This is a genomic window from Tsuneonella flava (assembly GCF_002870965.1).
Lineage (GTDB): Bacteria > Pseudomonadota > Alphaproteobacteria > Sphingomonadales > Sphingomonadaceae > Tsuneonella > Tsuneonella flava.
In genome coordinates this window covers 57,672-113,036 of record NZ_PHSO01000007.1, presented here as the reverse complement: position 1 = coordinate 113,036, position 55,365 = coordinate 57,672, and the positions used below count along the sequence as shown (strand labels likewise).

The window sequence follows — 55,365 nt, the reverse complement described above, 5'->3', positions numbered from 1 at the left end:
CGCAATCAGGCCGACAGCCTTGTCCATGCAACTGAAAAGCAGATCGAAGAACACGGCGACAAGATCGACGCCGATCTGAAGGGTCAGGTCGAAGCGGCGATTGCCGAAGTGAAGACCGCTCTGGAAGGCGACGATGCCGATGCGATCAATGCAAAGGCGCAGGCGCTGACCGAAGTTGCGATGAAGATGGGTCAGGAAATCTACAGCAAGGAACAGGCCGCCGGTGCCGATGCCTCTGCTGCGGACGCCAAGACTGACGAGAACAAGGATGACGATGTCGTCGATGCCGAGTTCTCCGAAGTCGACGAAGACGGCAAGAACTGATCGCTATAATGGATAACCTCGCCGCCGCCGGTGCACTCCGCATCGGTGGCGGCTAGGGATTTGCCTCATGTCAGCAACTGAAATCGATTTTTACGAACTGCTCGAAGTCAGCCGCGATGCGGATGATCGGACGATCAAATCCGCCTATCGCAAGATGGCGATGAAGTATCACCCCGATCGTAATCCGGGCGATGCTGAGGCAGAGGCGCAGTTCAAGGCGTGTTCGGCTGCCTACGAAGTGCTGAAAGACCCGCAGAAACGTGCCGCCTACGATCGTTATGGCCACGCTGCGTTCCAGCAGGGCGGCATGGGCGGCGGGCCTGGCGGTTTCGGTCAGGGCGATTTTGGCGACATCGGGGATATTTTCGAAACGATCTTCGGTTCGGCTTTCGGTGGTGGTGCTGCACGACAGCAACCGCGCCGTGGGGCCGATCTGCGCTATGACATGGAAATCACGCTGGAAGAGGCGTTTCATGGCAAGACCAGCCAGATAGAGATCGAAGTCAGCCAGACTTGCGATACCTGCAACGGGTCGGGGGCAACCCCCGGCACCGGCACACGCGGCTGCAATTTGTGCGGCGGGATCGGCAAAGTCCGGGCAAAGCAGGGCTTCTTCGTAGTCGAACGTCCATGCCCCAATTGTCACGGGCGCGGCGAAGTGATCGAAGACCCATGCAAGGCCTGTCGCGGCGAAGGCCGGGTCGATATGCCGCAGACCATCGATGTGGAAATTCCGCCGGGTGTCGATACCGGCACCCGCATCCGCCTGTCTGGCAAGGGTGAGGCGGGGCCGCGCGGGGCACCTCCCGGCGACCTGTATATCTTCGTCCATGTGCGTCAGCATTCGGTGTACAGCCGCGATGGCACGACATTGCTAACGCGCATTCCGATCAGCTTCACGACTGCGGCATTGGGCGATACGCTTGAAATTCCCGACCTTGGCGGGGAAAGCCATTCGGTCAAGATTCCGGCGGGCATCCAGTCGGGCAAGCAGTTGCGCGTGCGCGGAGGCGGTATGCCTGTGCTGCAAGGGCGCGGTCGCGGCGATCTGGTGGTCGAAATCGCGGTCGAGACTCCGACCAGATTGAGCAAGGAGCAGAAAGAGCTGCTCGAACAATTCCGCGCGACTGAAACCGGGGACGAATGCCCCGAAAGCCGTGGTTTCTTCGACCGATTGAAAGAAGCGTTCGGCGGATAGATCGCGGACGGCGGCGCAGATTGCGGCGGTTTGTGCCGGATGGCTGTTTTATCGTCGGTCTTCTCCAGTTGGGTGGCTGAACCGGTGGTCTGCCTTTCTGGCCTATCTATCCACCCGTCATTAAGGACGCAGTGAAGCAATCCACGGCGGGAGGGCGATGCTCCTTGTGCCGTTTGGAATGGTGGCGAGGTGCGGTCCATGAATTGCCGCGTCGCCTTCGGCTCCTCGCAATGACGAGGGGCGAGGATCGGGTGGCAAAAACATATGCTTGCCCATGCCGCACAGGCGCTCCCTTGCCCCACCGTCACCCCGGCCTTCGAGCCGGGGTCCAGCTTCTTCGGGCACTGCGCTGGCAGAACAGCGGGGGCCCCGGATCATGTCCGGGGCGACGTTGGGGGGGAATGTGGTGTGTGTGTGTGTCGGCTTGTCGAACCGCTGCATCTGATCTGCTCTTGTGTGTGCAAGTCCTTCGAAGTCGCCGCTTGCTTCGCTCACCCCTCGTCATTGCGAACGCAGTGAAGCAATCCACTGCGAGAGGGCGTTGCTCCGTGTGCCGTTTGCGATGGTGGCGAGGTGCGGTCCATGAATTGCCGCGTCGCCTTCGGCTCCTCGCAATGACGAGGGGCGATGATCGGGTGGCAGAAGCGTGCTCCTGCCAATGCCGCACAGGCGCTCCCTTGCCCCACCGTCACCCCGGCCTTCGAGCCGGGGTCCAGCTTCTTCGGGCACTGCGCTGGCAGAACAGCGGGGGCCCCGGATCATGTCCGGGGCGACGTTGGGGGGGAATGTGGTGTGTGTGTGTGTCGGCTTGTCGAACCGCTGCATCTGATCTGCTCTTGTGTGTGCAAGTCCTTCGAAGTCGCCGCTTGCTTCGCTCACCCCTCGTCATTGCGAACGCAGTGAAGCAATCCACTGCGAGAGGGCGTTGCTCCGTGTGCCGTTTGCGATGGTGGCGAGGTGCGGTCCATGAATTGCCGCGTCGCCTTCGGCTCCTCGCAATGACGAGGGGCGATGATCGGGTGGCAGAAGCGTGCTCCTGCCAATGCCGCACAGGCGCTCCCTTGCCCCACCGTCACCCCGGCCTTCGAGCCGGGGGCCAGCTTGTTCGGGCACTGCGCTGGCAGAACAGCGGGGCCCCGGATCAGGTCCGGGGCGACGTTGGGGGGAAATGTGGTGTGTGTGTGTGTGTCGGCTTGTCGAACCGCTATTTCGCGGCGCGTTCCAGTACTTCTTCTCTGATCCGCTGCACCAATCCGCGATTGGCTTTCAGGCGACCTTCTTCCTCGTCGAGAATGGCGAGAAAGGCGCGGGTTTTGAATGTGGCGCAGTCGCCATCGGCAAACCCGTCCACTGTCGAACAGACCAGATCGATCATCCGTTCGGCCCCATGCAGTCGCCCCCACAGGTAATCGTTTTCGCGATAGGCGCGGGAGAAAAACGCGCCGAAGTTATAGAACTCGGTCCCTCGCAATGTCGCGCGGGTGCCGCCCGTGCGGATCGAGCGGGCATCGTCAGGGCTGATCCGATCTACCTTTACCGCGTCGAATTCTGTCAGCCCTTCGTTGCGGAGCAGTTGCAGCGTGGCCACGTCGTAAAACGGGAAGCCAAGATACGTGAGCAGGATGCGCCGCCGCAATTCCTTGGGCATTGCGTTGAGCGCTGCACAGAGCATTTCCTCCGCCTTCACGTCTGTATCCGGTAGCAGGCGCCGCGTTTCCAGGGCATCGATCACGGCACCCGGTTCCTGCATCACATTGGCAGCGAGCGCCCGGAAATTGCCGCCCAGCGGGGCCATGTCTTCACGTTCGAAATAGAGCGAAAGGATTTCGTAGATCGCTTCCCGCGCAGTTTCGAGCGCATCGTCCGGCATGTCGGGGTCGGCCTCCCACTCACGCGATAGCCGCCGCGCGAGCAGGCGCAGGCGGCGAACGCGAAAGGCGAGATCGTGCGCGCGGAAGAACGCGATTGCTTCGGGCGTGGCCCCTCCGGCGGGATACGACAGCGTATCCAGACCACGGGCAACGAATTCATCGCGCAGCCGGGCAATCACCGGTTCCGGCCCCGGCAGCTTCAGCGATGGAGCGGCATCGTACACCAAGTGCCCCAGCGTCTCGATAATCCCGGCCCGCTTCGCCTGAGCATACGAACTGAAGGCATAACCCGCCTGTTCGGCAGCGGCCTGCTGCGCCTTGGCCCGCCATGCGGCGAGGCGTTTGGGGGTCGGGCGGCTGAAGAACAGAGTTTTGCCGAACAGTTTTTCGACGGCGGCCTCTACCTCAGGGCGCAGGCCGGTGATGATCCGACGGATACGCAACGCTTCGCGCGATTGTTCTTCGATGGCTTCCAGATTGTCGCGGATCGGCTGTTCGCGCGGGATAGTGGACAGCGAACCGAAAATCGCTCCGAAGAACCCCACCGGGCGGTCGATCCGCTCTTCCAGCGATCCAAATCGGTCGGGCCGGGGATCGACATAGACGAAGCGGCGGTCCACTTCGCGCTGCGCCGGGCGAGCGGGCAGCGCGTCTATTGCCCCCTTGAACGGTGCGTTGACCAGCACCGATCCATCGATCAGCGAGACATGCTCGCTATTCCCCTGCCGCACGTGGATCGGCATGATCCGCTCCAGAAACGCATCGCGCCCGTGCCAGATCTGCTCTGTACGCTGGGCCAGTTCGTCGATCTCCTCGATCCGCAGTGGAGGGAACGCGCCGGGAAAACTCGCGGTCGCCCGTGCGGCCAGCGTCAGTTCGAGCGGATCGGCCAGCGAATGTCCGGCATTGCCCGGTGTCTTGGCGCGAAAGGTGATCGGCATACGGTGCTCGCTCTCTTCCGCCACCGGCGGGCTGTGCAGGCGCAGCAGCGAGAGGTAGCCGCGAAAATCGGTCGCCGTCACCATCAGATCGATAGGATGTCCCTGAGGCAACAGAGGTTCTTCCGCCGGGGCAGACTCCATTGCGGAGAGCGCATCGCGCAGCAGTTGAGAAAAACCGATGCCGGAAAACGGCGGTTCGAACCAGCGCCCGCGGATCAGGCGCGAGACTTTGCGACGCACTTCGGTGCGGGTCTCGGGCGCGACGCTTTCCGAAACGGCATTGCCGGGACGGCTGAGCACCCAGCGAACGAACGGTTGCGCCCAGAATTTGGCGAACCGCCAGCCCGGCAGCGCCTCTGGCGCGACGAGTTTATCGACGTCCGCCGTCTCCAGCCACAGCTCTGTCAGCGGTTCGAGGCTTTGCCCCGAATGGATTGCCTGCGCCAGAAAAATCGCGTTGATCCCACCGGCGCTTGCGCCCGTAAGAATATCGGGCAGCACCCGCAGGCGCTGGCCGTGCTGTTGCTCGATAGCGGATAGAAGATCGCGATAGACCGCCTGAACCCCGTCGGTATCCTTGCGCCCAAGGAAGGCGCGGCTTGCGCGGGCAAGATGCCAGATCTCTTTTGTGACACCGTGCATATAGACTGCCAGGCTCACCCCGCCATAACAGACCAATGCGATCCTGAGTTCCTTCTGGTACATGGTTGGCGACTGTGGCGGGCAAATGCGACCAAGGCAATTGCGTTCCACAAATGTTCTGTTTATGCGCGCGATATGGCGAAAGTGAAAAAGCGCTACGTGTGTCAGGCCTGCGGCTCTGTCAGTCATCGCTGGCAGGGGCAGTGCCCCGATTGCGCCGAATGGAACACCTTGGTGGAAGATGCCCCCGCCACCGTGTTTTCGCAGAAGCACGATTTGTCGAGCGGCGGTCGGGCCGTGATGTTCGAATCGCTCGATGCGCCGTCGAAGCCGCTGGTGCGCCGCCCGACCGGGCTGGCCGAATTCGACCGCGCGCTGGGCGGCGGGCTGGTGCCGGGATCGGCGGTGCTGATGGGCGGCGATCCGGGGATCGGCAAGTCCACGCTGCTGCTGCAGTCCGCCGCCACTGTCGCGCGCAGTGGGGCACAGGCGGTCTATGTCAGCGGGGAAGAGGCGGCAGGGCAAGTGCGAATGCGCGCCGCGCGGCTCGGCCTCTCGGATACGCCGATCCGGCTGGCGGCGGCGACTTCGGTGCGCGATATCCTCACAACGCTGGGGCAGGGTGAACCGCCGGCGCTGCTGGTGATCGATTCGATCCAGACCATGCATTCCGACACGATCGAAGGCGCGCCGGGCACAGTCAGCCAGGTGCGCGGCTGTGCGTTCGAACTGATCCGTTATGCCAAGGAAAACGGCGTCGCGCTGGTGCTGGTCGGCCATGTGACCAAGGATGGCACGATTGCCGGGCCGCGCGTGCTGGAACACATGGTCGATGTCGTGATGAGTTTCGAAGGCGAGCGCAGCCATCAGTATCGTATCCTGCGCGCGCTCAAAAACCGCTTTGGCGCGGTGGACGAAATCGGCGTGTTCGCAATGGCGGGCGACGGGCTGGAAGAAGTCGCCAACCCGTCGATGCTGTTCCTGTCTGGGCGGGAAGAGCCGCTGGCTGGCAGCGCGGTGTTCCCCGCGCTGGAAGGGACGCGGCCCGTGCTGGTGGAAATTCAGGCGCTGATCGTGCGATTGCAATCGGGGGCGACTCCGCGCCGTGCGGTGGTGGGATGGGATAACGGCAGGCTGGCGATGTTGTTGGCTGTGCTCGAATCGCGCTGCGGGCTGAACTTCAGCTCGGCGGAAGTCTATCTGAACGTAGCGGGCGGCTATCGCCTTTCCGACCCGGCGGCAGATCTCGCGGTTGCCGCCGCGCTGGTATCGGCGCTGGCCGATAAGCCATTGGCACGGCAGGCAGTATGGTTTGGCGAAGTGTCGCTGGCGGGCGAAGTGCGCCCGGTGGCCCATGCCGGGCTGCGACTGCGCGAATCTGCCAAGCTGGGATTTTCGCTGGGCTGTGGGCCGGGTGAAGTGGAACCCGATTCAGCCGCGCTTAAGTATCGGGGGATAAAGCAGTTATCAAACCTCGTTGACCGGGTTATGGAATAAGCATTACCAGCATTTCGATCGCATGACCGGTTTTGATATCATTGTCCTCATCGTCGTCGGCGTGGCGGCTGTCGGAGGTTTCCTGCGCGGTTTCGTGCAGGAAGTGCTATCGCTGGCATCGTGGGGGCTGGCGATTGTGGCGATTAACACGCTGCACACCCCGGTGTACGAATTCCTCCTCCCTTATGTGAAAACAACGACTGGCGCGGCCACGCTCGCTTTCGCGCTGCTCCTGCTGATCCCCTATGCTGCAATGAAGCTGATCGCCGGCCGGATCGGTGAATCGAGCCGTTCGTCGTTCCTCGGCCCGATCGACCGCGTACTCGGATTTGGTTTCGGCGCGATCAAGGGCGGGATCGTAGTGACATGCGCCTTTGCCTTGCTGGTGCTGGGTTATGATACCGTGTGGGGTGTCGCGGGCAGGCCCGACTGGATTACGCAGGCGCGCACATATCCACTGGTGAATTCCAGTGCAGATGCGCTGGTGAAACTGATTTCGGAACGGCGCGAAGCGCTCGCCACCGCCGATGGCGATCTGCAAACCGATGCTGGCGAGCAGTGACCGCGCGCGGCGGTGGGGCGCTCTATACCCCTGATCTGCTGGCGTTGGCGGTGTCGCTGGCGGAATATCCGCTGTGCGACGATTTGCCGCTGACCGGCGAGGCGCGTTCACGCACTTGCGGCAGCACGCTGGCCGTTGGGCTGGCTTGCGATCCGGTGGGGCGGATCGAGCGGCTGGGCCTGCGTGTGGCCGCGTGTGCGGTGGGGCAGGCAGCGGCGGCGCTGTTCGCGCAGTCGGCAGTTGGCAGCGATGCGTCGCATATCGCCGCGACACTGAGCGAGTTCGAACGCTGGCTTTCGGGCGAAGGGCCACTGCCCGACTGGCCCGATCTGGCCATTCTGGAACCGGCCCGTGCCTATCCGGGGCGGCATGGCGCGATGCTGTTACCGTGGATCGCCGCGCAGGACGCGCTTTCCAAGCTTCCAGCGCGCAGCTAAACCGCCCCTCTGCTTCAAAGGGGGAGCCACAACGGAAATGAGCGACAGCGCAACAGCGACCGTTCACGATCACGAACCGAGCGCCAAAGAAATCCGGCTGGTCATCGCCGCATCGTCGGCCGGTACAGTGTTCGAATGGTATGATTTCTTCATCTACGGAACACTGGCCGCACTGATCGGCAAGGCGTTTTTCCCTGCGGGGAACGAAACGCTGCAATTGTTGCTGGTGTGGGCCGGGTTCGCAGTCGGCTTCGGCTTTCGCCCGTTGGGGGCGATCCTGTTCGGTTTTCTGGGTGACAGGCTGGGGCGCAAATATACCTTTCTGGTGACTGTTACTCTGATGGGGATCGCCACGGCAGGGGTCGGGCTGGTGCCCAATGCGGAAACGATCGGGCTGGTCGCTCCGGCAATCGTAATCCTGTTCCGTATCCTGCAAGGGCTGGCGCTGGGCGGCGAATATGGCGGTGCGGCTATCTATGTGGCCGAGCACGCCCCGCCGGAAAAGCGCGGGTATTACACCAGCTTTATTCAATCGAGCGTAGTTGGCGGGTTCGTGTTGTCGATCATTGTTGTGATCGTGTGCCGCTGGGCGATTCCACCCGAAGAATTCGAAGCGTGGGGCTGGCGTGTGCCCTTCCTGCTGTCGCTGATCCTGCTGGCCATATCGCTGTGGATGCGCCTGAAACTGAGCGAAAGCCCGGTGTTTCGCGCGATGAAGGAAGCAGGCGAAACCGCAGGCAATCCCTTTGTCGAAAGCTTCACCTATCCCGGTAACAAGAAACGGATTTTCGTTGCGCTGTTCGGCATTACCGGGGTGCTGACGACGATCTGGTACACCGCGTTCTTTTCCGGCCTGTCGTTCCTGCGCGGGCCGATGCGGGTGGATGAACAGGTCGTGGAACTGGTGATGCTGATCGCCGGGGCGATTTCGATGGGGTTCTATCTGCTGGTGGGCAAATGGTCCGACCGGGTGGGGCGGAAGAAACCGATTGTGATCGGCGCCGCGCTGTCGCTGTTATTGCTGTTCCCGATATTCTGGGGGATCGGCGCGCTCGCCAATCCGGGGTTGAACAAGGCAGCGGAAGATGCGCCGGTGCTCGTGTCGGGTGCCGATTGCAGCTACGATCCGTTCGCTGATGTGCAGGTGACGCGATGTGGGCGATTGTTGCAGGATCTCACATCGCTTGGCGTACCCTACGATATTGTGGACACGCCGACCGGGTTCGATCCGTCTCAGGCGCAAGGCCGTCTCGACCTGACGATGCAGGTCGGTTTCACGCTCTATCCTCTGGGCGACGGGACGAAGCAGATCGACTGGAACGATCCCGCTGCGCACAAGGCAGCAGTCTGGCAAGCGCTGGAAGAAAACGGCTACGATTTTTCGACGCAGTTTCCGCCATTCGCGCGGCTTGCCGGGATCGTGGCGCTGATCTGCGGGCTGGGGATGCTGTCTGCGCTGACATACGGTTCGGTGGCCGCTCTGCTGGCGGAAATGTTCCCTCCACAGATCCGCTACAGCTCGATGTCGATCCCCTATCATATCGGGGCGGGCTATCTCGGCGGGTTCCTGCCGCTGATCGCCAGTTACATCGTGGCCACCACCGGCAATGCTTATGCCGGATTGTGGTACACCTGGGCCGTCGTCGCATTCGGCTTGATCGTGGCGTGGTGGGGGCTCAGGGGTGGGCCACCGGCGGACTTTGAGTCGTCGGACCATGATCTGCCCGTTTCTGCGAGTAATCCGTGATACCACTTCCGCCGCCTGCCTTGCGGCTGCGTCTCGATAAAGAAGCTCTTGCCGCCAACTGGAGCGCGCTCGACCGGCTGTCGGGCGCGGCGCAGGCGGGGGCGGCGGTGAAGGCCGATGCCTATGGTCTGGGCATCGCGCATGTCGCGCCGGTGCTGGCGGCGGCGGGTGCGCGCGACTTTTTCGTCGCGCACTGGAGCGAAGTGCCCGACCTGATCGCGCATGTCCCGCCCGCTCAGGTCGCGGTGCTGCACGGGCCTATGACCGATGCCGACTGCGCCTTTGCCCGCGCCACGGGGGTCCGGCCGGTGCTCAACAGCATCGATCAGGTCGTGCGCTGGCGCGAAAGCGGGGGAGGCCTGTGCGATGTGATGGTCGATACCGGGATCAACCGGCTCGGCCTGTCTATGGCATCGCTGGGCGATCCGGCGCTGGCGGGTCTGGAAATCGAGACTTTGCTCTCGCACCTGGCCAAAGCGGACGAGGACAGCGCGTTTAACGAAGTGCAGCTCACCCGGTTCAGGGCTGCGTGTGACCGGCTTCCGGCCAGACGGCGGAGCCTTGCGGCCAGTGCAGGTATCGCGCTCGGTAACGATTATGCGTTCGATGTCACGCGGCCCGGTCTGGCGCTCTATGGCGGGGTGCCGCATCCGGCGCTGACCGATGCGATCCGCACCGTTGCCTATCCCGAAGCGGAAGTGTTGCAGACCCGCGAGATCGCCGCAGGCGAAGGGGTGGGGTACAACCACGCGTTCGTTTCTGACAGAGCGATGCGGGTCGGTGTCGTCTCGCTCGGCTATGCTGACGGGTTTCTGCGGTGCTGGGGCGGGCACGCCGTGTTGCGGCATGGCGATGCCGAACTGCCGATGCTGGGCAAAGTCTCGATGGACATGATCGTCGTCGATCTGACCGCCGCGCCCGATGTCCGCGCGGGGGACTGGGTTGCTGTGCCGTATGACTTGCCACATGCATCGCAGGCGACCGGCCTGACGCAATACGAACTGCTCACCACTCTCGGCCGTCGTTTCCAGCGCTGAATGTTTCCAATACTTTGCCGCGCACAATCGCGTGCAGCATTTGTTGCGCTGCACATGCTGCAAATGCTAATAAGTCTTTTGCACGAGAGCAGGAGAGCGAGTCGCGCATGACCAAAAACAGCAGCGACGATGGAATGGTCGTCATCAAGAAATACGCCAACCGGCGGCTCTATAACACGGCGTCTTCCAGCTATATCACGCTCGACGATTTGTCGCAGATGACGCGCGAAGGGATCGATTTCAAAGTGCTCGATGCCAAGTCGGGCGAAGACATCACCCATTCGATCCTGACTCAGATTATCATGGAAGAAGAATCGAACCGCAACGAACAGTTGCTGCCGGTCAGCTTCCTGCGCCAGCTGATCGCGATGTATGGCAATTCGATGCAGACGATGATGCCGAGCTATCTCGAAGCGATGATGGCCAATTTCAGTGAAAATCAGGCCAAGCTTCAGGAGGCGTTCGCGCAGAAGACGGGCGAAAACCCACTCGCCAAACTGGCCGAAACCAACATGGCGATGATGCGCGCCGCGACCGAGGCGTTCATTCCCAAGCCTGCGCCCGCCAAACCCTCCGCCGAAGAGGGCGAAGCCAAGACGGGCGACGAACTGTCCGAACTGCGCGCGCAAATGGCGGCCATGCAAAAGAAGCTCGATCAGCTGGGCAACTGATCGACAGCGGCGGGGCGTTCGCGCAACTCGCCTCTGGACCCATGCCCCTTCGCCCGGCTAGGGCGGCGCCTCCTGAAAACAGACGAAAAGACCAGCCAATTGTCCCAGATTCGCCATGCCCTGTCGGTCAAACGTTCCGACGATTTTGCTCAGTGGTATCAGGAGGTTATCTCCGCTGCCGACCTTGCGGAAGAATCCGGCGTGCGCGGCTGCATGGTTATCAAGCCGTGGGGCTTCGGCATCTGGGAACGGATCCAGCGCCTGATGGACGACCGGATCAAGGCCGCCGGGGTGCAGAACTGCTACTTCCCGATCTTCATCCCGCTGGCGAACTTTACCCGCGAGGCCGAGCATGTCGAGGGTTTTGCCAAGGAAATGGCGGTGGTCACGCACCATCGCCTGATTGCCGATGGCAAGGGCGGGCTGATTCCCGATCCCGCTGCCAAGCTTGAAGAGCCGCTGGTGGTGCGCCCTACATCCGAAACGATCATCGGGGATGCGATGGCGCGCTGGATCCAGAGCTGGCGCGATCTGCCTTTGCTCACCAACCAGTGGGCCAATGTCGTGCGCTGGGAAATGCGTACCCGCATGTTCCTGCGTACCAGCGAGTTCCTGTGGCAGGAGGGTCATACCGCGCACGAGAACCGCGAGGATGCGCGGGCCGAAACGCTCCGCGCGCTGGAGATGTATCGCGCCTGTGTCGAGGATGATCTCGCCATGCCGGTGGTTGCTGGTGAGAAGCCCGAGAACGAGCGGTTCCCCGGTGCGGTCGAAACCTGGTCGATCGAGGCGATGATGCAGGATGGCAAGGCGCTGCAGGCGGGCACCAGCCATTATCTCGGCACCAATTTTGCCGATGCCGCGGGTATCAAATATCAGGACCGCGAAGGCAAAGAGGCGTTGTGCCACACCACCAGCTGGGGTGTTTCCACGCGGCTCGTCGGCGGTGTCATCATGACCCACGGCGACGACGATGGCCTGCGCGTGCCGCCGAAGATCGCGCCGCACCAGATCGTGATCCTGCCGATGCTGCGCGACAAGCCTGAGGACGAGCCGTTGCTGGCCTATTGCGAGGAAGTGCGCGCCGCGCTGGCCGGGCTGTCGGCATTGGGCGAGCCTGTCCGCGTGCTGCTCGACAAGCGTCCGGGCAAGGCTGCGGCCAAGCGCTGGGACTGGGTCCGCAAGGGTGCTCCGGTGATTATCGAGGTCGGTTCGCGCGACATGGAAGGCGGCAAGCTCGCCGTGCTGCGTCGCGATGCGATCTGGAACATGGAAACCGGCAAGAGCGCCTTCACTTACCCGCAGCGGGAAGACTTCATCGCCGGGGCGGCAGACCTGCTGGCAGAAATTCAGCAGGCGCTCTATTCCGAAGCCGCCACGCGGCGCGATGCGAACATCACCCGCGGCGTGACCACGATGGACGAAGTCGCCGCGCACTTTGCCGAGGGTCAGAAGAACCCCGGCTGGGTCGAAGTGCAATGGTCGAAACCGACCGGGGCTGCGCTGGATGCCGTGGTTGAACGGCTCAAGGCGCTTAAGCTGACATTCCGCAATGTGCCGATCGATGCGCCGCCCGCAGACGGCACCTGCATCTTTACAGGCGAGCCGGCGACGGAACGGGTGCTGGTGGCGCGCGCGTATTGAATTGTAGTTCGCTATAGTGAATTATAAAGAACTATAATCAGGTCGTTTGAGGGGGAATAAACGATGTTGGAAGCGATCAAGTATAACCTGTCGCATCTGAGCGATTTCGGGGGGCGACAGGCGCGGCCGCCGTTCTGGTATTGGGTACTGGCGGTGGCCGTACTGAATATCGTTGCGACGATCGTGATCAGCATCCCAATGGCGATGACTGCTGTCGATGCGGCGATTCAGACCGGGCCGGGGGGCGATCAGGCCGCAATAGAAGCGGCGGTCGCGCAAGGCATGTCGGGGCAAGTGGGCATGTTGGTGTGGAGTTCGGTCGCAATCAGCGCGCTGAACGCAATCCTGCTCGGCGCGGCATTTGTCCGTCGTTTGCACGATACCGGTCTGTCGGGCTGGTTTGTATTGTTGCCGCTGGGCTGCCTGCTGGCGAGTGCCGTGATTGCAGTGACCAGTATTCCCGAAACCGTCGCCGCAATGACGCAGGCGGTGACTGCGTCATCGGCAGATGCACTGGAACAGTCACCACAGTCGGGCGCTTTGCAAAGCCTGCTGGGCTGGATGCCGTTGGTTCTGCTGATCGGCTTCGGGGTGCGTAAGTCGCAGCCCGAAACCAACCGCTGGGGCGAACCGCCGGCAGCCTGACCCTTGCCAGCGTCGGGGTCTTGCGCGACAAGTCCTCTATGAAAACAACTCGCTGGACCGCGTCTGCCGCGCTGATCGTTGCCTGTTTCACCGCCGGGCCGCTGGCCGCGCAGGATGGCGCATCGGCGGGGCCAGAGGGGCAGGTTTCCGAGCAACAGTTGCGCGCCAGCGTCGAAACGTTGGTCGGGTTCGGCACGCGGCATACTCTGTCGTCGCAAACCGATCCCCGGCGCGGGATCGGTGCGGCGCTCAACTGGGGCGCGGCTGAGTTCGAACGCTATGCGAAAGCCTGCGGGGGCTGCCTGACTGTGGTGATGCCTGAAACCACTGTGCAGGGACCGCGCGTGCCCGAACCGACCCGGCTGCGTGATGTGATTGCTATCCAGCGCGGCAGCGAACGGCCCAACGAAGTGGTAATCGTTCAAGGGCATATCGATAGCCGGGTGTCCGACGTGATGGACTTCACCAGCGATGCCCCCGGCGCAAACGACGATGGCAGCGGCACCGCGCTGGCGCTGGAAGCGGCACGGGTGCTGTCGCGGCACAGATATCCGACCACTATCGTCTATGCCCTGTTGTCCGGGGAGGAACAGGGGCTGCTGGGCGGCAAGCTACTGGCCGATTATGCCGCCAAACAGGGCTGGACGGTCAAGGCCGTGCTCAACAATGACATCGTTGGCAATTCGTGCGGGTCAGACGGGTTCTGCGATCCGGCGCATGTACGGGTATTCTCCGAAGGGCCGCGCGCCGATCTGGACGACAAGACACGGGCCGCTCAGCGGCGCGACGGAGGCGAGAACGACAGCCCCGGCCGCAATATCTCGCGCTGGCTGGCCGGACTGGCCGCGAGCGATGGCGATGGTTTTGCAGTGCGGCAGGTATGGCGCACAGACCGGATGGGGCGGGGCGGGGACCAGATTCCGTTTCTCGAACACGGCTTTCCCGCAGTGCGCTTCTCCGTCTCGGTGGAGAATTACGACAGGCAGCATCAGGATCTGCGGACGGAAAATGGCACTGTCTATGGCGACACCATCGATGCGATGGATTTTCCCTATCTCGCCAATGTGACCCGGCTGAACGTGCGCGCGCTCGACCGGCTTGCCCGCGCTCCGATGCCGCCCAGCCCGGTGGCGAAGGCCGCTGTGCAGACTTTCACTACAATAAAATGGGATGCTGTGCCGGGTGCGGCAACCTATTCGATATGGCGCCGCCGGTCCGATCAGCCCGCGTGGGAAGCGAAGCCGGTCATCGCCAATGTCGTGGCCACCAGTGCGAAACTGGAAGGTGTGCGTGGCGACGACTGGATTTTCGGTGTCAGCTCGGTTGCGGCCGATGGTAGCGAAAGTCCGGTCGCCAGCGCTGTGCCCGGCGGTGGGTATCACCCGCTGGCAGGGGATGACGCGGAGTAACGAATGGCGTAGGCGGCTGAAATGGCCCGCACTCCCAGACCCAGCACTCCGAAATCCAGCTCTCCCAAATCGCGCCCGTCTTCCCGCCCTCAGCCGGGAATGCCCACGCGCGAACAAGTGATCGAATTCATCCAGACCTCGCCCACCCCGGCGGGCAAGCGTGAAATCGCCAAGGCGTTCGGGCTGAAGGGGCAGGAGAAAATCGCACTCAAGAAACTGCTGAAAGATATGGCCGAAGAAGGGCTGATCGACGGCAAGAAGACCGCCTATCACCGGATGGGCGGAGTGCCCAAAGTGACTGTGTTGCGGGTGCTGGAAATCGAAGATGGCGAAGCTTTCGCGATCCCCGATGCGTGGAGCCCCGACGATGCCAGCCCGCCGCCGCGCCTGCGTGTGGTAGAGGCCAGGGGCAAGAAAGCGCGGCAGGCCGCGTTGAAAGTGGGCGACCGCATCCTTGCTCGCACCGAGGAAACCGGGCGCGGGTGGACGGCCCATCCGATGAAGAAATTGGCCGCCCGCACCGATGGGCTGATGGGCGTAGTGGAAATCGACAAGAGCGGCAAAGGCTGGCTGGCCCCAGTGGACAAGCGGGTCCGCACTTCGTCTCCGATTGCCGATCTGGGCGGAGCGGAGGCCGGGCAACTGGTGATCGCGGAACCGGCGGGCCGTTCGCCGCGTGCCGGGGTGAAAGTGGTGGAGGTGCTGGGCGATCCGCTGGCGCCCAAAGCGTTCAGCCTGATCGCCATCGCCAAGCACGGTATCCCGCATATCTTCCCCGATGATGTGCTGGCCGAAGGCGAACTGGCGGCGAAGCTGCCGCTGTCGCACGACAATCGCGAGGATCTGCGCGATCTGCCGATTGTCGCCATCGATCCCGCTGACGCGCGCGACCACGACGATGCGATCTGGGCCGAACCCGATGGGGAGGGCGGCTATCGCGCAGTGATCGCGATTGCCGATGTCAGCTTCTATGTCCGCCCCGGCAGCAAGCTGGACCGCGAAGCGCGCAAGCGGGGCAATTCGGTCTATTTCCCTGACCGGGTGGTGCCGATGCTGCCCGAAGTGCTCAGCGCCGATGTCTGCTCGCTGAAGGAAGGCGAGGATCGCGCGGCGATGGCATGCCACATCCGTATCTCTCCGCAAGGCAAAGTGACCAAGTGGCGCTTCACCCGCGCTGTGGTCCGCATCGCGCACAATATCGCTTACGAGGATGCTCAGGCGAAGATCGATGCCGGCGAAGCCCCCGAATGGCTGGTAAACCTGTGGGGTGCGTGGAAACTGCTGGCCGATGCGCGGGCGGCGCGCGATCCGCTCGATCTCGACCTGCCCGAACGGCGCGTGGTGCTCGATGAAGCGGGCAAGATCGCGGAAATCGCTGTCCGCGAACGGCTCGACGCGCATCGGGTGGTGGAAGATTTCATGATCGCGGCCAATGTCGCGGCGGCCAAGGCGCTGGAAAGCAAGACTGCGCCCGTGGTCTATCGCATTCACGAACCGCCCAGCCGGGAAAAGCTGATCGCTCTGCGCGATTATATGAAGACTTTCGGCCATAACCTCGCGCTGGGTCAGGTGATTACGCCCAGCCTGTTCAACCGCATGTTGAAAGATGTGGGCGACGACAACGAGAAGGCGCAAGTGATGGAGGCGGTGCTCCGCAGCCAGACGCAGGCGTATTACGGTCCTGCCAATGCCGGGCATTTCGGGCTGGCGCTTGGCTCTTACGCGCATTTCACCTCACCGATCCGCCGTTATGCCGATCTGCTGGTGCACCGCGCGCTGGTCGATGCGTTTCATCTGGAACAGCCTGCGCCGAAGGGGGCGCTGCCACCAGTCTCTGGCTTGTCGGACCGCGACCGGGAAGATCTGTCGAAAGTGTCCGATGCCATCAGTCAGGCAGAGCGGCGCGCGATGGAGGCGGAGCGGGAGACGATCGACCGCTATGTCGCCGCGTGGCTTTCGGGCCGGGTCGGTGAAGTGTTCGACACGCGCATAACCGGGGTGCAGGGCTTCGGCTTCTTCGCCACGATCCTGGGGCTGGGGGGCGATGGGCTGGTGCCTGTATCCACGCTCGGCGGCGAATACTTCGCGTATGACGAGGCGTCGCAGACGCTGATCGGCGGCGACAGCGGCACGAAATATGCGCCGGGGGATAAGCTGAAGCTGCGTCTTGCGGAGGCGAATGCGCTGACCGGGGCGCTCAAGTTCGAACTGCCCGACAGCGAAGGTACTATCGAACCGCGTGGCGGACGGCCCGATCCGAAACGGTCGGGCAAACCAAGGGGCAAACATATGCAGGGCCAGCGCGGGCGGCCGAAGAATATCCGCCATCAGGGGCGCAAACGGTAACGGACGCGCTCTCTAACATTCGGCATTGCGAGGAGCGAGCGGAGTGGCGCGGCAATCCATCGATCTCCCGCCGCCGCCCATTCGCCCGATCCCGCTACGCCAGGCGGTCGATATCCTCTTCCGTGAAGATGCCGGGCACCAGATAGACCGGGCAGGGCAGGGCGCCCGCATGGCCGCTGAAGTAGCTGACCAGTGGGCCCGGCCCGCCCTCTGCCGCGGTGCCCAGCACCAGCGCAGCCACCTCCGGGTGTTCGTCCAGATATTGACGGATAACTTTCTGGGCATCTCCGCTGCGGACAAGGATCGTGGGCATCTTGCCGCTCTCGGCAAAGATACTGCCTGCCGCGCTGTTGGCGATCACTTCGGCGCGGTCGATCGCCTCTTGCTCGATAGTGGCCTGAACGCCGCCGAAGGCATTGAAGTTTTCCCGCGGTACGATTGCCAGAATGTGGACACTGCCGCCCGTCTTCATCGCCCGGCGCGATGCAAAACGCAGCGCCTTTTCCGCTTCGGGCGTTTCGTCCATGATAACGAGATATACGCGCATCGATGCTCCTTCTCTGGCGTGCAGGTATCTGCCGAAATCGTATTCAGGGCAAGAACCTTGCCCCAAACGGCGCGTTGGGCCAAAGCGACGTAACGTAAACCGCATACCAAAGCGAAGGACTGCCAATCCCTATGCCGACGCCGATCAAGATGCCCGCACTTTCCCCCACGATGGAGGAAGGCACTCTCGCCAAATGGCTGGTGAAAGAAGGGGACACCGTTTCCGCTGGCGATATCATGGCCGAAATCGAAACCGACAAGGCGACGATGGAATTCGAAGCGGTTGACGAAGGTACGATTGCAAAGATCGAAATTCCCGAAGGCAGTGAAGGCGTCAAGGTCGGCACAGTGATCGCCCTGCTGGCAGGCGATGGCGAGGATGCAGGCGAAGTGGCTGCCTCTGCCGAACCGGAGGAAGCAGCAGCAGCCCCGGTGCAGAAAGAAGCGCCGAAGAAAGCCGAGCCGAAGAAAACCGATCCAAAGAAAACCGAGTCGGCCCCCGCGAAACAGAGCGAAGCGGTGGCTCCCGCCGCGCGCACTGCGCCTAAGGCCGATGGCGACCGCGTTATCGCCTCGCCGCTCGCCAAACGTATCGCGGAACAGAAGGGAATCGACCTGTCCGCCGTCACTGGCTCCGGCCCCAATGGCCGTATTGTGAAAGCGGATGTCGAAGGGGCCACTCCGGGCACTTCGACAAAGGCGGACAGCGCCAGCGCGCCCTCGCAAGCCACCGCATCGGCCCCCGCGCCGACCGCGACCGCCGCATCGGTGCCCGATTTCGGCATTCCTTACGAAGCGGAAAAGCTCAACAATGTCCGCAAGGTTATCGCGCGCCGCCTGACCGAAGCGAAGCAGACGATCCCGCATATCTACCTCACGGTCGATGTCCGGCTCGATGCTCTGCTCAAGCTGCGCGGGGAACTCAACGCCGCGCTCGAACCGCAAGGGGTGAAGCTGTCGGTCAACGATCTGCTGATCAAGGCGCTGGCCAGGGCGCTGGTGCAGGTGCCCAAGTGCAATGTCAGCTTCGCGGGCGACGAACTGCGGAAATTCAGCCGGGCCGATATCTCTGTCGCAGTCGCTGCGCCCAGCGGGCTGATTACGCCCATCGTTACCGATGCCGGTGCCAAATCGATCAGTGCGATCAGCACGGAGATGAAGGAACTGGCGGGCAAGGCGCGCGACGGGAAGCTGCAGCCGCACGAATATCAGGGGGGCACCGCCAGCCTTTCGAACCTCGGGATGTTCGGCATCAAGCAATTCGATGCCGTCATCAACCCGCCGCAGGGCATGATCCTGGCTGTTGGCGCAGGGGAAAAGCGCCCGTGGGTGATCGACGATGCGCTGGGTGTCGCCACTGTGATGAGCGCCACGGGCAGTTTCGACCATCGCGCCATCGACGGTGCCGACGGGGCCGAACTGATGAAGGTGTTTAAGGAACTGTGCGAGGCGCCGCTGGGGCTGGTGGCATGATCTATCGGACAGCGGCAGTGGTGGCGGGTGCGCTGCTGATTGCCGCCTGTGCCGATAACGCCACGCCGGGCGGCAGCGCATCCGATGCGCCCAGCCAGATCGCGCAAGACCGGCGCGATGCTGCTGCCCTTGCAACAGGCGAGCCGGTTCAGGCGGCGATTTACGGGGAATGGGAAGTCGTCGCGGCACATCTGACCTATCCCGCAGGCAGAGTGCAGGCGTTTGGCGATGCACAACTTGCGGCGATGAAGGGGCTGCGCCTCAGCATCGACCGTGACTCTGCCGGTTGGAGCGGTCCCTTGCTTGCCAGCGATCCCGCCTCCTATTCGTCCTTTCAATTGGTATGTGCCAATCCGGCCCCGAGCGAGAATGGAAACTCTGGCGGGGTCGTGCTGACCTGCGCGGATGGAGAACCATTCGGCCCGCCCGGTATGAATGGAGAGCCGACCTTGCAACTCAAAGGTGACAATACCTTGATCGTTCGCTGGTTCGACGGTGTCACGCTGGAACTGCGGCGCGCATCATGAGCGAGATACGCGATCCCCTCATCCGCGTCACGGCGATGCCGACCGATACCAACCCGTATGACGGGGTGTTCGGCGGCTGGCTGATGAGCCAGATGGCGCTCGGCGCAGGCGCGCTGGCGAGCCGGGTGGGGCAGGGCAAGGCCGTGGTCGTCTCGGCCACCGATTTCGCATTTCCCGGCGCGATGGCAGTGGGCGACGAACTGAGCATATATTGCGATATCCGCGCCACCGGGAATACTTCGCTGACGATCGATGCCGAAGGTATCGCCCGCGAACGCAATGGCGAAGCGACCACCAGAGTGTGCAGCGGGACATTCAAATTCGTGCTGCTCGATGACAACAACCGCCCCCGGGCGGTGGGCGAAGCGGCGCTTTGACGACAGCGTTCCCCCTCTCCCCAACCCCTCTCCCGCAAGGGGAGAGGGGCTTAAAGATGGACCAACCTCCTCTCCCCTCGCGGGAGAGGAAGGGGCCCGCACGCGACAGCGTGTGGGAAGGAGAGGGGGCAGGCGCGACCTTCTCCCTCTGGCGAAACGTATGCGGCGAAAGCCGACCGATGCAGAGCGGCGGCTATGGTCGATGCTGCGCGGCAAACGCATCGATCGCTTTCCTACAGCCCGCTGGCGATGGCATTCTGCCCGCGATGCGTACAACGGCACTTCTTTCGGCGGCTTTCAGCAGTGCGGGCAGGGCGACGCGGCGAAAGTCACACCTGGCGGCGGATCGCGGCCCGGCAAAGTCCACACTCGCGCGCTCCAAAACGGGCGATTTACGGATGCGGGCGGGCGAAAGTCACACTTTTCAAAAATGCATCGAGCGTCACCCGGATGTGTTGCTTTCGATGCGGCGAAATCAGGAAACAGGCAGGAATTGAATGGCTGACCAATATGACGTGATCGTGCTCGGCTCCGGCCCCGGCGGCTATGTCGCGGCGATCCGCTGCGCGCAACTGGGGCTGAAAACGGCGATTGTGGAGCGGGAAAACCTCGGCGGTATCTGCCTCAATTGGGGCTGCATTCCGACCAAGGCGCTGCTGCGTTCGGCGGAGATCCTCCACTATGCCCAACATGCGAAGGATTATGGCCTGAAAATCGCCGGTGCGATCGAGGCCGATCTGGAAGCGGTGGTGAAGCGTTCGCGCGGTGTCGCCAAACAGCTCAATCAGGGCGTGACCCACCTGATGAAGAAGAACAAGATTACCGTCCACATGGGCGAAGGCACTCTGACCGGCCCCACCAGCCTGACCGTGAAGAGCGACAAGGGCGAAGAGAAGCTCACCGCCAAACACGTGATCGTCGCCACCGGCGCCCGTGCGCGTGACCTGCCGTTTGCCAAGGCCGATGGCGAGCGGGTGTGGACCTATCGCCATGCGATGACGCCGAAGGAAATGCCGGGCAAGCTGCTGGTAATCGGCAGCGGCGCAATCGGCATCGAATTCGCCAGCTTCTACAACGATATGGGCGCTGACGTGACCGTCGTCGAAATGCTCGACCGGATCGTGCCGGTGGAAGATGCCGATGTCTCCGCCTTCCTTGAGAAGAGCCTGACCAAACAGGGCATCAAAGTGATGACCGGAGCCGGTGTCGAAGCGATCGACGTCAGCAAGTCGTGCGTGAAAGCGAAGATCAAGGGCAAGGATGGCAAGATCGTCGATGGCGAATTCAGCCATGTGATCGTTGCCATCGGCATCGTGCCCAATACCGAGAATGTCGGGCTGGAGAAGCTGGTCGAGCTTGACCGCGGGTTCATCCAGATCGACCCCTATGGTCGCACGAAGTCAAAGGGTCTGTGGGCTATTGGCGATTGCACGCCCGGCCCCTGGCTGGCGCACAAGGCCAGCCACGAAGGGGTGACCACCGCCGAAGCGATTGCGAAGGAACTGGGCAACAAGGATGTCCATCCCCACCCGCTCGACCGCAACAACATCCCTGGCTGCACCTATTGCCACCCGCAGATCGCCAGCGTCGGCATGACCGAAGCGAAAGCGAAAGAGGCGGGGCATGAGGTGAAGGTCGGCATGTTCCCGTTCATCGGCAACGGCAAGGCCATCGCGCTGGGCGAAGCCGAGGGCTTCACCAAGACGGTGTTCGATGCGAAGACCGGCGAACTGCTCGGCGCGCATATGGTCGGCGCGGAAGTGACTGAGATGATTCAGGGTTTCGTCGTTGGCAAGACGCTGGAAACGACCGAGGCGGAACTGATGCAAACGGTGTTCCCGCACCCGACGATCAGCGAATCGATGCACGAAAGCGTGCTGGCCGCATATGGGCGTGCGCTGCACATCTGATCGGCTGCGCAGCGGCGGGGGAGTGGTGGCGGTGCGGACCCGCCGCCGAGTTCTCCACCCGCGCGCGCTCGATGCACTGGACCGCCTCACCCGCAAAGTGGTGCCGGAACGCAGCGGGTTGTCTTCCACCCATACGCGCGATGTCTATTACGGCTACGATCTGATGGGCCGCCCGCTCTATGCCCGGTTCGACAGCGCCAGCGGCGATGGCATCAGCTTTGCCTACGATGTGCTCGGCCGGATGACCTCGACCACGCAGGCGATGGATGGAGTGAGCAGGGCGATTGCTTCTGCATTCAACACTGCCGGGGCGCGTACAAGCTTGCAGTTCCCAGACGGCAACCTCGTCAACTACAACCGCGACGAATTGAACAGATTGCACTATGCTGCCCTCAACGCCGGGGGCTACCTGTTCTACACGCCGTACAAGGCGGATGGCTTTCTTTCTGAGCTTTACCGCCTGGTCACTTCGACAGCCGCATGGGGGCTAAGCGACGCTAACACCAGATACTAGGCCGTAGCCTCATAACGCGGCGCACCAGATGCGGGTGCATACGAGTTTGACGGCGGCGAGGTAGTTTTCAGGGCACTTATCGTAGCGAGTGACGATGCCTCGGAAGTGCTTGATGCGGTTGAAGAAGCGCTCGACGAGATTGCGCTGCCGGTAGAGCCAGCCTGAGAAGGCAAACCGTTGCTTTGCCTGATCGCGCTGGCGCTGAACGACAGTGGGGATCTGCGGATCGCGGTGCTGAATGTCGAGGCGGCGCGCGCGCAATACCGGATACAGCGTGGGGCCATGCTCCCTGCCGCCGAGGCGATGGGAAGTTATAGCAGGCAGCGCAATTCCGCCGCCGCCCCGATATCCGTGAGGCCGAGCACGCGCTGGTGGCCGCGAATGCCGACGTCGGCGCCGCCCGCGCGGCCTTCTTCCCGCGCCTGTCGCTGACAGCGGCATTCGGGTTTTCGGGCCTCGCGCTCGACAGCCTGTTCAATGGGAGCAGCCGCGCATGGTCGTTCACACCGCAGCTCGCCGCACCGATCTTTCAGGGCGGGCAGCTGCGCGGAAATCTCGATCTGGCCGAGGTCCGCAAGTCGGTGGCAATCGCGAGCTACGAACGCGCGATCCAGTCGGTCTTCCGAGAGGTCGCTGATGGCCTTGCCGGGCGCGCGACCTTCGAGCGGCAGCTAAACGCCCAGCGGCAGGCGGTCGACAGCGCAGCAAGGCGCGTCGATCTTTCCGACCTGCGTTACCGTGCGGGCGTTTACGGACGGATCGAATTGCTCGATGCTCAGCGGGACGACTATGCGGTACGCAGCGCATTGCTTGAACTCGAACGCGAGAACCTGTCGAACGCCATCGGCTTCTACCGCGCTCTTGGTGGCGGCTTGCTGGAATATGGGGCGCAGGAGGAAACGCCATGAGCAAAACTATCGAAACGGAACGGCTTGTCCTGCGAGGGTTTCGCAAGGCAGATGCCGCCGATCTCTTCGCTTACCTGAAGGAGCCTGTGGCGAGCTGTTTCCTGTCGCTGAAGCTGGACAGCCTCGAAGCGGCGCAAGCCGAAGCGGAAAAGCGAAGCCAGAGCGACGAGCACATTGCCGTCTGTCTGAAAGAGGCAGGCCAGATGATTGGCGACCTGTTTGCCATGCCAGAGGAGGATACGGTTTCGGTCGGGTGGAATTTCAACCCTGATTTCGCCGGGCAGGGCTATGCTTACGAGGCGGCTAAAGCCCTGTTTGCCGATCTGTTCATGGCGAGAAACGCGCGGCGGCTCTATGCCTATGTCGAGGACCACAATGCCTCATCGCGGCGTCTGTGCGAACGGCTGGGGATGCGTCAGGAAGGGCTATTCGTGGAGTTCGTGTCGTTCACATCCGACGCCAGCGGAGAGCCGATCTACGAGAACACGATGCAATATGCCATTCTGCGCAAGGAATGGCCGCCAAGCTCACCGATCACGCGCTGAGCCATCGGCTCTGCACCAGAGGCAGAGTGATCGTGACGCGCAAGCCGCCGCTGGCACGGTTCGCCAGCGTCACCGATCCGCCACTGGCCGCGATGGCGCGGCGGGCAATGCCTAGCCCGAGACCGAAGCCCGCGCCGCTCTGGTTCGCCCCCTGCACGAACGGCTGCAGCAGCCGCGCTGCCTCGCCCTCGGCGATGCCCGGTCCCTCGTCATCCACCGTGACGGTGCAGCAGCCTGTGCCAGTGCGCGCAAGTGTGAGGTGGACGGCGAGGCCCTGAGGCGAGAACCGCAAGGCATTGCGCAGGATGTTCTCGAAGGCACGATGAACGAGCTGGCCGCTTCCGAGGATCAGCCACTCATCATCGCTGCTATCCGCAGGTAGCTCGACATTCAGGGTCACGCCCTGAGCCTCGGCTTCGAACTGAGCGTCATTCACTACCAGCCGCAAGACCTCAAGCAGATCGAAATAGTCCTCGCTCGGGCCCGCATCGCTTTCCAGCCGGGCGAGGGTAAGCAGCTCTCCCACCAGCGCGTCGAGATGATCGGCCTCGTGGTCGATGCGATCGAGCGAGGTTTCGAGACGGGCGGGATCGCGGCGTAGCAGGTCAGCGGCCAGCCGCATCCGTGCCAGCGGCGAACGAAGCTCGTGCGAGACATCATGGAGCAGGCGGTCGCGTGCGTCGACGAGTTCCTGAAGCCGCTCGGCCATGGCATCGAAATCGCGGGCCAGATCCGCCACTTCGTCCTTGCGGCGGCCCATCGTCGGCCCGAGCCGGACAGACAAATCCCCCTGCGCGAGCCTGCCGAAGCCCGCCTGCAGGCGATGGATAGGGGAGGTCAGATAGGCCGCCAGCACAGCACTGAAGGCCAGGCCCGCCAGAGCGATGGCGATCAGGTAATCGGGCGGTGCGACGGTGGACACCCAGTCCTCATCGCCATCGGTCAACGGCGGCAGTGCATAGCGCAGGCAATAGTCGTTCGCCGCTCGCGCGATGGCGCGTGGGTCTACCGTGGGGGCGCAGGAATCGCTAGCGAGGGGGTCAGTTGTCAGGCGCTCGCGATAGGCGGCGGGCCAGTTTGCGATCTGCTGTTCCAAGCCGGGCGGGCCGCCCCGCTCCAGCGCATTCGCCGCTGCCTCCACGAGTGCAGTGCCTGCCGCGTGAGGGGGATCCCAGTCAGGTTGATAGGGGAATGGCTGCAGCGACCAGTAGGACCACAGGCCGGTTGTCAGCAGCAGGTAAGCCGCCCAGAACCCCAGCCAGATCTTCCAGAACAACCGGCGCTTCACGGCGCCACCGCCAGACGATAGCCGACGCCGCGAATGGTCTCGATCTCGACCGCGCCATCGCTGGCATGAGCGAGCTTCTGACGCAGATTGCTGACATGGACGTCGATGCTACGGTCGTAGCGCTGTCGTTGCCGACCGAGCGCGGCCAGCGACAACTCGTCCTTGGTCGAAACGATGTCGTCCGCACGCATCAGGGCCTCCAGCAGGGCAAACTCGGTGACGGTCAGCTCGATCGAGCGTCCATCCCACCGCGCATCGCGCCGGGCGGGATCGAGCATGAGTTGGCCGAATGCCAAAGGTCCGATGGCGCCCGGCCCGCCCGTTCGCCGGAGCACCGCGCGCAGCCGGGCAAGCAACTCCCGCGGATAATAGGGCTTGGCGATATAGTCGTCCGCGCCAAGCTCGAGCCCGATCACGCGGTCAATATCGTCACCCCGCGCGGTGAGCATCAGGACGGGAACCTGGCTGGTCTGGCGGATGCGGCCCAGAACCTCGATGCCGTTCATGCGCGGCAGCATGATGTCGAGGATCACCGCCTCAAAGCGCCCGGTCAGCGCCTGCTCAACGCCGTCCTCGCCATTGCCGGCAACGGTGAGCGTAAAGCCCTCAGCGGCGAGATACTCGCATAGCATCGCGCTCAGGTCTGCGTCGTCGTCGATCAGCAGCAGGTTGGTCACATCTCATCCTCTGGTTGCAAACGACGCTGGAAGGTCGCGCGCGCGATGTCAGCTATCTTTACGCAATCTTTTCGCTTCGCTTACGATCATCTTACCCACGGGAGCCGAGCCGCTTGCCATAAGACAGCGTATGACATCACGCCGCCTTTTTCTCTTCGTTGGTCTTCCCGCTATTGTCGTCCTTGCGGTGCTTGGCTGGTGGCTCGCCGCGCGCCCATCCGCCACCGAAGGTCTTACCACAGCCGAGGTGACGGTGGGCGATATCGAGCAGACCGTGCTCGCGACCGGCAAGCTCCGCCCCAAGGATTTGGTGAGCGTGGGCGCGCAGGTCTCCGGTCAGGTTACGAAGCTCTACGTCGAGCTCGGCCAGCGGGTGAAGGCGGGCGACCCGATTGCCGAGATCGATCCCGCACCGCAACGGCTGGCGCTGCGCAACGCCGAGGCCGCAGTCCAATCGCTGGTCGCGCAGAAAGCCTCGCGGCAAGGCGCGCTGGTGCAGGCCGAGCTGGCCTATCGCCGTCAGCAAGAAATGCTTGCCGCCGACGCCACTTCGCGTGCCGATCACGAGGCTGCCGAGGCTGCGCTGACCGCCGTTCGCGGAGAGCTGCGCGCGCTGGACGCGCAGATCGTCCAGGCCCGCACCCAGGTGGAGACAGCGCGCCTGAACCTCGGCTTCACCCGCATCGTGGCGCCGATGGACGGGACCATCGTCGCGGTTGTCACGAAGCAGGGGCAGACGGTCAACTCGTTCCAGTCAGCACCGACGATCGTCATGCTCGCGCGCCTCGACGTGATGACCGTGCGGACCGAGATATCGGAAGCCGACGTGGAGAAAGTGCGGGTCGGTCAGCCGGTGAGCTTCACTACCCTGGGCGTCCCCGACCATCGCTATCACGCGCGGATCGACCAGATCGAGCCTGCGCCGGAGTCGATTGCCACGGAGAGCACTGCCAGCACAACGGGCGGCGCTGCGGCAGGAACCGCTGCGATTTACTACAACGCCCTGTTCGATGTGCTCAACCCCGAAGGACGTCTACGCCCGTCAATGACCGCGCAGGTCTCGGTGCTGCTCGCGCGGGCACACAAGGCGGTAATGATTCCGCTTGCGGCGCTCGGAGAACGTGGGGCTGATGGCCGCTATCAGGTGCGCGTGGTCGACCAGAGCGGCCAGATCGAAACGCGGCAGGTCCGCAAGGGCATCGCTGACGATACCAATGCGGTCGCGCTCTCAGGCGTCAAACCGGGCGAGAAGGTCGTCATCGCCGAAGCGGTCGACGAACCTGCAACCGATGCGGGTATGGAGATGGGCTTCTGATGACCAGTGCTCCGATCATCGAGACCACAGCGCTGCGCCGTGAATTCCCGGCGGGTGAGGGCACCATTGCCGTGCTCAGGGATATCGACCTGACGATCCGCGCGGGCGAACTGGTGGCCATCGTCGGCGCGTCGGGCTCGGGCAAGTCGACGCTGATGAACATTCTCGGCTGCCTCGACCGCCCGACTTCGGGGTCCTATCGCGTGCAGGGGCGAGACACCGGCGCATTAGCACCCGATGAGCTGGCGGCGCTGCGGCGCGAGCATTTCGGCTTCATCTTCCAGCGCTACCATCTGCTGTCCGACCTTTCCGCCGTGGGCAATGTCGAGGTGCCCTCGATCTATGCCGGGCGCGATCCTGCCGCACGGCGCGAGCGGGCGCTGGCCTTGCTCGCGCGTCTCGGTCTGGGCGAGCGCACACACCATCTGCCGGGCCAGCTATCGGGCGGTCAGCAACAGCGCGTTTCGATCGCGCGGGCCTTGATGAACGGCGGCGCGATCATTCTCGCCGACGAGCCCACCGGCGCGCTCGACACCGCGAGCGGCGAGGAGGTTATGCAGATCCTCCAGGAGCTGAATGCCGAAGGGCATACGATCATTCTCGTGACCCACGACATGGCCGTTGCCGCACATGCGGACCGGATCATCGAGATCAGCGACGGTGTGATCGTCGCCGACCGCGCCACGCGCGAGCCACCCCGGCGGCAGGAGCTGGCGCAGGCCGCGCAGCCCTCGGCAGTGCCGTGGCGGGCCATGGTGGACCGGTTCCGCGAGGCCTTCCGCATGGCGCTGCTGGCCATGACGGCGCACCCGATGCGCACGTTTCTGACGATGCTCGGCATCATCATCGGCATCGCTTCGGTCGTCTCGGTGGTGGCGCTCGGCAATGGTGCGCAAGCGAAGGTGATGGCGCAGATCAGCGACCTTGGCACCAACACCATCGACATCTTTCCGGGGCGCGATTTTGGCGATCTGCGCGCCGCCTCGATCCAGACCCTGAGCGAGGGCGATGCACGCGTGCTGGCCCGGCAGACCTATATCGACAGCGTATCGCCCAATGTTTCGGCCAGCGTGACCGCCCGGCGCGACAACATCGCCGCGACCGCTCAGGTCAACGGGGTCGGGGCAGGCTTCTTCCGCGTGCGTGGCTTCAAGGTCGCGCAGGGCACGCTGTTCAAGGAGGACGAGGTGGCGCGCACCGCGCAAGTGGCGGTGATCGAAAGCAAGGCCCGCTCCACGCTCTTTCCGCACGGCGCAGCTCCTGTTGGTGCCACCATCCTGCTCGGCAAAGTGCCTGTGCGCGTGATCGGCGTGCTGCGCCCCTCGCAAAGCGGCGGAGGAAGTTCCAGCGCCAATGTCTACATTCCCTACAGCACCGCCGCGACGCGGATGACCGGGCGCACAAATCTGGAAAGCATCACGGTGCGCGTCGCCGACAATGTGACCAGCAACGCCGCGCAAAAGGCCGTAACCACGCTGCTGACGCGCCGCCATGGTTCGCAGGACTTCTTCATCTTCAACTCCGACCAGATCCGCAAGGCGATCACGCAGACCAGCCAGACGCTGACCCTGCTGATCTCCTCCATCGCGGTGATTGCGCTGGTGGTCGGCGGGATCGGGGTGATGAACATCATGCTCGTCTCGGTCACCGAACGAACCCGTGAAATCGGCGTGAGGATGGCGGTCGGCGCACGGCAGGGCGACATCCTGCAGCAGTTCCTGATCGAAGCCGTGCTGGTCTGCCTGATAGGCGGCGCGGTCGGCGTGCTGCTGGCCTTGCTGATCGGACTGGTTGTGCGCCTGACCGGGAGCGGGTTTGCGATGGAGTTTACCTTGCCGCCGATCCTGCTCGCCTTTGCATGTTCGACCGGCATCGGCGTCCTGTTCGGCTTCCTCCCCGCTCGCAACGCCGCCCGGCTCGATCCGGTCGAGGCGCTGGCAAGAGACTGATGATGAAACCAGCCCTGTCCCTGATGATCGCCAGCGCGCTTCTCGCTGGCTGCGCCACGGCAACGCCCTATGTGCAGCCCGAAGTACCGCTTCCCGCGACCTTCGCCTATCAGACGCCCGCAAGGCAGACGGCGGTGCGCCGGGACGAATGGTGGCATGAGTTTGGCGATCCGGCGCTCGATGCGCTGGTCGATCGCGCCATCGCCTGCAATCCGGACCTCGCCGCCGCAGCGATCCGCGTGCGCCGCGCCCGGCTGGAGGCAAGGCTCGCCGGCAACGCGCTGATGCCGATCCCGAACGGCTCGCTCAGCACCGGATTGTCGCAACCCTTGTCTGGCTCCGCTCGCAAGTCTGCGGAGAGCGCCTCCGCATCGGTTGGCCTTGGGTGGGAGGTGGACCTGTTCGGTCGCCTCGATGCGCGCCGGGATGCGGCCCGCTTCGAGGCTGAGGCCACCGCCGAGGATCGCGACGGCGTTTTCCTCACGCTGGTCGGCACCACGGCCTCGCTTTACTGGCAAATCGCGCTGGCGAACGAGCGCATCGCTCTGGGCGAGCAAAGCCTGGCCTATGCGCGCCGGACGCAGTCACTGGTCGAAGCGCAGTACGAGGCGGGCGCGCTTTCGGCGCTTGAATTGCATGAGGTCGAGCAGACCGTAACCGCGCAGGAGGCCGCTCTGGCCGAGTTACGGCAGGCACGCGTGCAGATGCGCGAAGCGCTGATGGTGCTGCTCGATGGCGGCCCGGTCCCGCCGGACGAACCGCAGGCGCTGAGGTCCGCGCCGCTGCCGGAGGTTGCCGCCGGACTGCCTGCCGACCTGCTCGGCCGCCGCCCGGACCTGCGCGCCGCCGAATTGCGGCTGCGGAGCACGCTTGCGAGCGCCGACGCGACAAGGGCCAGTTTCTACCCGGCGCTTACGCTGACCGGGGCGCTGGGCACATCGAGCAGCGGCCTTCTCGATCTGCTGACCAATCCCGTGGCCACGCTCGGGGCGGGGCTGACGCTGCCCTTCCTCAACGTCAATGCCATGCGCTTCGAGACGCAGATCGCCCGCACGCGCTATGAGGAGGCGGTAATCCTGTTCCGCAAGTCGCTCTATGGAGCGCTGGCCGAGGTTGAAACCGCGCTCTCCGCCCGAGCCGAATTGGCGGTGCAAGGCGTAGCGCTAGGCCGCGCCAGAGATGCAGCCGTCAATGCCGAACACCTCTACGAAGTCCGCTACCGCAGCGGGGCCGTGGCCCTGCGAGCCTGGCTCGACGCGCAGGAGCGCCGCCGCGGCGCCGATCTCGCTTTGTCAGCCAACCAGCTCGCGCAATTGCAGAACCAGGTGACGCTGTATCAGGCGCTGGGCGGAGGCTTCGGGCGGTGATGTGGGAATGGGAACGGATCGCGCATGTGCCGATGTTCATAACTTATGTGCGCAGCGGCCAGGTCACAAAAATGGTCACAGTGAGAGACTCCCGCGGCTCAAGTTAGTCGGCGGAATCGACGTAAGATCTTTATTGTAAAGGAAAAACGGTGGACGCACTAGGGCTCTGGTCTGGCCCGAAGTTTCTACCAGTTACGAGTAGAGCCTTGGGTCGTTTTGATGCCCATCGTTGGGCGTGATGGCAACAACCGTATTGGGGACATGCCCCCAATACGGTTTGCCGATTGATCCTGTCCCGATCTCGGCCGGTGTTCTGTTCCTGAGGCTCGAGTTGGGCCGGGAGTGGTTGTAGCCGTGTCGCCAGGCTTCCAGTTCCTTGCGGGCATGGGCGATGCTGGTGAAGACAGGCAGTGCTTTTGCAAAGGCGATCACCTCTTCCGGGCGGCATCGAGCAGGGTGAGGATCGTCTGCCCGATCAGCTTATATTCCGCCTCCCCGAACCCGCGCGTGGTGCCTGTTGGCGAGCCCAGCCGGATGCCAGACGGGGCTGACGGGGGCTGCGGGTCGAACGGGATCGTGTTCTTGTTGCTGGTCAGCCCAGCGCTTTCGAGCAGGTCGGCGGCGCTCTGCCCGCCGATGCCAAACGGGCGCAGGTTGACGAGTTGCAAATGGCAGTCCGTGCCGCCGGTGACGAGGCGCAGCCCGCCATCGACTAGCATATCGCCCAATGCGCGGGCGTTGTCGCGGACCCTCCGCGCATAGTCTTCGAACGCAGCATTTCCGGCTTCGCCGAAGGCGACCGCCTTGGCGGCGATGACCTGCATCAGCGGGCCACCCTGCGTGCCGGGAAACACCGCCTTGTCGATCTTCCTGCCCAGTTCCGGATCGTTGTTGAGGATCACGCCGCCGCGCGGGCCGCGCAGGATCTTGTGCATGGTCGAGGTGACGACATGGGCGTGCGGCACCGGGTTGGGATAGAGCCCGGCAACGATGGGGTCGGCATAATGGGCGACATCGGCCATCAGCCAGACCCCCACGTCATCGGCAATGGCGCGGATCGCGCCAAAGTCGATCCGGCGCGGGCTGATCCGTAAGAAGGCATTGTCCTCGCTCGGCTATGATGATTCGCGCGGGACCACTGCGCTTCGCAAAGCCTTGAGGACTCATCTCGCCGCCGAGCGTGGCCTGTCTTTCGCGTCGCACGACCTGAGGTGACGCTGGGCAGCCAGATGGCGCTGTTTCTTGCCGCACAAGCCATTGCCGTTCCTGACATGGCGATTGCCGTTGAAAATCCTGGCTACTCGCTCGCTATCACCGCGTTCAGGGCTGCCGGCGTACAGGTCGTTCCGATCGAGGTGGATGAGGGTGGCATGTCCATCGACGGCCTCGAAGGGGCACTGGCGCATGATCCGTCGATACGGGTCGTCTATGTTACGCCGCATCATCAGTATCCCACCACCGTCACCATGGGCGCCTCACGGCCCCTCCGCCTGATAGGCCTCGCTCGCACCGCATGGTTGACGATCCTCGAAGACGATTATGACCATGACTACCGGTTTGAAGGAGCGCCCGTCCTACCGATCGCGGCGCGGGCCGCAGGCGAACTGTCTACATGGGATCGGTGTCCAAGCTGCTCGCTCCGGGAATTTGGCTGGACTATGTCGTCGCTCCGCCGGATCTGGTGGCGCGCATGGCGACGGTGCGTGAGGGAATCGACCGGCAGGGTGACGGTCCGCTGGAGGAAGCCGTGGCGTTGATGATCGAAGATGGCGAACTCGCGCGTCATGCTCGCAAGGCGCGGCGCATCTATCATGCACGCAGGGATTATCTGGCCGCCAGGCTGCGCAGTGCTCTGCCACACGCACTGGCCTTCGACATTCCGCGCTGGCGTTATGGGCGCGGATCGTCGACGGCACCGACCCCGAGCGCTGGAGCAAAGCGGCAAGCGAACTGGGGTTATTTCTGACGCCTGCAGCACAGCATAGCATCGATGGACTTGGACCTGCGGCCTTCCGCCTCGGTTATGCCGGACTGGGCGAGTTGGAGATCGACCGCGCGGTCGAGCTTCTGGAGCGCGCCCACGCCGCAGCTAGGTCGGATGAACAATTCGCGAGCTGACTGCGATGCGATTGAAGAAATTGATTGTTCCAATGGCGATCGTCAGCTTCGCGATCTCGCTCTCGGTGAATTCGGACCGCACCTGCTCATAGGTAGCATCGGGAATGCCCGTTTCAGCGACAAGCGTAACGCTTTCGGTCCATGCGAGCACTGCCCTGTCGCGCGCGTCGAAAAACGGTGATTCGCGCCACACAGCCACCAGATGCAGCGTCTGGGGGTCGACCCCATCGGCCAGCGCCTCCTTGACGTGGAGATCGACACAAAAGGCACATCCGTTGATCTGTGACGCTCGCAACCTGACTAGATGCAAGAGGCGAGCGTCCAGACCGGATTGCGAGACCGCCGAATCCAGCGCACGAACGGCATGATACAACTCGGGGACAAGGGTAGCGATATTCATTCTGGAAGGCATCAGATTCTCCGGACAAGGGTATTGACTGGTACTGCATCGGAAATCGCCGCTGCGGCGGTTGATCGCGGGAGGCCGTGCCCCATGAGATCAGTGCTCGGCGATCCATCTGCGTACGAACGCCGACCGCCTTTCCGGCGTGTCTAGTGGGAGCGGTACGAGATGGTAGCCCAGGTCCTGATAGACACGCGCCATCACGTCATGGGTTGCCACCGCCTCGTCCCAGTCCTGCTTGCGCTCGGTATCCTGGGCGTAAATCTCTGCCCAGGGCGGCGCGATGAACACATGGTGGTTGTACCGGTTGCTTTCTGCCGCGCGTGAGAGGTTGCTGGGAATGCCAAGCCCGCATAATGTGCGGTAGCCGATGATGTCGGGAATGCCTCGGTCGAAGAACAGGACGCCGTCTTTCGTCTGTGCGTCCTCATAGGAGCGCAGGTCATGCGCCAGCATGCGTGCGGCAAAGGCGTCCCGATCACTCCATGGTAGAGCGGTTCCGCCTGCGGCCACCTCGTCGCGGATCACCGCTCGTCCTGCTTCCGGCATGTGGGGCAAGCCTTGTTCGGCCAAAGCCGCGAGGAGCGTGCTTTTGCCTGATCCCGGTCCGCCAGTTACTACGAAGAAGCGATCCATCCCGTCCCTCAACTTTCCCGCGCTTGCGCGAAGGTGAGGACCAGCGTGTCCCGCCATGCCGGGGCGCCCAGCTTCGCGGACTCGATGGGTGTCGTACCGTGACGGACATCCCGGTCATTCAGGAGCAAGGCTTCGCCGGGACGGGTTAGCCGATGTTCGAGGATACACGCGCCGGAATCCTCTTCGACGCGGCTTTCACCTCCCGCGTATTCGCTGCCGCCGACAAGCAGGATCAGCACCCAGTCGCGCCCGTCATGATGCATTCCCTCCGGCGTGGGGAGGCCGGGCTGTCCCGGCAGCGCTTCGATGCGAAACTGATGTGCTTCCACCATCCACGATTCGGAACTCACCGCGCTGGCATCCGCGATAAGGGAGGCAGTACCCATTACTAGCGCCTGAAACAGCAGCGTTCTGGTTTGAGCTTCGCACATCGGCGCGAACCAGCGTTCGATGCCGCCATTCAATGGATTGTGATCGCGCTCTTGGTAATGCGCGCGATGCGGCAGGCGTGTGCATTTCCCGCCTGCCACCTCAAAGGCGGCATAGCGTCTGCGGCGATAGGTGCCACTGTCGGCCATCCATGTGTCGCGCGGCAGATCATCCCAACTCCGTGCAAATGCTCCCCATTCGGGGTTGCCGGGATCAACCAGCTTGCCCGGCGGCAGGAGCAGGGCGGGTGGCGTGGCGATGCACTCGCCGGAGGTGGTGGCAAGCTGCCCGGTCATGTCTCGCCGTCCCAGTAGCCGACCGCATCGGCATAGCGCCCGACATGGTCCACCGACCGGCTCGCCTTGTCGCCGCCGGGCGCGGCGCCTGCCATGACCGCGAACTTGCCGCTATCGGGATAGTCGATCACGTCGGGCTCGTTCATCGTGCTGATGGCGAGATAGCGCAGGTCCGTATCGCCGGTGTTGATGATCTGGTGCGCACTTGCCGCCCCAATGGCCGGGCACAGTGCGACATCGCCCGCCCGCAACGCATGGTCGCCATCGGCATAGCGTAGGCGGCCACTGCCGGAGAGGATCACGAACAGTTCCTCATTTGCGTGATGGCCGTGGAAGGGCCACGCCCGCTTGCCCGGCGGCAACACGACCAGCTTCCCGCCCAGCATGCGCGCACCCAGCGACGACGCGAAGGAAGCCGTACGCGCTTGATAGATATCGCCGTGCGCCTGTGCCTGCAGCTTCAGGGCATTGAGATGAAGAACGGGGGGTGTGGTAACGGCCATGATTGAACCAATACAATGTTTGATTTGATCGACTCATGATTTGATACAATGATGAGGCCCAAGGAGCAACCAGATGAGCACGAAGACCCCGGCCGATTTCTATTTCGATCCCGTCTCGCCCTTCGCCTTCCTGATGTGGAAGCGCCTGCGTGAAGACGATTTCGGGCTGGAAATACGTCCGCTCCCGGTGCTTCTGGGCGCGCTGCTCAATCATTGGGGTCTGATCGGCCCGGCGGAAGTGCCGCCGAAGCGGGCGCAGACTTATCGCATGTGCCAATGGCTGGCTGACAGGAACGGCATTGCGCTGCGCTTTCCCGATACGCATCCGTTTCGTTCGGTCGAGGCCCTGCGGCTGCTGATTGCGCTCGATGCCCGCGCGGATGCTGTCGATGCCCTATTCGAGGCGGTTTTTGGGAAAGGCCGGGATTTGACCGATGGCGCCGAACTGGAGAGGCTTGGCGGCGAACTTGGTCTTTCCGATGTGCAGGACAGGATCGCAAGCGCGGATGTAAAGGACGGACTCCGCGCCAACACCGAGGCGGCGATCGCGCGCGGCGTGTTTGGCGTGCCCACGCTCGCGATCGGGGAGGAACTATTCTGGGGCTTCGATACGCTGGAGATGGTGCGCGATTATCTGGCCGATCCCAAATTGTTCCAGACGGCTGAGATGCAACGCCTCGGCACTCTCGAATATGGCGTGCCCCGGAGGACAGAATCATGAGCGGGGCCAATGACCCGCTTCTGTTCGAACGCGTTCGCGAGAGCTTCTCGCGTCAGAGCTTCATGGGGCTGATCGGGGCCGAGGTGATCCACGCCAGCCATGGCAAGGTGGTTCTCGATCTGCCGTTCCGGGCTGATCTTTGCCAGCAGAACGGCTTCCTTCACGGCGGCGTGGTTGGTGCGATTGCCGATGTCGCGGGCGGTTATGCGGCCTATTCGGTCTTCGGGGATGGCGACGATGTCCTGACGGTCGAATACAAGCTCAACCTGATCCGCCCGGCGGCCGGAGAACGCCTGCGCGCCACGGGTGAAGTGCTGCGCGCCGGCCGCGCGCTGACGGTCTGCGATCTCAAGGTCCATGCGATACGCGAGGGAGAGGAGGTGCTATGTGCTTCCGGCCAGCAGACACTCATGCGCATGGAAGTGGGCAGCGCATGACACTCCCGGTCCTGTTGCTTCCCGGCATAGGCGGTTCGGGACCGGACCATTGGCAAAGCCATTGGGAGCGGACCGATCCCGACATGACCCGCTTCGCACCGTCCGATTGGGACCGGCCGGAACTTGCCGACTGGTGCGAGGCGCTGGATCGGGCGGTGGAGGCCCTGGACCGCCCGCCCATTCTGGTCGCGCATAGCTTGGCCTGCCTGCTGGTGGCGCATTGGGCGGCCGCGCGCGGAACTCCGGTAGCCGGCGCGGTGCTGGTCGCCGTGCCCGACCCCGCTGGACAGGTGTTTCCGGATGAAGCGCGGTCTTTCGCGCAAGTGCCGGAGCAGCCGCTGCGGTTTCCCAGCCTGATCGTCGCCAGCGCGGACGATCCTTATGGGACGGTCGATTACAGCAAACGACGCGCCCGGCAATGGGGGTCGCGGCTGATCGCGCTGGCTCCGCTCGGCCATATCAACGCGGGCAGCAATCTGGGCGATTGGCCGGAGGGCCGGGATATCCTCACTTCATTTCTCGCTGAAATCGAAGGGAATGGAGCATGACCATCTGGACTGCGCTTGCCGGGTTCACGCTGGCTGCCGGGCTTCTTGTCGTCACGCCCGGCCTCGACATGGCACTGGTCCTGCGCACACTCGCCGTCGAGGGACCGCGTCAGGCTCTCGCGGCGGCGGCAGGCGTGGTTGCGGGCGTTCTTGCCTGGGGGCTGATTGTGGCGCTGGGGCTTGGCGCGCTGCTCGCGCTGTCAGGCACGCTCTACACGATCCTGCAATATGCAGGCGCCGCCTATTTGCTATGGCTGGGGCTGGGCATGGTTCGTGCGGCACTCAAATCGGGTGCTCCCTCCGATGCAGCAAGTCCGGTATTGCCACCCGCTCCATCGCGCTCGGGCAACTGGTTCATGAAGGGCCTGCTCACCAATCTGCTCAATCCCAAGATGGGTGTCTTCTATATGAGCTTCCTGCCGCAGTTCATCCCGGCGGGAGCGTCGGTAATGGGCCTCAGCCTTTTGCTGGCGGCGCTTCATGCCACGCTCGGCATGACCTGGTTTGCGCTCCTGATCCTTGGCAGCCGTCCGCTGCGTCACTGGTTCGCGCAAGGGGCCGTAGCGCGCTGGCTCGATGGCCTGACCGGCGGTGTGCTCATCGCGCTGGGCCTGCGCATCGCCTTCCATCCGGCGCAGCGATAGCTGTGCAAGCACAGTGGCTGCCCGTCCCACGGTGCGTGTGTGGACGGGCAGCTCTCCAGTTGTCACTTGGCTTGAACGACGTTGATCCAATGATTGTGCAGCTCGCTGACCGAAGAGTTTGTGAGCAGCGGCATTGCCTCGCGGAGTTGTTGGTCGCTCCAGCGCCACCATTGCAGCTCCAGCAGCCGGGCAATATCGGCTTCGTCGAACCGTGTTCGGATCACCGTCGCCGGATTGCCGCCGACGATGGTGTAGGGGGCAACGTCCTTAGTCACCAGCGCACGGGTGCCGATCACCGCGCCGTCGCCGATCGTCACGCCGGGCATGATGATGGCTTCCGATCCGATCCACACGTCGTTGCCAATCACGGTGTCGCCTGCGGGCAGATAACCGTTCGCCGCTTCTGCGAAGGCCGGAACCTCGGGCATCCAGTAGAACGGGAAGGTGCTGATCCAGTCGTTCCGATGCCCCTGATTGCCTGCCATGATAAAGGCGGCACCCGATCCGATCGAGCAGAAGCTGCCGATGACAAGCCTGTCCGCTCCCTCATCAGTCACTAGAAAGCGGGCACAATCGTCGAAGCTGTGACCGTGATAATAGCCCGAGTAGTAGCTGTATCGCCCGACGACGATGTTAGGATTGGTGACCTGACGATCGAGGGTAATACCCTTGAACGGGTTATCGAAGAAATTGCTCATGAGAAAGTACCACTGAATTTCCGCCATTCCGGCGATTGCGTTTCGCATGCACGCTGGCGCACGAAACAGATAGCGCCAGGCCGATGACCTGCCCGCTGCGTAGACTCCTCGCGCAAATCGCGCGGGAGAGGATTCAGATGGTACAGTCTGCGGACTTCATGCTGCCATTATGCGTTGACCCGTGCTGAAAAGGCAAGTCCGCGTTCCATGTGTGTAGCGGTATGCCGATCGGGAAATGTGCGTTGGCCCGGATCACTCGCTTCTGGCTCGCTCGACCACCAGGATGCGCGCTTCGCCAAGGGGGTTGGCGACATGCTCATCGCCCGACTCGGCGTGAAAGATGTCCCCTGTTTCAAGATGCAGAACCTGTTCGCCGCCAGCGGTCCGGACATGCATGTCGACACGCCCGTCGAGGACAGCGAAGACTTCCGGGCCATCGTTGATGTGCCAGCGGTAGGGCTGGTCGGTCCAGTGCAGCCGCACCGTCGCGTCGTCGATCCGTTCGACCGACAGCGCGTCCCATGCTGATCTGCCGGTGAAGTCGCGGGCGCGGATAACCTGCATGCCTTGCCCTCATGCCGACGCAGAGCCGACGCCCCGTACCAGCATCACGCTGCCGGAGGTCGCTGCGTGCCGATCGACCGCAATTTCGCAATATGCAGGGGATCTTTCCCACGCTCGGAAGGCCGCTTCGTCGGGAAACCGGAGCAGGATCACCTTCTCGCAGTTCAAAGCGCCTTCAATCGCCACGGGCGCTTCGTCTGCGGCGAGCAGCGATCCGCCATAAGGCGTCAGCGTCGTCGAGAAAGCGGCAGCATACCGGTCGTAACGCGCCCGGTCGTGGATCGAAATCTGGCCAATGGCGTATACCGTCATCTGCGAACTGCTATATCCTGCGCGCTGTAGAAGCTCTCGCCTTCGACCTGACGGTCGTCCACGAAGCGCATCGTTTCCAGCGCCCGACGCGCCTTGCCGTTGCGCCGGGCGACATAATGGACGCCCAGTATCTGGCGCTCGATATCGCAGATGGCTGCAATCAGGGTGAAATGCAGATCGGACGAGGCCTCCAGCGCCTTCGACCAATAGGCGCGCAGGGCCGCCTTGCCCTCGATAACCGGCGAACCCGTCACCTCGGCGGCAAGGGGGCTGATGAAGCGCGCGTCCTCGGCAAAATGCGCCAGAATGGCGTCGAGATCGCGCGCGTTCCAGTTCGCGATCCAGTTCGCTGCAAATCTCTCCATGCCTTCCCGGTTCATTGCACCCTCCTTCAGATCAGAAACAGCAGGGCGGTGAGTGCGGTCAGAACCGCCATCACGCGCACGAAGATTATCATGGCCTTGCGGCTTTCCAGCAATTCGCGCGCCCCTGCACCCATTGCCGCCCAGGTTGCGATAGAAGGCAGGCCAATCAGGACAAAGGCTGCGACGATCACGCCAAGCTGCAGGGCGAGCGGCCTGCCAGCCACGGTAAAGCTGGCGATAGCAGGCATTGTGATCGCCCAGGCCTTCGGATTGACGAACTGGAAGGCGGCGGCCTGAAAGAAGGTCAGCGGATGGGCGCCTTTGCGGCGTTCAACGCCTTCCGATTGCCACAGTTTTACCGCGAGCCAAGCAAGATAGACGGCACCGAAGATCCGCACGGCCCAGCGCAGCGCCGGCCATGCCTCGAACAGCGCACCCAGTCCCAACCCGCTAAGCACGAGCATCAATGCACAACCGAAACTGATCCCGAAGATGTGCGGGATCGTCCGCCGGAATCCGAAAACCAGCCCGGAAGAGGCAAGCATGATGTTGTTGGGGCCGGGCGTCGCCGTGCAGACGAAGCTGTACAGCGCGAGCGGGGCAAGCAGACTGATGTCCATGATGTTCTCCTGCTCCGCTGGATGATCATCATTGAACTATGAGTCAAATGTGATATTGAACCGGTTCAATATAATGCAAGGAAAGTGATGAAGGACTGGCAGCCGGATATCTCGAAGGGCAATGCCCCGGTGTACGAGCGTCTCGTGACCGCGCTGGAGAGCGATGTGCGCGGTGGCCGCCTTGCGCCCGGTGATCGCTTGCCCCCGCAGCGCGATCTGGCGCACCGCCTATCCTTGAGTGTGGGTACGGTCAGCCGCGCCTATGTGGAGGCGGAGCGGCGGGGCTTCCTTTCCAGCCACGTGGGCCGTGGTTCGTTCATCGCTGATCGCGCAAGGCCGCATTCCTCAGCCGATGACACCGGCCCACTCGACATGGCGAATAATGTGCCGCCGCTCGATCCTTCCGAACGCTGGATCGGGGAGGGGTTGTCGCGCGTGCGCCAGCGTGCCGATATCGCTACGGCGGTGAACTACGGACCGCCTGAGGGTATGCCCACGATCCGCGAGGCCGGGGCATCGTGGCTGAAGCGCCGTCATGGCGTGATGCGCGCGACGGCGGATCGGGTCATCCAGTGCAACGGCGGGCAGCATGGCCTTGCACTCGCTTTCGCGGCGCTGGCGCGGCCGGGTGATACCATTCTGTGCGAAGCCGCGACCTATCCCGGCATCCGTACGTTGGCCGATCATGCTGGCTACCACCTGCAAGGCGTTGCCATGGATGAGCGCGGCATCGATCCCGAAGCGCTCGCCCGCTGTGCCCGCGAGACTGGCGCCAAGGTCCTGGTTGTAATCCCGACCCTGCAGAACCCGACGACGATAACGCTCGATGCCGCGCGCCGCGCTGACATTATCGAGGTCGCCCGTGCCCATGATCTGATGATCGTCGAAGACGATGCCTATCGCGTGTTCGCCGATGTCGGCGCGCCGGACTGCTTTGCCGATCTCGCGCCGGAAAGAACGCTGATGGTCGCTGGCATTTCCAAGGCAGTCGCGCCCGGCTTGCGGCTCGGTTTCCTTTTGCCGCCTGATAATGAAGCTATCCGCGATCGACTGCTGTTGGGCATCCGTGCCTTTGGCTACAGCCCGCCATCGCTGGGTGGTCTGGTCTTCAGCCAGTGGGAACAGGACGGAACGGCCGACAGGATCGCCGACGATGTGATCGCTGAAACTGAGGCGAAGACGCAGCTGGCCGCATCGATTCTCGACAAGGCGATGGCAGTACCGGGGGCAGGGCGCAGTCTCCACGTCTGGATGCCAATGCCCATGCTCGACGCCGAACGGCTGAGTGCCCGAGCCTTGCGTGCCTCCATCGCGCTGACGCCGCCCGACGGGCCGATTGTCGATGCCGTGGCACCCTCTGGGGTTCGCCTGTGCCTTGGCGGCCTGCGCTCGCGCGATGCTCTTGAACAGGCGCTTCGCGATATCGCTGCCATGCTGATGACTGCCGGGGGCAGCGCCGCACGCGGCCTGGTCTGATATGCGGGACCAGCCATGCACATGAAGCGATCCCCCGCGAGTCGTACGGATATCTGGTCTTACGCCACGCTCCGCATCGTGATCCTGTTCTTGAAGACCTGTGGGATCGAGGATTTTCGCTGGCACGATCTGCGGCACACCTGGGCGACCTGGCTCCGGCAGAATGACGTGCCCACCTAGGTGCTTCAGGAGCTGGGGGGATGGAAATCGGAGTCGATGGTGCGGCGTTATGCGCACATGTCGGTGAAGCATCTCCAGCCCTAGGCCGTCCAGCTGATTTTACCGGGCACAGACCCGAAAAAGTCTAACTGCCCGGAAAAGCTGAAAAGCTCAGGTCACAAAATGGTCACAGTGAGAGCCGTCCGCGGCTCAAGCTTGTCGCCGGCCTCGACGTAAACTCTTGATTATAAAGGAAGAAAAATGGTGGACGCACTAGGGCTCGAACCTAGGACCCGCTGATTAAGAGTCCAAAGAAAATATTATAAATCAATCGCTTGACTGCATTCGTTCGCATCAATTCTTAACAAGAATTCCCAGCAAATTCTATGTTTGCACAATGGGCCACAACACAAAAGTGGTCACATGTTTTTGACAATATTCGATGAGCCTGCCGCTGTTCAATGTCCGGAACTGCGGACAGTCCGGAAAGGCAGCTATTGGGGCGCTGATAGAGCAAAGCAGACGTAGTCTATCTTACAGCTACGGGTCGGTTAAAGCCGGAAAAGCTGATGCCGGCTGTTGGCCGCGAAAATAGTTTCGTATGCTGACGCTGGAAGAAGACATTCTTATATGCGTGTCGGGCACAAGAGCGGGGTTTTGAATGGCGGAAAGAAAGGCGATACCGGTGGCAACGCGACTGCGCCTGTTCTCGGACGCGGCGGGCTTCTGCCAGAAGCCCGACTGCCTGGAAGCCCTGTTCCCAGCGGAGATGGGTGGCGACAAGCACATCGCCGAAATGGCGCATGTCATCCCGCATGGTGAAGCAGGCCCACGCCATGAAGACCGGCCGACCGACGATTTCGATCCCGACGCCTCCGAGAACCTGATTCTGTTGTGTCCAACTTGCCATACAAAGATCGACAAGGACCCCGAGGCTTATCCGCGCAATATCCTGCTGGATTGGAAGGCCAATCATCTCGGGCGGCTGGCGCGCAAACAAGGCATTCGGGCTTATGACGATCGCGAGCAGGCGCGAGCTGCGGTTGCCGGCATTATGGCCGAGAACCGGGCCATCTGGGAGAAGTTTGCGCCGGAGGAAGGTTCGGACTTTGAGTATGACCCGGAATCGACCACCGCTGTGGCTTGGGACGAGCGGATGAGAAGCGTGATCCTGCCTAACCACTATCGCACCTTGGCGATAATTGAGGCCAATCTCGGCCTAGCCACGGAGGAAGAGCTCCGCACGTTCGCTGAGTATCAGGAGCATGTTCGCGGCTTGTCTGAGCGGCATATATGTGGCGTCTCGGGTCGCGTCATCCGTTTTCCGGGAGCGATGGAAAGGATGTTCGCGTGAACTGGCAGGTCACATATGCGCTCGCCAATTTTGCGAAAGAAGGTCGGTCGAGAGCGGAGCATCTTGGCGGTGACGTCATCCGGATCGTAACCGAGGATCGACCCGACGTCGTCGCGGCCATTACGGCCACCGCAACGGTCGATCAGGCAACGGCTGTCGGCTACCGGGACAGTGTCGAGGGACTCGATTTCTTGTGCGGTTACCGCGCGGAGTGTGTGTGGGAGGGCGAGGCGATACGGTATCTCGAACAGAACCGGGTGGGCTGGGGCAGTTTCGGCACATTGGGTTCGGCGGTGCTTGACGGCAACGCCAACACCGCACAACACAAGGTCTACAAATTCTCGGATCGGCTTCTTCGGCAATATGGCCCTGTCTTAACCGTCGATCGGGAGTTCGACCGAGTTCACCGGGTTACGCTCCGGAACGGAGAGGTGCTGCGTATTGGGATGATAGCCGCTTACGAGCCGACAGCTGATGAGGTTCGGACGTTGTGGGATCGTTTTGGTCCGGTCGATATCATTTGGAACACCAACCCGAATGGCACGCCGCAGTCCGAAGCCAACGAAGCCGGAAGAGAGTTGGGGTGCGAGGTAATGCTATGGAACGCATTGAGAGAGCGTCTGGCGCGGTAATGATGTCGGCTAACGAGGTTGCGATTCACCTCCTGGGGTCCTGCCCCTCGTTGGAGCATTTCGAGGCCTATATGTTCGGTTCATCCGTGGCGGGGGTCGGGGTGGATATCGACCTTCTGATTGTCGGCCCTGGCGGCTCGCTTTTGTCTGCAGTCAAAAGTGAGCTCCGTTCAGCTGGGGAAGCGTTGCCATTACACGTCCTGTGTATGTTGCCGTCTGAAGCGCTCCACACGCAGTTTGTAGCGAGGGAAAAGTGCGTGCCGCTCTCTCAACTTGCACTGGCAGACGGTTGGATGGACAGTCGTCGAATCAGGAAGCTGTATAGAGCTGAGGGAAACGATGAAGATAGGGCTGCTCGATGCGGGCAAAACGCGATCTGTGCTGAAGCGCCTGATCAAAGACTATGACGATATTCAGATCGCGGTGGCTTGGGGCTACAATGGGAAGCTCGCCGATCTCCTGATGGAGAACAGCGGAAAATTCCGTTCGGTCACATTTGGCCTCAACGGCTTTGCGACGTCGCCCGATCTGGTGGCACGCTTAATCGGCACCAAGAATGCCTTCATCGCAAAGGCGGACACCGGCATCTTTCACCTCAAGCTCTATCTGTTTCGGGCCGGCGGCATCGCGCAGGCGATTGTTGGAAGCGCCAATTTCACGAAGGGCGGGCTCGATAAAAACTATGAGGCGTGCGTAAGCATCGAGGGACCGGCCGACGCTGACATTTTCAAGCAGATTCAACGCGATCTGTCCGGCTATGACGTGCTTAAGCAGCGAGTGACTCAGACGCTGGCGGACAGTTACCGGCGGCAATACGACGCGGCACGAAAGCAGCGTGGCCAGCGTGACCCGATCCTTCCTGACGACAAAAATGGCGGGAGGGGCCTGACCTCGCCGCTGGCGATTATGAGCTGGGAGGAATTCGCGGCAACGGTGAAACTCGATCCGCATCATAACTTTAAACGCCGGATGACGCTGCTTCGGGAAATTCAGCGCCTCTTTGCGAGCGTGGAGCGATTCTCCGACCTCACGGCGCCAGAATGGAAGGGCATCGCCGGCACCCTCGGAAAATCCGAGAGGATCGCTGTGGGTCTCGACATCCATGATTGGGGATGGTTCGGCTCGATGGGTGGCAATGGCGATTTTGCAGGCCTGATCTCACGGCGAGATCGCCAGCTCAGCGACGCGGTAGACTGCATTCCTCGCAAGGACCCGGTCACTCGCGAGGATTTCGAGGAATATTGTCGCCGCTTCCGGAAAGCATTCACGGACGCCGGCGCCCATCATGTCGGAGAGTTTCCAACGGCGACGCGGCTGCTTGCCATGAAGCGCCCCGACATGTTTGTTTGCGCGAACGGGAAGAATAAGGACAATTTGGCCGAGGCACTGAACTTTGCCCCATCGACGCTTTCGCTGGCGAATTATTGGGATCGGATCATCCTGCCGATCCAGTCGTCGCCCTGGTATAACGCACCCCATCCCAGCGGGGGTGACGGCGAGCTGTGGGACTATCGCGTCGCCATGCTCGACACCCTCTACTATGATGAGGACGCCTGACCGGTCTTCGATGAGATGGACCGGCGTGGCGCCCTAGTCGAAGCGAATCCCGAAGAGGCCGCCATCGGGCGTGTCCGACAGCTCCGTTTCGAGAACATATTTAGCGAAGCTGGCGCCGCTCTCACGCTCGGCTCGGACAAGTTCGTCCGAGTTGATGAGTGCCACATATTGGATGCCTGTGCTCTCCGAGAAGTCGGCGGCGATTTGCAGGGCGCGAGCGAACTGGCGGCCATCGACGGGTTCGAACAGGTGGCTGTCATGGATGATGAAGCCTGGGCCTTCGCTGCGCCCTTTAGCCAATGCGGCGAGGGTGAGGTCGAAGCAGAAGACCTCCATGCTCATGACGCCGGCGCTGCCATCGGCGGGTGTCTGCGGGAGAAACCGCAGGCCCGTGTCGGTCGCTGAAATGGCTAACTGGCCAGCCTTCTCGTAGAGGCGTTCTGAGATTTCCGAGAAGGTGCGGCTTGCCGTATCGACAATTGTTGACCGCTCGCGGCGGTCCTGCCGTAGTGCGCGAACAGCGTCCTCCACCTCACGCTCAAGCGCCTCGGCACGCTCCTCGAGCTTTCGGGCTTCCTGCAGACGCCCCTCAAGCTGCTTGAGCTCGGATTCGCGTCCGGAGAGTTCATCGCGCAACCGCAGAAGTTCGTCGGCTGGGCCGCTGGCGCGCAGGGATCGCGTGATATCGCGGCGGCGCGCTTCTATCATCTCGCGACGCGGCTGACGGTTGTCGATCCGCTGCTGCGCCGCTGCGATTTCATTCAGCAGATGGGATTGCCGATTCTCAAGCAGCTTTTCATGGAAACGGTGAACCTCATCGTATCGATCGGTCACGAGGTCGGGAAAGACGATCCTCGCCTCTTCGAACAGGCGGGCGATGTCTGGCGCTTCGGTGAACGCCTCGGCCTCCAGGGCCCGTGTGTTCACGTCGATCGCTTCTTGATCGATCACGTCGCCATCGGAAAGATTGCGGAAATCCTGATTCAGGATTGCGAGTTCGCGCTCCAGCTCGCGAAAGGCCGGAAGGACATTAAAGGCTTCGATGCGATCGGCCAGTCGATCGCGGCCGAGCTTCACCGAGGCGATCTCAGCTTCGAGCTGCGCTTCCAGGTCAGCGCGCTTGGCCCCATCGGCTGCCGCTTTGTCGAGCGCAGCCAGAGCGGTCTGTGCGTCCTTCGTCTGTTTGAGCGCTGCCTTTGATTGGTGAAGGCGGCGCACTAATTCGGCGTCCAGGCCGAACAAGTGTGCGAGCGAAGTTTCAGCCGAAGCGGTGGACTGGTTGCGAAAGGTCCGGATTGGACTGTCGAGCCCGCCGTCACGCTTGCGGCGCGCGAAATAGCTGATGAGTTGCCGGTACGACACGTCGCCATTGCCGCGCTTCTCTCGGAGCCCGAACCACTCCTCACCAAGGCGTTTGCACCACTGGGCGTTCTGGAGGCGATCTACGCCGTTCTGAGCGGAGCGGATGAAGACCTGCTTGGCGTTCGCGACGCTACGCGTGACCTCAATTTGCTCGGGCCCCACATCGACGTCGAGCGAAAAATTCCATTCGGCGACGGCCGCTGCCGTTAGGGCACCCTCGGCCCTGCCGCCAAGGAGAAAGTGAACCAGATCGATGGTGCTGGATTTGCCGGCGCCGTTGCGGCTGCGCCTCTCGTTGGCGGTGCCGCTGTCTGCATCTCCGCCGTCGGCTCGCGTCGCGAGAATGATGTTAAGGCCAGGCCGGAAGTTCAACGTCTTGAAGCCATCTCGATCCGCTGTGAGGCGATGTAGCATCACTGCCCTCCAACGCGGCGACGAATCAATCCGTCGTCGCCGAGCGATACCAACTTCATCAGGAAGAGCAGATCGATCGCGAGGATGAAGAAGGCGTAGGAGACCGGGCGCGCCTCCTGCTGGGTGCGGAACTCGTCCCAGACGCCGGAGACCGTGCGCGGTGAGCTGAGGCCGTCGAATACCTTGCCCGCCAGCGTTAGCAGGGCCCGATCGGGACTGATATTCTTCGTTGGAAGAATCACGACACTAAACCCACAACTGGAATCTCAAATATCTGACACGTCACGAAAAAGCGGGTCACGATCGCCAGAGCTGCTGTGTCTCGTTCCGCTTCACCCGTACCACCGCCTGCGAAGATTACCATTTCCCTGAATGTGTGATCGGGTTCAAGCCCGAACGCGACGCATTCTGCGTATCTCGCCTTGAACCCCTGAGCCATGCGTTCCGGCTCCTCAGGATCGGGCTGGTTGCGAAGGTACTCTTCGACTTTCGCGACACCTGTCTGCCCGATCGAGAGGAAATGGCGCGTAGCGTCGGACAGCGCGTTGAAAGCCACCTTGGTCGCGAGATCAGCGGAAAGCGGCACTGGCTCATTGGGATCGGTGGCGATGGCGCGCCGGATCAGGGTGAGCGCGCGCCCGAGGTTCGCATAGGTGATCCGCGCCATGTCCGTTGCTCGGGGCGCGCGGCCATATAGCCGCACACGTTCCTCGGCCGGCAGGCCCTGAATTAAGTCCAGAATGTCGGATCGCGTGAGCGGTCCTGCCGGAACGTCGAGTTCTTCAGCGAGCTGCTCGATCTTGCGTACTAGCTCCGAGGGCAGTTTGTCGCGATACAGATTGACGACGAACTTCCACTCGCGAAACCGAGTGCCCCAGTGTGCTTTCGCCCCGCGGAAATCCTCGTCGATCTTCTCTAGAGCGTCGTCGACGTTCGCTTGCCCGTAGCGAGGACCGTAGCATTGGTAGACCGTGCCCGTTGAGCTTCGAAAGCCATCGCATTTCAAGTCGCCGCGCCGACCCATAGGAATGGTGGGCGTGAAGTCTTCTTGCCAGAGCGACTTCGCAACTGACTGAAACCGTGTCTCGAACGCGTCACCCTCAAGATCCTTAAGTTCCGATTCGGCGCGAAGACGTTGCCATTCCCAATCAAATCCATCCATTTGCGGTGTGCTCTCCCTGCTAACGATCTATCGATCGGAGGAGGGGCTGTCGAATGTTTCTGAAGGCAGGCCGGTCGGTGCCGCGAACGCGGATCTGCCAAGGTTGCTGTCCGCATCCGACTGCCCGAAACCGACATTCATCCAACGGCCAGTCTTGCCCGTCCCCTGCCTATGCTCACTGTCTTTTAGAACGTCCGGTGTCCGGTTAAAAGCCGCCCTTTCGAAATCGGCCGGCGAACGACGGCATTATCCCAAGGTCGATCGCTAGGCCGACGGCATACTGAACGAAGGGCAAGTTTATGGGAGACGTTTGAAGCGGTGAATGTCGGCTATTCAGGCGAACTAGGCTCAGTGCCTCAGACCTTGCTCACCTCGCGGAGCGCGCATACGTACACTTCACCTCGGGTCTGAGCAGCGCGAATTTTGTAATCGAGCATCGCCTCCAAGCTGATCCGCTGCTCGAGCACTGCGGCAAGGTCGCCGCCGTCCATCAGGATTGTCTTGATCATCTTGCCGTGGACCACCGCCCGCAGCGCTTCGTTCGAGAAGCCATTGACCGAGATGAACAGACCACGACCCTGCATTTTGCCGTCCACTTTATACGCAAATTTGTAGAGTTGCTCCGTGCTGGCTCCCGAATCCTGCCATTTGGCTTCTACGATGTAGTTTTCACCCTCAAACTTGAAGGTGCCGTCGATTTCTTCACCAACGATGCGAAAAGGGTCTCGCATCTTCACAGACTGACGGTTGAAAAGTTCTTGGAGGAATTTTTCGAACAGCTTCCCCCTTGCCTGCGGCGTCAGACCCTTTCCGTAAATCTGAGTGAAGGCCTTATTTAGAGCGGCCAGATCATTTGCCTGGGACTGAGTTTGCTTCGCCCTCGACGCTGCGGCCCTACGATTTGTCGTTGAAGAGTTACGCTGTTCAACAGCGCTCTTCAGGTGGGCGATCTTCTTTCGCGCTTCCGCTCGGTCCAGCTTCGCGAGTTTGTCGAAGTAATAGGGATCGAAGTGGGTCCAATGGGCCAGAGCGTCGATCATGGGCTGGAAAACGGCGTGGCCTCTATCGGGACGCGAGGCCAAAGCTGAAAAAACGTCATCGATAATCGCATGGCGCGGAAGGTCTGTGTCTGGAGGAGGAAGGAGATCAGCATCACACCCCAGATCGGCCAGAAATCTGATGATGTCCTTCCGCGGCCAGAAGATCGCCATAATACAGTCTCGCATTGCAATGCGGATATCGAGTGGAATTTCGGGCGCGTCTGGCATGGGACATTATGTAACAAGGAGCCAATGCAACACAAGAATGGGCATGCTTTGTTTGAGGTGCGTTCCCTTCGGGCTTAATGAACGAATGGCCGGTTTCAACGATAGCAACTTCGAGCCAGGATGACCGCTATGTTGGCGATGTCAGGCAGCTTTTGCGAGCTTCTCGACCCTTATGTCCTGCTCGTGCTCGCGGGCCTGGGCCAGCTCATAGGTTGTCTGCATCCGCAACAGAGTGTCGGCCTTGATGCCGAAAGCCTTCTCAAACCGAATAGCCATATCAGCAGACAGGTTCGCATTGCCATTCAGCAAGGTGCTCAACGCCTGCCTTGATACGCCAAAATGCTCAGCCAAAGCTGTCACGCTGACCTGTGCAGGCTCCACGATTTCTGTCTTCAACCAGTCTCCCACGTGGACCGCGAGCGAAGGGTGCATCTTAAGCGCCATGATAATCCTCCAGATCCATATCGATTAGCGCGCCTTCATCATTCAAACCGAAGGTCATCCGCCAGTTTCTCGTAACCGTCATCGACCAGCTCCCCTTCCGATCGCCTGTCAGCTCATGCAGTCCGAAGTTCGGAGGCACTGACAGTTCTTCGAAGCTTTCCGCAGCGTCGATGAAGGCGAGCATCTTGCGCAGCCGTCCCGCGTCTCCAACCAAGCCTTTAGCGTTGCCCGTCTCAAAGAAGCGGCGCAGGTCTTTGTGCCTGATGCTCTCGATTTCCACCGTTCGGATGTAGCACAGCGCCGCAAGATTGTCAAGTGTCGCGCGACACTTGTCTGATGGTGGTTCGACATGGGGCTACACTCGCTCTGGCCATTCCGGCCATCGGAGAACTATCATGGGACATTCAGACCTCGACCCCGCCATACATGATCGGCGGCCTTGGAACGCAGGGAAAAATGTTGGACCGAAACGCCCGCTGAAGCCTCGCGATATCTGGGCGATCCGTTTCTATCTCGACGAACACAAACGTCTGCGTGACCGGGCCCTGTTCGATCTCGCCATCGACAGCAAATTGCGAGGCTGCGATCTGGTTAAAATCAGGATCGGCGACCTGATGAGCGCGGGGTCATTTCGGGATCGCGCGACCGTCATCCAGCAGAAGACCGATCGACCCGTGCAGTTCGAGATCATGACGGAAGCACGCAAAAGCCTGAAGACATGGCTCGATCGGCGCGGCGGCACGATTCGCGACTGGACTTGTAGCGGATTTGCGCCGGTCACCTATCTCATTATGCCACCTTGGCTTCGAAGGCGAGCGGGCTGATCCCGCCCAGATATGAATGGCGTCTGCGGGTGTTGTAGAACCCGTTGATGTACTGGAAAATGGAAGCTTCAGCTTGTCGCCGTGATGTCCATTTCCGCCTCCAGATCAGTTCTGCCTTCAGCGATTTGAAGAACGTCTCGACGGAGGCATTGTCGTAACAATTTCCTTTGCCGCTCATTGATGGACGCAGGCCGTAGGCCTGCAGCTTCTTTTGATAGGCATAGGAGCAATATTGGCTGCCGCGATCGGAATGAAAAATGCAGCCTGTTGGCGGATTGCGGAGACGCACCGCCATGTCCAGCGCCCTGATCGCCAGATTCTTCATCCGGTCGCTCACGGCCCAACCGACGACACGGCGGCTGTGCAGGTCGAGGATGACGGCGAGGTATAGCCAGCCTTCGGACGTCCAGACATAGGTGATGTCGCCCGCCCACTTCTGGTTGGGCGCCGCGGCAACAAAATCGCCCTCCAGCCAGTTCGCCGCGACACTCAGGCGATGATGGCTGTCGGTCGTAACCTTGTGCTTGCGCGTGCGGATCGGCTTGATCCGGTTGATCCGCATCAGCCGTCCGACACGACGCTCGCCGACATTGAGGCCTGCCTCCTTCAGCTCCATCGTCATGCGAGGACGACCATAGCTGCCGAGGCTCAAGCTATACTGCTCCCGGATATGGGCCAGCACCTTCATGTCTGTCCGCTCCCGCTGGCTGATCGGGCGTGAACGCCAGGAGCGATAGCCGCGTGGACTGACGCGCATTACCCGGCAGATCGTCTCCACCGGCCAGACATGACGCCAACTCTCCACGAACGCGAACCTCACGGCCGTTGGCTCGCGAAAAACTGCGTGGCCTTTTTTAGGATGTTCCTCTCCTCCTTGAGCACGCGGTTCTCAAGGCGAAGGCGTTCGTTCTCGCGGGCCAAATCCGCCTGCGGCGCCGAGGTCAAATCCGTCGGCCGGTACTGGGCCAGCCACTTGCCCAGCGTCGACTTGCCGATCCCCAAATCGGCGGCGACCCGCTCACGCGGTAACCCGCTCACGCGGTAACCCGCTCACGCGGTAACCCGCTGGTCAGCGCGATACGCACCGCCTCCCGCTTGAACTCGTCCGAATGCTTAGTCATCTCGTCGGTCTCCTGTTGCGAGCTCTAATCGCTCAGGTGACCGGCGCAAATCCATTACAAGTCCAGTTTCTCGCACGCCCTGGCGCTGTCGACATAGATTGTTTTTTCTTTCAATTCTCGTGATTGCTAATAGGTAAGCTGCAATTGGAGCAGTCGGGCGTTCATGCAGGAAGAACAGAATAACAATCCGGCGCTGCCCGCCGATGAAGCGCTTGGCTGTTTTATCCTGCTGGCCCAGTTTTTGGGGGTAGCGGCGGAGCCTGCGCAAATCCATCACGATCGCGGGCAGGGTGACAAGCCCTATGATTTCGATGATCTGATCCGCATTGCCAAGAAGCTGGGGCTAATCGCGAAACGCAAGCGCTCGGCGGTGGCGGAGCTCGTCAAGCAGCCGCTACCTGCCTTGCTCAGTCTGCGCGAGGGCGGCACGGCTATCCTGCTTAAGGTTGATGACACCGGCGAGACCGGCACGCGCCACCTGGTGCTTGCAGCCGGGCAGCAGGCGCCCGAAGTCTGGTCGCAGGAGAAAATCGAAGAGCGCTTTGCCCTGGCAGGTGGTGAGGTGGACCTGCTGCTCATGACAAGCCGCGAACATATTGCGGGACAGAAGCGAGCCTTTGATATCAGCTGGTTCATCCCCGCGCTGGTCAAATATCGCGGACCCTTACGCGACGTGCTGCTGGGGAGCTTCTTCCTGCAGCTGGTCGGGCTGGCCTCGCCGATCTTCTTCCAGCTGGTGATCGACAAGGTGCTGGTCCACCAGTCGATGACCACGCTGGAAGTGCTGGCGATTGGCCTTGCAACCGTGCTGGTGTTCGAGACGCTGCTGTCTGCGCTCAGGAATTGGTTGTTCGCGCATACAACAAACAGGGTGGATGCTGAGCTGTCGGCGGCACTGTTCCGCCATCTGGTGGCGCTGCCGCTGAGCTATTTCGAGGCCCGGCGCGTGGGTGACAGCGTAGCGCGCGTGCGCGAGCTGGAGAATATCCGCAACTTCCTCACCAGCAATGCCGTGACCGTGGTGATCGATCTGTTCTTCACCATCGTCTTCTTTGCGGTGATGTATCTCTACTCGCCCATGCTGACGCTGATCGTGGCGCTGACTGTGCTGATCTATGCGGCGATCTCGATCGTCGTCACGCCTCCACTCAGGGCCCGGCTCGACGAGAAGTTCAAGCGCGGGGCGGAGAACCAGGCCTTCTTGGTCGAGACGGTCACCGGCATTGGCACGCTTAAAGCCATGGCAGCGGAACCGCGCATGCGCGACCGGTGGGAGAAGCAGTTTGCCGGTTATACCGCCACTGGCTTCGACGTGGCGGTGCTCGCCAATTGGGGCAGCCATGCAATTCAGCTGGTCTCCAAGCTGACGACGGTGGCGATCCTGTTCTTCGGGGCAAAAGCAGTCATTGCTGGCGAACTCTCGGTCGGCGCGCTGGTGGCGTTCAATATGCTCGCAGGCCGCGTGGCGCAGCCGATCCTGAGGCTTTCGCAATTGTGGCAGGATTTCCAGCAGGTGCGGATTTCGGTTGACCGCCTGGGTGATATCCTCAACGCGCCCGCAGAGCCGGAGTACAATCCCAACCGCGCCAGCCTCCCGCCCATCAAGGGGCGGGTGGAGTTTGACAAGGTTCGCTTCCGCTATCGGCCCGATGCGCCGGAGGCGTTGCGCGGGGTCAGCCTCGATATAGCGCCGGGCGAGATGCTTGGCATTGTCGGTCCCTCGGGCAGCGGCAAGAGCACGCTGACCAAGCTCGTCCAGCGGCTCTATGTGCCAGAGCAAGGCCGCGTTCTGGTTGATGGCACTGACCTCGCGCTGGTCGATCCGGCCTGGTTGCGGCGACAGGTGGGGGTCGTGCTGCAGGAGAATATCCTGTTCAACCGCACCGTGCGCGAGAATATCGCGCTCACCAACCCCACGATCGCGATGGAGCGGGTGATTGCTGCAGCAGAGCTCGCCGGGGCGCATGAATTTATCCTCACGCTCCCCCATGGCTATGACACGATTATCGAAGAGCGTGGCAGCAACCTTTCGGGCGGCCAGCGGCAGCGGCTTGCGATTGCCCGCGCGCTGATCACCGATCCGCGCATCCTGATCCTCGACGAGGCAACCAGCGCATTGGATGCTGAAAGCGAAGAGATCATCCAGACCAATCTCGGCCGGATCGCTCAGGGGCGCACAGTGATGATCATCGCGCATCGCCTGTCCGCCGTGCGCCCTTGCCACCGGATCATCACGGTGGAAGCGGGCGAAGTGACCGAGATGGGCAGCCATGACGAGCTGCTGCACGCAGGGGGCCGCTACGCGCAGCTCTATGCCAAGCAGACCGGCATGGCAGCTGGCGGAGCGAGTGCATGAGCTTCCTCGCTGACCGCTTCCCCACCATCGCGCGGCACATCTCGGTGCTGCGCGAAAGCTGGCGCACGCAGAACCTCGCTGACAAGGCGTTCAAGCCGCGCGAAGCGCATGAGTTCCTGCCTGCTGCGCTGGAGATCATGGAGAAACCGCCGAGCCCTGGCCTGCGCCGCCTGTTGTGGCTTACATGCGGCCTGTTTGTGCTGGCGATCATCTGGGCGGTAATCGGAAAGATTGACGTGGTCGCCGTAGCATCGGGCAAGACGGTGCCGACGGGCAACGTCAAAATCGTCCAACCGCTTGAGATCGGCTCGGTCCGGGTGATCCATGTGCGCAACGGGCAGTTCGTCAAGAAGGGCGATTTGCTGGTTGAGCTCGACCCGACGCTGGCTATTGCCGATGAAGCGCAGAGCGAACAGACGCTGCTCTCTGCCCGGATCATGCAGGCGCGCAATAATGCGCTGCTCGCCTATCAGGAACGGCGCCCGGCGCGCTTTGTGCCTCCTCCCGGAACGACCCCTGAAATCGTGCGCACCGAGCAGGCCTATATCCGCAGCGCCATCGGCGAATATGAAGCGCGCCGCGCCTCGCTCATGCAGCAGCGCGCTGAACGCCGTGCCGAGCTGGTAGGGGCCGAGGCCGAGATCGCCAAGCTCAGAGAAGCGCTTCCCTATCTCGACAAGCAGATGACTGCGCGCGCGGAACTCGCCGAGAAGGGCTATTACTCGAAGCTCAAACTGCTCGAATATGAACAGGCAAGGGCCGAGCACCTGCGCAATATCGATATCCAGCGCGCCAAAGCGGACAAGGCCCGGGCCGCTATCGGCACGCTCGATGCAGAAATGGCCACGCTGCGTCAGAACTTTGGCAAGCTTGCAGTGACTGACCTCGCCGAAGCCAATGACAAGGCAGGACTTGCAGGCGAGGAACTGCGTAAGGCAGCGCGCAGGCGCGAGCTCATGGAACTGCGCGCGCCGGTCGATGGCGTGGTGCAGCAGCTTGCAATCACGACGGTGGGCGGTGTCGTGCAAGCCGCGCAACCCTTGATGGTAATCGTGCCTTGCTCATCCGGAAACGCCAAGGACCTTACCAGCTGCAATGGCAGCATCGAAGTGGAAGCTTTTGTCCAGAACAAGGATATCGGCTTCGTGAAAGTTGGCCAGCGCGTGGCGGTCAAGCTGGAGGCATTCAACTTCACCGATTACGGGCTGATCGAGGGCACAGTCGAGAACATCAGCCGCGATGCGATCGATCAGTCGCAACAGTCTGCAGGCAGCGTACGCGACGAGAATGGCCGCCCGATCCAGCCCGGCCTGGTCTATGCGGCACGTATTCGCCTTGCCTGCGGACCAGACGAGCCCAATCGTCATCCGCTCTGCAACCGGGTGCTGCCCGGCATGGCAGTGCAGGCGGAGATCAAGACCGGGCGGCGGCGGATCATCCAGTATCTGCTCTCACCTATAAGACAGATCGTCGATGAAGCAGGGCGCGAAAGGTAGGTCAACTGCCTATTCGACCAGGATCGCCGTCGCCAATGTTCGTCCCAAATCAGTGGCCTCGTCCCATCCATTCGCCCGA

The 55,365-nt window shown here is 62.3% G+C and carries 58 protein-coding genes and 3 pseudogenes (2 of these 61 running past the window's edge); 36 read left to right on the top strand and 25 right to left on the bottom strand.

Annotated features, from left to right (window positions below; all coding sequences use genetic code 11):
• Together dnaK and dnaJ are read left to right on the top strand one after the other, a co-directional pair.
• Positions 1–324 carry the end of a molecular chaperone DnaK gene (dnaK, locus tag CV013_RS12750; RefSeq protein WP_102156077.1) on the top strand. It extends 1,602 nt beyond the left edge of the window, so 324 of the gene's 1,926 nt are visible here — the last part of the coding sequence; the start codon falls outside the window, past its left edge; its stop codon occupies positions 322–324.
• A 67-nt stretch (positions 325–391) separates the two neighbouring features.
• Complete coding sequence (gene dnaJ, locus CV013_RS12745; protein WP_102156076.1) at positions 392–1,522, top strand: molecular chaperone DnaJ; 1,131 nt, start codon at positions 392–394, stop codon at positions 1,520–1,522.
• 1,204 nt (positions 1,523–2,726) lie between these two features.
• Here dnaJ and CV013_RS12740 read toward each other — a convergent pair.
• On the bottom strand, positions 2,727–5,039 hold the full coding sequence (locus CV013_RS12740; RefSeq protein WP_102156075.1) for a patatin-like protein: 2,313 nt from the start codon (positions 5,037–5,039) through the stop codon (positions 2,727–2,729).
• 72 nt (positions 5,040–5,111) lie between these two features.
• Here CV013_RS12740 and radA point away from each other — a divergent pair, with 72 nt between their 5' ends.
• From radA to rnr, 10 genes are all read left to right on the top strand, one after another.
• The gene (gene radA, locus CV013_RS12735; RefSeq protein ID WP_102156074.1) at positions 5,112–6,473 is read left to right on the top strand and encodes a DNA repair protein RadA; all 1,362 of its coding nucleotides are present in this window, start codon (positions 5,112–5,114) and stop codon (positions 6,471–6,473) included.
• A 22-nt stretch (positions 6,474–6,495) separates the two neighbouring features.
• Positions 6,496–7,035: a CvpA family protein gene (locus CV013_RS12730; protein WP_102156073.1), complete on the top strand. Its 540-nt coding sequence runs from the start codon at positions 6,496–6,498 to the stop codon at positions 7,033–7,035.
• Positions 7,032–7,472, top strand: coding sequence for an iron-sulfur cluster assembly scaffold protein (locus CV013_RS12725; protein ID WP_190276537.1), 441 nt, complete (start codon positions 7,032–7,034; stop codon positions 7,470–7,472). Before CV013_RS12730 ends, CV013_RS12725 begins: the two co-directional genes overlap by 4 nt.
• A 37-nt stretch (positions 7,473–7,509) precedes the next feature.
• Positions 7,510–9,219, top strand: a complete 1,710-nt coding sequence (locus CV013_RS12720; protein WP_102156072.1) for an MFS transporter — start codon at positions 7,510–7,512, stop codon at positions 9,217–9,219.
• The gene (alr, locus tag CV013_RS12715) at positions 9,216–10,256 is read left to right on the top strand and encodes an alanine racemase (RefSeq protein WP_102156071.1); all 1,041 of its coding nucleotides are present in this window, start codon (positions 9,216–9,218) and stop codon (positions 10,254–10,256) included. The genes CV013_RS12720 and alr overlap by 4 nt, the downstream gene beginning before the upstream one ends.
• A 107-nt stretch (positions 10,257–10,363) precedes the next feature.
• Positions 10,364–10,927 (top strand): polyhydroxyalkanoate synthesis repressor PhaR, encoded by a 564-nt coding sequence (gene phaR / locus CV013_RS12710; RefSeq protein WP_102156070.1) that lies wholly within the window; start codon positions 10,364–10,366, stop codon positions 10,925–10,927.
• 99 nt (positions 10,928–11,026) lie between these two features.
• Positions 11,027–12,571: an aminoacyl--tRNA ligase-related protein gene (locus CV013_RS12705; protein ID WP_102156069.1), complete on the top strand. Its 1,545-nt coding sequence runs from the start codon at positions 11,027–11,029 to the stop codon at positions 12,569–12,571.
• Between the two features lie 63 nt (positions 12,572–12,634).
• Positions 12,635–13,216, top strand: a complete 582-nt coding sequence (locus CV013_RS12700) for a DUF805 domain-containing protein (protein ID WP_102156068.1) — start codon at positions 12,635–12,637, stop codon at positions 13,214–13,216.
• A gap of 38 nt (positions 13,217–13,254) precedes the next feature.
• Positions 13,255–14,625: a M28 family peptidase gene (locus tag CV013_RS12695; protein ID WP_102156067.1), complete on the top strand. Its 1,371-nt coding sequence runs from the start codon at positions 13,255–13,257 to the stop codon at positions 14,623–14,625.
• Positions 14,626–14,646: 21 nt separating this feature from the next.
• The gene (rnr, locus tag CV013_RS12690; RefSeq protein ID WP_408057052.1) at positions 14,647–16,971 is read left to right on the top strand and encodes a ribonuclease R; all 2,325 of its coding nucleotides are present in this window, start codon (positions 14,647–14,649) and stop codon (positions 16,969–16,971) included.
• 94 nt (positions 16,972–17,065) lie between these two features.
• On the opposite strand, the gene CV013_RS12685 is transcribed toward rnr, so the two are convergent.
• The gene (locus tag CV013_RS12685; RefSeq protein ID WP_102156065.1) at positions 17,066–17,518 is read right to left on the bottom strand and encodes a universal stress protein; all 453 of its coding nucleotides are present in this window, start codon (positions 17,516–17,518) and stop codon (positions 17,066–17,068) included.
• 131 nt (positions 17,519–17,649) lie between these two features.
• Between CV013_RS12685 and CV013_RS12680 the strand changes: the two genes are divergently transcribed.
• From CV013_RS12680 to CV013_RS12655, 5 genes are all read left to right on the top strand, one after another.
• Positions 17,650–18,990 (top strand): pyruvate dehydrogenase complex dihydrolipoamide acetyltransferase, encoded by a 1,341-nt coding sequence (locus CV013_RS12680; RefSeq protein ID WP_102156064.1) that lies wholly within the window; start codon positions 17,650–17,652, stop codon positions 18,988–18,990.
• Positions 18,987–19,517: a hypothetical protein gene (locus CV013_RS12675; protein WP_102156063.1), complete on the top strand. Its 531-nt coding sequence runs from the start codon at positions 18,987–18,989 to the stop codon at positions 19,515–19,517. Before CV013_RS12680 ends, CV013_RS12675 begins: the two co-directional genes overlap by 4 nt.
• Positions 19,514–19,894, top strand: a complete 381-nt coding sequence (locus CV013_RS12670; protein ID WP_102156062.1) for an acyl-CoA thioesterase — start codon at positions 19,514–19,516, stop codon at positions 19,892–19,894. Before CV013_RS12675 ends, CV013_RS12670 begins: the two co-directional genes overlap by 4 nt.
• A gap of 497 nt (positions 19,895–20,391) precedes the next feature.
• Entirely contained in the window at positions 20,392–21,804 is a 1,413-nt protein-coding gene (lpdA, locus tag CV013_RS12660; RefSeq protein WP_102156060.1) for a dihydrolipoyl dehydrogenase, read from the top strand.
• A gap of 31 nt (positions 21,805–21,835) precedes the next feature.
• Positions 21,836–22,318, top strand: coding sequence for a hypothetical protein (locus CV013_RS12655; RefSeq protein ID WP_123639971.1), 483 nt, complete (start codon positions 21,836–21,838; stop codon positions 22,316–22,318).
• 9 nt (positions 22,319–22,327) lie between these two features.
• Here the strand turns inward: CV013_RS12655 and CV013_RS12650 are convergent.
• A pseudogene (locus tag CV013_RS12650) lies at positions 22,328–22,474 on the bottom strand (IS5-like element ISRhru5 family transposase); the annotation flags it as partial.
• A 75-nt stretch (positions 22,475–22,549) separates the two neighbouring features.
• Between CV013_RS12650 and CV013_RS16080 the strand changes: the two are divergent.
• From CV013_RS16080 to CV013_RS12635, 3 genes are read left to right on the top strand one after another with little or no spacing between them, the layout of a single operon-like run.
• Complete coding sequence (locus CV013_RS16080; protein WP_408057051.1) at positions 22,550–22,750, top strand: hypothetical protein; 201 nt, start codon at positions 22,550–22,552, stop codon at positions 22,748–22,750.
• A complete protein-coding gene (locus tag CV013_RS12640) occupies positions 22,690–23,226 on the top strand; it encodes a TolC family protein (RefSeq protein ID WP_223805306.1) in 537 nt (178 codons plus the stop codon). The genes CV013_RS16080 and CV013_RS12640 overlap by 61 nt, the downstream gene beginning before the upstream one ends.
• Positions 23,223–23,771, top strand: a complete 549-nt coding sequence (locus CV013_RS12635; protein WP_102156057.1) for a GNAT family N-acetyltransferase — start codon at positions 23,223–23,225, stop codon at positions 23,769–23,771. The genes CV013_RS12640 and CV013_RS12635 overlap by 4 nt, the downstream gene beginning before the upstream one ends.
• Here the strand turns inward: CV013_RS12635 and CV013_RS12630 are convergent.
• Both CV013_RS12630 and CV013_RS12625 read right to left on the bottom strand, forming a co-directional pair.
• On the bottom strand, positions 23,761–25,059 hold the full coding sequence (locus tag CV013_RS12630) for a HAMP domain-containing sensor histidine kinase (protein ID WP_102156056.1): 1,299 nt from the start codon (positions 25,057–25,059) through the stop codon (positions 23,761–23,763). The two genes, CV013_RS12635 and CV013_RS12630, sit on opposite strands and share 11 nt — an antisense overlap.
• Positions 25,056–25,736 (bottom strand): response regulator transcription factor, encoded by a 681-nt coding sequence (locus tag CV013_RS12625; RefSeq protein ID WP_190276536.1) that lies wholly within the window; start codon positions 25,734–25,736, stop codon positions 25,056–25,058. The genes CV013_RS12630 and CV013_RS12625 overlap by 4 nt, the downstream gene beginning before the upstream one ends.
• Before the next feature lie 130 nt (positions 25,737–25,866).
• Here CV013_RS12625 and CV013_RS12620 point away from each other — a divergent pair, with 130 nt between their 5' ends.
• Genes CV013_RS12620 through CV013_RS12610 form a run of 3 tightly spaced genes read left to right on the top strand, consistent with a single transcriptional unit; the run spans position 25,867 to position 30,367 of the window.
• On the top strand, positions 25,867–27,051 hold the full coding sequence (locus CV013_RS12620; protein ID WP_102156055.1) for an efflux RND transporter periplasmic adaptor subunit: 1,185 nt from the start codon (positions 25,867–25,869) through the stop codon (positions 27,049–27,051).
• Positions 27,051–29,000 carry a MacB family efflux pump subunit gene (locus tag CV013_RS12615; RefSeq protein WP_102156054.1) on the top strand — a complete coding sequence of 650 codons (1,950 nt, stop codon included), beginning with the start codon at positions 27,051–27,053 and terminating at the stop codon, positions 28,998–29,000. Before CV013_RS12620 ends, CV013_RS12615 begins: the two co-directional genes overlap by 1 nt.
• The gene (locus tag CV013_RS12610; RefSeq protein WP_102156053.1) at positions 29,000–30,367 is read left to right on the top strand and encodes an efflux transporter outer membrane subunit; all 1,368 of its coding nucleotides are present in this window, start codon (positions 29,000–29,002) and stop codon (positions 30,365–30,367) included. The genes CV013_RS12615 and CV013_RS12610 overlap by 1 nt, the downstream gene beginning before the upstream one ends.
• Before the next feature lie 192 nt (positions 30,368–30,559).
• On the opposite strand, the gene CV013_RS16075 is transcribed toward CV013_RS12610, so the two are convergent.
• From CV013_RS16075 to CV013_RS15890, 3 genes are all read right to left on the bottom strand, one after another.
• Complete coding sequence (locus CV013_RS16075; RefSeq protein WP_102156052.1) at positions 30,560–30,799, bottom strand: integrase core domain-containing protein; 240 nt, start codon at positions 30,797–30,799, stop codon at positions 30,560–30,562.
• A complete protein-coding gene (locus CV013_RS12600; RefSeq protein ID WP_408057057.1) occupies positions 30,796–31,440 on the bottom strand; it encodes a PLP-dependent aminotransferase family protein in 645 nt (214 codons plus the stop codon). Before CV013_RS12600 ends, CV013_RS16075 begins: the two co-directional genes overlap by 4 nt.
• Positions 31,441–31,530: 90 nt before the next feature.
• Complete coding sequence (locus CV013_RS15890) at positions 31,531–31,812, bottom strand: hypothetical protein (protein ID WP_232806601.1); 282 nt, start codon at positions 31,810–31,812, stop codon at positions 31,531–31,533.
• Positions 31,813–31,979: 167 nt separating this feature from the next.
• On the opposite strand from CV013_RS15890, the gene CV013_RS15885 reads away from it, so the two are divergent.
• A complete protein-coding gene (locus tag CV013_RS15885; RefSeq protein WP_102156050.1) occupies positions 31,980–32,333 on the top strand; it encodes a hypothetical protein in 354 nt (117 codons plus the stop codon).
• Positions 32,334–32,456: 123 nt separating this feature from the next.
• Here the strand turns inward: CV013_RS15885 and CV013_RS12590 are convergent, their stop codons facing one another.
• The 4 genes from CV013_RS12590 to CV013_RS12575 all read right to left on the bottom strand — a co-directional run bounded on the left by CV013_RS12590 (position 32,457) and on the right by CV013_RS12575 (position 34,752).
• Entirely contained in the window at positions 32,457–32,897 is a 441-nt protein-coding gene (locus CV013_RS12590; protein WP_102156049.1) for a carboxymuconolactone decarboxylase family protein, read from the bottom strand.
• A gap of 87 nt (positions 32,898–32,984) precedes the next feature.
• Positions 32,985–33,524, bottom strand: coding sequence for an AAA family ATPase (locus CV013_RS12585; RefSeq protein ID WP_198591878.1), 540 nt, complete (start codon positions 33,522–33,524; stop codon positions 32,985–32,987).
• 8 nt (positions 33,525–33,532) lie between these two features.
• Complete coding sequence (locus tag CV013_RS12580; RefSeq protein ID WP_102156047.1) at positions 33,533–34,249, bottom strand: 2OG-Fe dioxygenase family protein; 717 nt, start codon at positions 34,247–34,249, stop codon at positions 33,533–33,535.
• The gene (locus tag CV013_RS12575) at positions 34,246–34,752 is read right to left on the bottom strand and encodes a cupin domain-containing protein (RefSeq protein WP_102156046.1); all 507 of its coding nucleotides are present in this window, start codon (positions 34,750–34,752) and stop codon (positions 34,246–34,248) included. Before CV013_RS12575 ends, CV013_RS12580 begins: the two co-directional genes overlap by 4 nt.
• 73 nt (positions 34,753–34,825) lie before the next feature.
• Between CV013_RS12575 and CV013_RS12570 the strand changes: the two genes are divergently transcribed.
• From CV013_RS12570 to CV013_RS12555, 4 genes are read left to right on the top strand one after another with little or no spacing between them, the layout of a single operon-like run.
• A complete protein-coding gene (locus tag CV013_RS12570; protein WP_102156045.1) occupies positions 34,826–35,473 on the top strand; it encodes a 2-hydroxychromene-2-carboxylate isomerase in 648 nt (215 codons plus the stop codon).
• The gene (locus tag CV013_RS12565; RefSeq protein ID WP_102156044.1) at positions 35,470–35,910 is read left to right on the top strand and encodes a PaaI family thioesterase; all 441 of its coding nucleotides are present in this window, start codon (positions 35,470–35,472) and stop codon (positions 35,908–35,910) included. The genes CV013_RS12570 and CV013_RS12565 overlap by 4 nt, the downstream gene beginning before the upstream one ends.
• A complete protein-coding gene (locus CV013_RS12560; protein WP_102156043.1) occupies positions 35,907–36,458 on the top strand; it encodes an RBBP9/YdeN family alpha/beta hydrolase in 552 nt (183 codons plus the stop codon). The genes CV013_RS12565 and CV013_RS12560 overlap by 4 nt, the downstream gene beginning before the upstream one ends.
• Complete coding sequence (locus CV013_RS12555) at positions 36,455–37,102, top strand: LysE family translocator (RefSeq protein ID WP_102156042.1); 648 nt, start codon at positions 36,455–36,457, stop codon at positions 37,100–37,102. Before CV013_RS12560 ends, CV013_RS12555 begins: the two co-directional genes overlap by 4 nt.
• A gap of 62 nt (positions 37,103–37,164) precedes the next feature.
• Here the strand turns inward: CV013_RS12555 and catB are convergent, their stop codons facing one another.
• The 5 genes from catB to CV013_RS12530 form a co-directional block, all read right to left on the bottom strand.
• Positions 37,165–37,800, bottom strand: coding sequence for a type B chloramphenicol O-acetyltransferase (gene catB, locus CV013_RS12550; protein ID WP_102156041.1), 636 nt, complete (start codon positions 37,798–37,800; stop codon positions 37,165–37,167).
• 252 nt (positions 37,801–38,052) lie between these two features.
• Complete coding sequence (locus CV013_RS12545; RefSeq protein WP_102156040.1) at positions 38,053–38,364, bottom strand: cupin domain-containing protein; 312 nt, start codon at positions 38,362–38,364, stop codon at positions 38,053–38,055.
• A 9-nt stretch (positions 38,365–38,373) separates the two neighbouring features.
• Positions 38,374–38,676, bottom strand: coding sequence for a DUF1330 domain-containing protein (locus CV013_RS12540; RefSeq protein ID WP_102156039.1), 303 nt, complete (start codon positions 38,674–38,676; stop codon positions 38,374–38,376).
• Positions 38,673–39,056, bottom strand: coding sequence for a nuclear transport factor 2 family protein (locus CV013_RS12535; RefSeq protein ID WP_198591877.1), 384 nt, complete (start codon positions 39,054–39,056; stop codon positions 38,673–38,675). Before CV013_RS12535 ends, CV013_RS12540 begins: the two co-directional genes overlap by 4 nt.
• A gap of 11 nt (positions 39,057–39,067) precedes the next feature.
• Positions 39,068–39,661: a LysE family translocator gene (locus CV013_RS12530; RefSeq protein ID WP_102156038.1), complete on the bottom strand. Its 594-nt coding sequence runs from the start codon at positions 39,659–39,661 to the stop codon at positions 39,068–39,070.
• A gap of 87 nt (positions 39,662–39,748) precedes the next feature.
• Between CV013_RS12530 and CV013_RS12525 the strand changes: the two genes are divergently transcribed.
• The 5 genes from CV013_RS12525 (at position 39,749) to CV013_RS12500 (ending at position 44,839) form a co-directional block, all read left to right on the top strand.
• Positions 39,749–41,137, top strand: coding sequence for an aminotransferase-like domain-containing protein (locus CV013_RS12525; protein WP_190276534.1), 1,389 nt, complete (start codon positions 39,749–39,751; stop codon positions 41,135–41,137).
• A gap of 21 nt (positions 41,138–41,158) precedes the next feature.
• Positions 41,159–41,317: a hypothetical protein gene (locus CV013_RS16100; protein ID WP_198591876.1), complete on the top strand. Its 159-nt coding sequence runs from the start codon at positions 41,159–41,161 to the stop codon at positions 41,315–41,317.
• Between the two features lie 640 nt (positions 41,318–41,957).
• Positions 41,958–42,650 (top strand): HNH endonuclease signature motif containing protein, encoded by a 693-nt coding sequence (locus CV013_RS12515; protein ID WP_102156036.1) that lies wholly within the window; start codon positions 41,958–41,960, stop codon positions 42,648–42,650.
• Entirely contained in the window at positions 42,647–43,282 is a 636-nt protein-coding gene (locus CV013_RS15740) for a hypothetical protein (RefSeq protein ID WP_198591875.1), read from the top strand. Before CV013_RS12515 ends, CV013_RS15740 begins: the two co-directional genes overlap by 4 nt.
• Before the next feature lie 339 nt (positions 43,283–43,621).
• The gene (locus CV013_RS12500; protein ID WP_102156035.1) at positions 43,622–44,839 is read left to right on the top strand and encodes a phospholipase D family protein; all 1,218 of its coding nucleotides are present in this window, start codon (positions 43,622–43,624) and stop codon (positions 44,837–44,839) included.
• 33 nt (positions 44,840–44,872) lie between these two features.
• Here CV013_RS12500 and CV013_RS12495 read toward each other — a convergent pair whose 3' ends face one another.
• The 6 genes from CV013_RS12495 to CV013_RS12470 form a co-directional block, all read right to left on the bottom strand.
• Complete coding sequence (locus CV013_RS12495; RefSeq protein ID WP_102156034.1) at positions 44,873–46,615, bottom strand: DUF2326 domain-containing protein; 1,743 nt, start codon at positions 46,613–46,615, stop codon at positions 44,873–44,875.
• The gene (locus CV013_RS12490) at positions 46,615–46,857 is read right to left on the bottom strand and encodes an ABC-three component system middle component 6 (protein WP_102156033.1); all 243 of its coding nucleotides are present in this window, start codon (positions 46,855–46,857) and stop codon (positions 46,615–46,617) included. The genes CV013_RS12495 and CV013_RS12490 overlap by 1 nt, the downstream gene beginning before the upstream one ends.
• A complete protein-coding gene (locus tag CV013_RS12485) occupies positions 46,854–47,777 on the bottom strand; it encodes an ABC-three component system protein (RefSeq protein ID WP_102156032.1) in 924 nt (307 codons plus the stop codon). The genes CV013_RS12490 and CV013_RS12485 overlap by 4 nt, the downstream gene beginning before the upstream one ends.
• Before the next feature lie 356 nt (positions 47,778–48,133).
• On the bottom strand, positions 48,134–48,988 hold the full coding sequence (locus CV013_RS12480) for a restriction endonuclease (RefSeq protein ID WP_157935780.1): 855 nt from the start codon (positions 48,986–48,988) through the stop codon (positions 48,134–48,136).
• Between the two features lie 198 nt (positions 48,989–49,186).
• Entirely contained in the window at positions 49,187–49,489 is a 303-nt protein-coding gene (locus CV013_RS12475) for a HigA family addiction module antitoxin (protein ID WP_190276533.1), read from the bottom strand.
• Positions 49,479–49,769: a type II toxin-antitoxin system RelE/ParE family toxin gene (locus tag CV013_RS12470; RefSeq protein ID WP_102156030.1), complete on the bottom strand. Its 291-nt coding sequence runs from the start codon at positions 49,767–49,769 to the stop codon at positions 49,479–49,481. The genes CV013_RS12475 and CV013_RS12470 overlap by 11 nt, the downstream gene beginning before the upstream one ends.
• Before the next feature lie 115 nt (positions 49,770–49,884).
• On the opposite strand from CV013_RS12470, the pseudogene CV013_RS12465 reads away from it, so the two are divergent.
• Positions 49,885–50,244 (top strand): annotated as a pseudogene (locus CV013_RS12465) (integrase); the annotation flags it as partial.
• A gap of 34 nt (positions 50,245–50,278) precedes the next feature.
• Here CV013_RS12465 and CV013_RS12460 read toward each other — a convergent pair.
• Positions 50,279–51,434, bottom strand: a pseudogene (locus CV013_RS12460) (IS3 family transposase).
• A gap of 163 nt (positions 51,435–51,597) precedes the next feature.
• On the opposite strand from CV013_RS12460, the gene CV013_RS12455 reads away from it, so the two are divergent.
• Both CV013_RS12455 and CV013_RS12450 read left to right on the top strand, forming a co-directional pair.
• Positions 51,598–53,790: a type I secretion system permease/ATPase gene (locus CV013_RS12455; protein WP_102156028.1), complete on the top strand. Its 2,193-nt coding sequence runs from the start codon at positions 51,598–51,600 to the stop codon at positions 53,788–53,790.
• Positions 53,787–55,286, top strand: a complete 1,500-nt coding sequence (locus CV013_RS12450; protein ID WP_102156027.1) for an HlyD family type I secretion periplasmic adaptor subunit — start codon at positions 53,787–53,789, stop codon at positions 55,284–55,286. The genes CV013_RS12455 and CV013_RS12450 overlap by 4 nt, the downstream gene beginning before the upstream one ends.
• A gap of 9 nt (positions 55,287–55,295) precedes the next feature.
• Here the strand turns inward: CV013_RS12450 and CV013_RS12445 are convergent, their stop codons facing one another.
• Positions 55,296–55,365, bottom strand: the final stretch of a protein-coding gene (locus tag CV013_RS12445; protein ID WP_123639968.1) for a hypothetical protein. Its footprint extends 638 nt past the window's final position; the window shows 70 of its 708 coding nt (coding positions 639–708); its start codon lies beyond the right edge, outside the window — the gene reads right to left on this strand; it ends in the stop codon at positions 55,296–55,298.

What these genes read in the sequence shown, in the direction of transcription:
- CV013_RS12700 (WP_102156068.1), top strand. Translation starts at nt 12,635, where the DNA reads ATGTTGGAAGCGATCAAGTATAACCTGTCGCATCTGAGCGATTTCGGG.
- phaR (WP_102156070.1), top strand. Translation starts at nt 10,364, where the DNA reads ATGACCAAAAACAGCAGCGACGATGGAATGGTCGTCATCAAGAAATAC.
- CV013_RS12695 (WP_102156067.1), top strand. Translation starts at nt 13,255, where the DNA reads ATGAAAACAACTCGCTGGACCGCGTCTGCCGCGCTGATCGTTGCCTGT.
- CV013_RS12535 (WP_198591877.1), bottom strand. Translation starts at nt 39,056, where the DNA reads ATGAACCGGGAAGGCATGGAGAGATTTGCAGCGAACTGGATCGCGAAC.
- CV013_RS12685 (WP_102156065.1), bottom strand. Translation starts at nt 17,518, where the DNA reads ATGCGCGTATATCTCGTTATCATGGACGAAACGCCCGAAGCGGAAAAG.
- lpdA (WP_102156060.1), top strand. Translation starts at nt 20,392, where the DNA reads ATGGCTGACCAATATGACGTGATCGTGCTCGGCTCCGGCCCCGGCGGC.
- radA (WP_102156074.1), top strand. Translation starts at nt 5,112, where the DNA reads ATGGCGAAAGTGAAAAAGCGCTACGTGTGTCAGGCCTGCGGCTCTGTC.
- CV013_RS12555 (WP_102156042.1), top strand. Translation starts at nt 36,455, where the DNA reads ATGACCATCTGGACTGCGCTTGCCGGGTTCACGCTGGCTGCCGGGCTT.
- CV013_RS15890 (WP_232806601.1), bottom strand. Translation starts at nt 31,812, where the DNA reads ATGATGCGGCGTAACATAGACGACCCGTATCGACGGATCATGCGCCAG.
- CV013_RS15885 (WP_102156050.1), top strand. Translation starts at nt 31,980, where the DNA reads ATGGGATCGGTGTCCAAGCTGCTCGCTCCGGGAATTTGGCTGGACTAT.
- CV013_RS12575 (WP_102156046.1), bottom strand. Translation starts at nt 34,752, where the DNA reads ATGGCCGTTACCACACCCCCCGTTCTTCATCTCAATGCCCTGAAGCTG.
- CV013_RS12590 (WP_102156049.1), bottom strand. Translation starts at nt 32,897, where the DNA reads ATGCCTTCCAGAATGAATATCGCTACCCTTGTCCCCGAGTTGTATCAT.
- CV013_RS12675 (WP_102156063.1), top strand. Translation starts at nt 18,987, where the DNA reads ATGATCTATCGGACAGCGGCAGTGGTGGCGGGTGCGCTGCTGATTGCC.
- CV013_RS12450 (WP_102156027.1), top strand. Translation starts at nt 53,787, where the DNA reads ATGAGCTTCCTCGCTGACCGCTTCCCCACCATCGCGCGGCACATCTCG.
- CV013_RS12525 (WP_190276534.1), top strand. Translation starts at nt 39,749, where the DNA reads ATGAAGGACTGGCAGCCGGATATCTCGAAGGGCAATGCCCCGGTGTAC.
- CV013_RS12585 (WP_198591878.1), bottom strand. Translation starts at nt 33,524, where the DNA reads ATGGATCGCTTCTTCGTAGTAACTGGCGGACCGGGATCAGGCAAAAGC.
- CV013_RS12680 (WP_102156064.1), top strand. Translation starts at nt 17,650, where the DNA reads ATGCCGACGCCGATCAAGATGCCCGCACTTTCCCCCACGATGGAGGAA.
- CV013_RS12500 (WP_102156035.1), top strand. Translation starts at nt 43,622, where the DNA reads ATGAAGATAGGGCTGCTCGATGCGGGCAAAACGCGATCTGTGCTGAAG.
- CV013_RS16100 (WP_198591876.1), top strand. Translation starts at nt 41,159, where the DNA reads ATGAAGCGATCCCCCGCGAGTCGTACGGATATCTGGTCTTACGCCACG.
- CV013_RS12720 (WP_102156072.1), top strand. Translation starts at nt 7,510, where the DNA reads ATGAGCGACAGCGCAACAGCGACCGTTCACGATCACGAACCGAGCGCC.
- CV013_RS12730 (WP_102156073.1), top strand. Translation starts at nt 6,496, where the DNA reads ATGACCGGTTTTGATATCATTGTCCTCATCGTCGTCGGCGTGGCGGCT.
- CV013_RS12570 (WP_102156045.1), top strand. Translation starts at nt 34,826, where the DNA reads ATGAGCACGAAGACCCCGGCCGATTTCTATTTCGATCCCGTCTCGCCC.
- CV013_RS12475 (WP_190276533.1), bottom strand. Translation starts at nt 49,489, where the DNA reads ATGGCGCTTAAGATGCACCCTTCGCTCGCGGTCCACGTGGGAGACTGG.
- CV013_RS12540 (WP_102156039.1), bottom strand. Translation starts at nt 38,676, where the DNA reads ATGACGGTATACGCCATTGGCCAGATTTCGATCCACGACCGGGCGCGT.
- dnaJ (WP_102156076.1), top strand. Translation starts at nt 392, where the DNA reads ATGTCAGCAACTGAAATCGATTTTTACGAACTGCTCGAAGTCAGCCGC.
- CV013_RS12485 (WP_102156032.1), bottom strand. Translation starts at nt 47,777, where the DNA reads ATGGATGGATTTGATTGGGAATGGCAACGTCTTCGCGCCGAATCGGAA.
- CV013_RS12670 (WP_102156062.1), top strand. Translation starts at nt 19,514, where the DNA reads ATGAGCGAGATACGCGATCCCCTCATCCGCGTCACGGCGATGCCGACC.
- CV013_RS12635 (WP_102156057.1), top strand. Translation starts at nt 23,223, where the DNA reads ATGAGCAAAACTATCGAAACGGAACGGCTTGTCCTGCGAGGGTTTCGC.
- CV013_RS12560 (WP_102156043.1), top strand. Translation starts at nt 35,907, where the DNA reads ATGACACTCCCGGTCCTGTTGCTTCCCGGCATAGGCGGTTCGGGACCG.
- CV013_RS12530 (WP_102156038.1), bottom strand. Translation starts at nt 39,661, where the DNA reads ATGGACATCAGTCTGCTTGCCCCGCTCGCGCTGTACAGCTTCGTCTGC.
- CV013_RS12580 (WP_102156047.1), bottom strand. Translation starts at nt 34,249, where the DNA reads ATGACCGGGCAGCTTGCCACCACCTCCGGCGAGTGCATCGCCACGCCA.
- catB (WP_102156041.1), bottom strand. Translation starts at nt 37,800, where the DNA reads ATGAGCAATTTCTTCGATAACCCGTTCAAGGGTATTACCCTCGATCGT.
- CV013_RS12565 (WP_102156044.1), top strand. Translation starts at nt 35,470, where the DNA reads ATGAGCGGGGCCAATGACCCGCTTCTGTTCGAACGCGTTCGCGAGAGC.
- CV013_RS12615 (WP_102156054.1), top strand. Translation starts at nt 27,051, where the DNA reads ATGACCAGTGCTCCGATCATCGAGACCACAGCGCTGCGCCGTGAATTC.
- rnr (WP_408057052.1), top strand. Translation starts at nt 14,647, where the DNA reads ATGGCCCGCACTCCCAGACCCAGCACTCCGAAATCCAGCTCTCCCAAA.
- CV013_RS12480 (WP_157935780.1), bottom strand. Translation starts at nt 48,988, where the DNA reads ATGGCGATCTTCTGGCCGCGGAAGGACATCATCAGATTTCTGGCCGAT.
- CV013_RS12610 (WP_102156053.1), top strand. Translation starts at nt 29,000, where the DNA reads ATGATGAAACCAGCCCTGTCCCTGATGATCGCCAGCGCGCTTCTCGCT.
- CV013_RS12455 (WP_102156028.1), top strand. Translation starts at nt 51,598, where the DNA reads ATGCAGGAAGAACAGAATAACAATCCGGCGCTGCCCGCCGATGAAGCG.
- CV013_RS12620 (WP_102156055.1), top strand. Translation starts at nt 25,867, where the DNA reads ATGACATCACGCCGCCTTTTTCTCTTCGTTGGTCTTCCCGCTATTGTC.
- CV013_RS12740 (WP_102156075.1), bottom strand. Translation starts at nt 5,039, where the DNA reads ATGTACCAGAAGGAACTCAGGATCGCATTGGTCTGTTATGGCGGGGTG.
- CV013_RS12515 (WP_102156036.1), top strand. Translation starts at nt 41,958, where the DNA reads ATGGCGGAAAGAAAGGCGATACCGGTGGCAACGCGACTGCGCCTGTTC.
- CV013_RS12495 (WP_102156034.1), bottom strand. Translation starts at nt 46,615, where the DNA reads ATGCTACATCGCCTCACAGCGGATCGAGATGGCTTCAAGACGTTGAAC.
- CV013_RS12545 (WP_102156040.1), bottom strand. Translation starts at nt 38,364, where the DNA reads ATGCAGGTTATCCGCGCCCGCGACTTCACCGGCAGATCAGCATGGGAC.